This is a genomic window from Williamsia sp. z71 (assembly GCF_059553375.1).
In genome coordinates this window covers 400,783-458,453 of sequence record NZ_JCANWX010000005.1, presented here as the reverse complement: position 1 = coordinate 458,453, position 57,671 = coordinate 400,783, and the positions used below count along the sequence as shown (strand labels likewise).

The window sequence follows — 57,671 nt, the reverse complement described above, 5'->3', positions numbered from 1 at the left end:
GCCACCGACCGCAATGAGTTCGAAAGGCACTTCCTCAGGGGCAAGCGCGATCGCATCAGGATCTACGAACTGCAAGGCGACCTCACGTTCTCCGGCACCGAGAGCGTGCTCCGACGTATTCGGTCGGCGGCCCAGGAGTTCGACGTGGTGATCCTGGACATGAGTCGAGTCGATCAGGTCGACGCCGTATCGAGAACGATGTTCCTCGGTGCCAGCAAGAACCTCGAGAACGTGGAACGCACTGCGGTGGTGGTCGATCCGGACGGCGTCGTGCTGCGACGGCACGCTCATGAGGCCCAGCGAGCCCCGCAGCTCGACTACGTCGTCAAGTCGATGGCCGAGGCGCTGGCCGAGGCCGAAGACTTCTTGCTGAAGATCGCGATCGAGAAGCCTTAGTCAGGCAAGTGCGCACGCCGGTCAGTTCTGGGCGGCGTCGTGCGCGGTGAGCAGCGTCAGAGCCGCCAGGGTCTGGGCGTCGCAGATCTGGCCGGATGCCACCGCGGCCCAGAGTTCGGCAACCGACCACCACCGGGCATCCATGTCTTGTTCTTCGTGCTCGCGTTGCGTCACGCCGACCTCGAGGTCCTCTGCGAGGAACACCGCTTGTCGCTGACTGCTGAAACCGGGTGCCACGTCGACCGTGCCGATGTGGGTGAGCGACCCGGCACTCAGACCGGTTTCTTCGGCGAGCTCGCGGACCGCAAGTGTCTGCGCCGGAATCACCTGGCGGTCCGGCGCCGTGCCCGCCGGGAACTCCCATCGTCGCGCATCGACCGCGTAGCGGAACTGTTCGACCAGGAAGACCCGACCCTCCTCGCGGGGGATGACGATGACTCCCTCCGGCTTGTCGACCACGCTGTAGATCCCACCGCTGCCGTCGGAGCGCACGATCTTGTCCTCTCGCAGGGACAACCACGGATTCGCATATATCTCGGCTGAAGACACTCGCTTGATCGACACCACATCAGAATATGGCCGGCGCACGGCACGGGGGCGACGCGCATCGCGGCCACGGGCCTAAGGTGGTCTCGTGCGTCTTGTTATTGCCGAATGCCAGGTCGACTACGTCGGACGGCTCACCGCCCATCTGCCCAAAGCTCGCCGACTGCTGTTGATCAAATCCGATGGTTCGGTCAGTGTGCATGCCGACGATCGTGCCTACAAGCCGCTGAACTGGATGAGCCCGCCGTGCTGGCTGGTGGAGACAACTCCGGAAACGCCTGATGGGCCGCAACTCTGGGTGGTGACGAACAAGGCCGGCGAAGAACTCCAGATCACGATCACGAACATCGAGCATGATTCGAGCCACGAACTCGGCGTCGATCCGGGCCTGGTCAAGGACGGTGTCGAGGCACATCTGCAGGAGTTGCTGGCCGAACACGTCGAGACACTCGGTCCCGGCTATTCGCTGGTACGCCGGGAGTACATGACCGCGATCGGTCCCGTCGACCTGCTGTGCCGGGATGCAGACGGCACGTCGGTTGCGGTGGAGATCAAACGACGCGGCGAGATCGATGGCGTCGAGCAGCTGACGCGCTACCTGGAGCTGATGAACCGGGATCCGCTGCTGGCGCCGGTGCAGGGTGTCTTCGCGGCCCAGCAGATCAAGCCGCAGGCCAAGACGCTCGCCAACGATCGCGGTATCCGCTGCGTGATTCTCGACTACGACAAGCTTCGGGGGACCGAGAGCACCGAGTTCCGGCTGTTCTGAGATATCGACGGGTGTGATGGAACGGATCGAGTCCGGCCCCGGCGGCGACGACTACTACGTCCGGCCGATTGCCGGCCAGCGCGCCACGAAGATCTACCGGTGCCCGGGCTGCAATCAGACCATCGCGGTAGGTGTTCCGCATGTGGTGGCCTGGCCGGTGGACGATTACGGCATGGACGGGTTCACTGGCGGCGCGTCCTATCTTGATGATCGCCGCCATTGGCACACCGGGTGCTGGCGTCGCGGCACGCGCGGCACCCGCCGTGCACGACGCTGAACGTCGCCGGTTACCGGTACGACGTACTGACCCGGTCCGGGGTGTCCGTCTCGTCCGCTGATTTGAGATCGGTCGACTCGTCGAGTGTTGAGTGGTCGGCGGTTTCGGGATCAACGGCATCGCCGGCGGGGGACGACGACGGTTCATCGAGACGTGCGTTGTCGGAGAGCTCTTTGTTCAGCAGTCCGGTGGTGTTCGGATCGAGTAATTCGGGCTCGTTCTCCACCTCGGCGAGCAGCTGGGGGACGTCGTCGAGCTGGTTGCGGATCTCGGCGAGCTGGGACAGCATCCGGCTCCGCAGCGCGCGCACCTGCTCGGTGACTTCTTGTGAGCGCGTGACTCTTTCGGTTGCCGCGGACGCTGCACGCTGCCGCAGACTCTCGGCTTCGGCGTGTGCGTTCTCGAGCAGTTCGCGAGCTTCGTTCTTGCTGTCGGTCTCGAGTTTGGCCGCTGCCTCGACGGCTTCGGTCCGGCGGGCGGCCATCGTGATGTCGAAGTCCTGCTGAATCCGTTCCCGGTTGGCCTGTGCCCGGGCATCGAGCTCTTCTGCCTGCGCCTTCGCCTCGGCGATGATGCGCTGCGCCTCGTTGCGGGCCGCGATCATCGTGGCCTCGTGTTCGGCGGCCATCGCCTCGCGGCGGTTCTCGATTTCCTCGACCTTGCGCGCGATCTCCTCGCGGTGCTGCGCGACCTCCTGGCGGGCGATCGAAAGTACTTCCGCAGCTTCGGCTTCGGACTGTGCCCGGATCTCCGAGGCTTCGTCGGAGGCCAGGCGCAGCATGCTCGAGACGCGCTCGCTCATCCCCTGGACGGTGGTCGGCGGAACGGACAACCGATTGACCTCGCGGCGGAGCTCGTCGATGTTGTCGCGGGCGATCTCGAGGTTCTCGGCGAGTTCCCGGGCATTGGCTGTGGCGGCGTCGCGGTCGGCGGCGATGACCCGCATCTCCGCGTCGAAGCGACGGAAGAACTCGGTGACCTGATCCCGGTCGTAACCACGCATGACCGTGGCAAACGGCAGGCCGCTGGCAGATGTGGCCTCGTTGATTGGCATGGGTGAGATTTTACGCTGTGTTGTCACCGGTACCGGCGGTGAACACGGTGTGCGCCACAGGAGTTACCAGGCTGCAACCCGTGCCCACCATCCGGTCGGCTCTCACGAGCGCGATCGTCAGTGCGTGGCGGCCGGTTCCACCAGTTCGAGGAGGACACCACCGGCGTCCTTGGGATGGATGAAGTTGATCCTCGAGTTCGCGGTGCCGCGGCGCGGCTCGGTGTACAGCACCCGCAGACCGTTGGCGACCAGACGGCGGGTGACCTCCTCGATGTCGGTGACCCGGACCGCCATCTGCTGCAGTCCGGGACCGTTGCGGTCGATGAACTTGGCGATGGTCGACGTCTCGTCGATCGGCGAGAGCAGCTGGATCAGGGCGTGCGTCTTGTCGGCACCTGCCGGACCCACCATCGCCTCGACCACGCCCTGGGCGGCGTTGGTCTCCTGGTGCAGGGTCACCAGGCCCAGGTTGTCGAGGTACCAGGCCTTGGCGGCCTCGAGATCGGGCACTGCGATCCCGACGTGATCGACCGCGGTGACTAGCTCTCCGATGGTGGCCATGGCCACTGACTGGGGGTTCTGTTCAGATGTGCTCATGGCATAAAGGTAACCTCGGGGTTAGTTGAGCGACGATTCAGCCAGCTTTCAGAGAGGTCAGAACAGATGACAACGTCGGTAATAGTGTCCGGAGCACGTACCCCGATCGGCCGATTGATGGGTTCGCTCAAGGATTTCAGTGCGGTGGATCTCGGCGCGATCGCCATCCGCGGGGCCCTGGAGAAGGGCAACGTCCCTGCCTCTGAGGTCGAATACGTCATCATGGGACAGGTTCTCGGTGCCGGTGCAGGCCAGATGCCCGCCAAGCAGACCGCGGTCAAGGCCGGTATCGGCTGGGATGTCCCCGCTCTTTCGATCAACAAGATGTGCCTGTCGGGCATCGACGCGATCGCGCTGGCCGATCAGCTCATCCGCGCAGGTGAGTTCGAGTGTGTGGTCGCCGGTGGTCAGGAATCGATGACCCAGGCGCCGCACATCCTGCAGGGCAGCCGCAGCGGCTTCAAATACGGCAACACCGAGCTGGTCGATCACATGGCCTATGACGGCCTGCACGATCCGTTCACCGATCAGCCGATGGGTGCGCTCACCGAGCAGCAGAACGACGTCGAGAAGTTCACCCGCGAGCAGCAGGACGAGTACGCGGCGCAGTCGAACCAGCGGGCCGCCATCGCGTGGAAGAACGGCGTGTACGACGACGAGGTCGTGCCGGTGCCGATCCCGCAGCGCAAGGGCGATCCGGTCCTGTTCGCCGAGGATGAGGGCATCCGCGCCGACACCACCGTTGATTCCCTCGGTCGTCTGCGCCCGGCCTTCCGCAAGGACGGAACCATCACCGCCGGCAACTCCTCGCAGATCTCCGACGGCGCCGCCGCCGTCATCGTGATGAGCAAGGAGAAGGCGCAGGCGCTCGGACTCGACTGGATCGCCGAGATCGGCGCGCACGGTGTTGTCGCCGGACCCGACTCGACCCTGCAGCACCAGCCGGCCAACGCCATCCGCAAGGCTGCCTCGAAGGCCGGGATCGACCCCGCCGGATTCGACCTCTACGAGATCAACGAAGCGTTCTCGGCGGTCGGCCTGGCCTCGACCAAGGAACTCGGTGTCTCGCAGGACAAGGTCAACGTCAACGGTGGTGCCATCGCGATCGGTCACCCGATCGGTGCCTCCGGTGCGCGTATCACGCTGCATCTGGCCCTGGAGCTCGCCCGTCGCGGAGGTGGCACCGGTGTGGCCGCCCTCTGCGGCGCCGGTGGACAGGGTGATGCGCTCATAATCTCTGTACCCAAGAAGTGAAAGTGACCGAAAATTGATTTCTGCAAAACTCACCGCCCAGATCTTCCGAGTAGTGGCGATTGCCGAGGCCGTGACCTGGCTGGCGCTGCTGATCGCGATGTTCTTCAAGTGGGTGCTCGGCCATGAAGAAGCCATCGCGATCCCGGGCATGACCCACGGCATCGTGTTCATGGTGTACCTCGTGGTCTCGCTGTTCACCGCGTGGCGCCTGAAGTGGAACCTGTTCACCACCGGTCTCGCGCTGCTGGCGAGCATTCCGCCGTTCGGCACCGTGGTCTTCGAGGTGTGGGCGAAGCGCAAGGGCCTGCTCGACGGAACCGAAGCACCGTCGAAGGTTGCAACAGCCTGACATCACCAACCGAAACCGCCATCGCGCACCCGAATCTTCGGGTGCGGGTGGCGGTTTCGTGCATCTTCGGACTCAACGGGCTGTTGGCCGCCATGTGGGTGGCCCACATCCCGGTGATCGGGGACCGAACCGGCGTCAGCCATGCCACCCTCGGCGGCCTGCTGCTGGCGATCGGCGGGGCGGCCCTGGTTGCGATGCAACTGGTGGGCCCGTTGACCGACCGCATCGGATCCAAGTGGCCCACGGTCATCAGCGCGACCGGCCTGTCGCTGGCGATCCTGTTGCCTGGCCTGGCAACCGGCACGATGTCGCTGGCCGCGGCTCTCGTCACGTTCGGCTTCTTCAACGGCGCGCTCGACGTCTCGATGAACACCCAGGCCGTGCTGTGTGAACGCACGTACAAGCGGCCGATCATGTCGTCGTTCCACGGATACTTCTCGGTGGGTGGGCTGGTCGGCGCGGGAATCGTGGCCGCCGGTCTTGCGCTCGACGTGCCCCTCATGGCTGTGCTGGGGACGTTCTGCGCAGTGGGATTGATCAGCGTTGCCGTCCTGTCCGGTGATCTGTTCTCCGGCCGGGCGGGCGACGAGGTGGCAACCCCTGGGCGGGCCGCAACCGGGGTGGCCGTCGAGGACGTCGGGGAGAACGAACCTCGGCCCTGGGGCCGGATCGCGCTGCTCGCCCTGGTGGCGTTCATGCTCATGCTGGCCGAGGGCGTCGCCTACGACTGGAGTGCGCTCTACATCGTCGAGAGGTATGACGCCTCCGACGCTCTGGGCGCCGTTGCGTTCGGCGCATTCAGTGCCACGATGGTGATCTTCCGATTCTCCGCCGACGCGGTGAGCGCCCGGTTCGGCCCGGTCGCCGTCGTGCGCGGTGGGGCAGCCGTCGCCGTCGGCGGGATGGCGTTGGCGATCTGCGCTCCCAGTGCACCGTGGAGCATCGTCGGGTGGGCGGTGTTCGGGCTCGGCATCGCGGGCGGGGTTCCACAGCTGTTCACCGCGGCCGGAAACGTCACGACGGCATCGAGCGGCCAGATCATCTCGGTGGTTGTCGGATTCGGGTATGTCGGGATGCTGGCGGGCCCGGCCGTCATCGGACCGATCGGTCAGTGGTTCTCGCTCGGCAGTGCGTTGTGGTTTGCGGTCGCCGGGTTGGTGATCGCCATCGTTTTCGCGCCGGTGGTCCGGCCCCGCACAACCGGACCCCGGCACCACTCCGCCGATGACCGTGCCAAACTGGAGTAATGACCAGACCGCAACAAAGTCAGCAGGCGGCTGCCCGTGCGGCAGCGGCGATGTCAGGCGCCGTGGACCTTTCAGGTCTCAAAGAGCGCGCCGAGGCGCAACGCGCACAAGCAAATCGGCCGGCACCGCCGCCGGGAGCCGCACCCCCGTCGGCTCCGGCCGGGGGAGCCGGGTTCCCCGCCGTCTACGACGTCACCGAGGAAACCTTCGAGTCCGAGGTCGTCGCCCGGTCCTCGCAGGTGCTGGTCGTCGTCGACCTGTGGGCAACCTGGTGTGGTCCTTGTAAGCAACTGTCACCGACGTTGGAGCGGATGGCCGCCGAGTCCGGTGGCGCCTGGGTGCTGGCGAAGGTCGACGTCGACGCCAATCCGCGCGTCGCGCAGTTGTTCGGCGTGCAGTCCGTTCCGACCGTGGTCGCGATCATCGGCGGTCAGCCGGTGTCGGCGTTCGCCGGTGCGCAGCCGGCCGCACAGATCCAGGGCTGGATCGACGACGTCATGAGTCAGCACGGCGCCGGCCTCACCGGTGCGCCCGCTGCGGGCGGTGCGGATGCCGAGGAACCCGTCGACCCGCGGATGGCGGCGGCCGAGGACAAACTCAACGATGGCGACATCGAGGGGGCCCTGGCCGACTACAAAGAGATCGCTGCCGCCGAGCCGAACAACATCGAGGCCGCCTCCCTGGTCCGCAACCTGACGTTTGTCGCGCGGGCCCAGTCCCACGATCCGGCAGAGCTCGCCGACGCATCGCCCGACGATCTCGAGAAGCAACTGGCCGCCGCCGACGTGGAACTGCTCAATCAGCAGCCCGAGGCCGCATTCGACCGGATCGTCAAAGTCGTTGCCAGGACTGCCGGCGACGACCGCGCCGCCGCTCGGGCCCGGCTCCTCGAACTCTTCGAACTGTTCGACCCGGCCGAACCCTTTGTGGTCGCGGCCCGGCGCAAGCTCGCGACCGCCCTGTACTGATGACCGCCCTGTACTGATGACCGCCCTGTACTGATGACCGCGCTGTACTGATCGGGTCTCACGGGTCGTAGCGGGAGCAACCACTGTCGGTGTCGAAGTAGCCGGCCGAGAACGCTGCGATCCGGGAGAACCCGCTCGGAAGTGATCGGCCGGCCACGTCACTGGCCACGGCGCCGCTGACCAGAAGACCGGACACCAGCTCGTCGAGGTCACCGCCGCGCAGGGTGAAGGTGCCGGAGTCTGCGGTCGACCGGGCCCACTGCCCGGTGGCGCAGGCCGCCCGGGCCGCGGAGACCGGCTGGTCGATCACCTGACCGCGGGCCTGCTGGGCCGCGATCGAGTAGCGGGATGCCACCAACGAGTAGGCGCTGAAATCGCCGGCGATGTAGCTCGGCAGGCCAGGGGGTCCGCTGGTGCCGTTGTCGGCGATCGACGCCAGCTCCGACGAATCCATCGACAGCGAATTGGTCGCCGGGCAAAACGCCACCGGTGGCGTGGTGGCCACGGTGTCGACGCCGGGACACCGGGTGTCCAGGGTTTCGGTGTCGACGGCAGGCCGGACGTCGGGCGGCAGGGCGAAGAACTCTTCGAGCGATGAGATCACCGAGTCCAGCCCGCCGGCGCTGAACCGGGTGTTGTCGATGCTGCCGGCATTGTCGAAGCGCGGCGGCATCGCATCGCGCATGTCGTCGATGCTGATCTCATCGATGGCCCCGCACCTGTCCGGCCCGTTGCCGAATCCGGTTTCGAATGCACGGGCCCGCTCGAACGCGGTGCCGTGATCGGATTGCCCACGTTCGCTGTCCCGGGCCGAGATCAGCGCGGCGACAGCGGTATTGAGCCCGTCGGCGGTGTTGATCTGCAGGTACTCGCCCTTGTCCTCGGCGATCCATCGGATGAAGTTGCCCGAGAGGCAGTCTGCTTGCTGCTCACTGACGATCGGGGAGGCGTCTTTGTCGATGCCGGCGATCATCTGCACGTAATGGCCGTACTCGTGGGCGATGACCGTCACCGGGGCCATCGGCCCGAACTCGTCGAGCAGGGCCGGCATCAGAACGCCACGGTCCCAGCCGATCTGGTCCCGAGGTGGGCAGAAGGCGGCATTGACGTGACCATAGGTCGAGTCGCCGCAGAAGGTCACCGATGCGCTTCGGGGAGCCTCGGCATCCCAGGACACGAAGCCCAGACCGGTTTTGAACTCATCGCCGAACGCGGGCTCGAACGCCTCTTTCCAGTACTTCTCGAGATCGAGCAGGGCCGCGGCCATCAGGGTGTCGATCTCACCGGAATCCGCGTTGTCGATGTCGAGGACGGGATCGCCGGCGCCTTCGCGTAGACCGGTGGGTCCGTCGCTGACCGTGAGGCCGGCAACGGTGAACGGGTCGGAGTACACCGACACCGGATCGCCGTCGACCACGACCTGCTCTTCGCGGCCGGCGCAACCGGACGACACCACCAGGCAGACACCGACCAGCCCGCTGATCCACGATATTCGTCGTGTGTTCACCGAAGTGCCCTCGCCGCCGCTAGGCCGGCGCGATCCAGATGGCTCCGTTGGCGGGCAACGTCAGCCGGGCACACGCGGGACGGCCGTGCCAGGCTTCACTGTGTGCGGTCACCTGCCCGAGATTACCGGCGCCGGTTCCGCCGTACGCCGGTGCATCTGTGTTGAGGATTTCGTTCCACACCCCGGCGACCGGAAGGCCCACGCGGTAGTCGGTGCGGGTGGTGCCGGAGAAATTGAAGATGCAGGCCACCACGGAGCCGTCCGACCCCCATCGCAGGAAACTGATGATGTTGCCCGCGGTGTCGTTGGCGTCGATCCAGGAATAGCCGCTGGGTGTGATGTCCTGGCTGTAAAGGGCCGGGTGCCGACGGTATGTGCTGTTCAGGTCGGCGACGAGCGACTGGACACCCGCGTGCAGCTCGCCCTCCCAGCCTTCGAGCTGCTCCCACGACAGACTGCGGCTCTCGGACCATTCCGGGGTCTGGGCGAACTCCTGGCCCATGAAGAGCAACTGCTTGCCGGGATGGGCCCACATGTAGGCGAGTAGTGCGCGGACTCCGGCGGCCTTGGTCTGTGAATCACCCGGCATCCGCGTCCACAGTGTGCCCTTGCCGTGCACGACCTCGTCGTGGCTGATGGGCAGGACGAAGTTCTCGCTCCAGGCGTACATCAGGGAGAACGTGATCTCGTGGTGATGGAAGCTGCGGTGGATCTGATCACGCCCGAGATAACCGAGGGTGTCGTGCATCCAGCCCATGTTCCACTTCATGGTGAAGCCGAGTCCGCCCAGGTTGGTGTCTCGGGTCACGCCCGGCCATGATGTCGATTCCTCGGCGATCGTCACGACACCGGGGTGGTGTTTGTGGACGGTCGCGTTCATCTCCTGCAGGAACTGCACGGCCTCGAGGTTCTCGCGACCCCCGTGGATGTTGGGGGACCAGCCGCCGTCCGGACGGGAGTAATCGAGGTAGAGCATCGAGGCGACGGCGTCGACCCGCAGTCCGTCGATGTGGAACTCGTCGAACCAGTAGAGCGCGTTGGCAACCAGGAAGTTGCGGACCTCGGGTCGACCGAAGTCGAAAACATAAGTGCCCCAGTCCAATTGCTCTCCGCGCTGCGGATCGCCGTGCTCGTAGAGGGGCGTGCCGTCGAAACGGGCAAGGGCCCAGGCGTCTTTGGGGAAGTGTGCCGGTACCCAATCGACGAGGACGCCGATCCCGAGCTCGTGCAGCCGGTCGACGAAGAAGCGGAAGTCGTCGGGCGTGCCGAAACGCGAGGTCGGAGCGTAGTACGAGGTGACCTGGTAACCCCACGATCCACCAAAGGGGTGCTCGGACACCGGCAGCAGCTCGACATGGGTGAAGCCGAGTTCGCTGACGTACGCACCGAGCTCGTCCGCGAGTTCGCGATACCCCAGACCCTGGCGCCACGACCCGAGATGTACCTCGTACACGCTCATCGGCTCGGTCAGCGCGTCCAGCTTCTCGCGGCGGTCCACCCACTCGGCATCGGTCCACTCGAACGACGTCTCGGGGATGATCGAGGCGGTGGCCGGCGGGACCTCGGCGGCCCGCGCCATCGGATCGGCCTTCTCCCGGACGACACCGTCGTTGCCGGTGATCCGGTATTTGTACGTGGTGCCCGGACCGATATGGGGCACGAACACTTCCCAGACCCCGGACGAACCGAGGCTGCGCATCGGTGCGGTATGCCCCCGCCAGCCGTCGAAACTCCCGATGACGGTCACGCCCTGGGCATTGGGCGCCCACACCGCGAAGCTGGTGCCGTCGACATCTCCGTCCGGCGTCGAGTACAGCCGCGACTGCGGGCCGAGGATTTCCCACAGTCGTTCGTGCCTGCCCTCGGTGAACAGATGGATGTCGAGCTCGCCGAGGCTGGGAAGGAATCGGTAGCCGTCGGCGACGACGAACTCGCGGGGGGTGCCGGTCGTGTCCTGATACGTGACGCGGTACCGGTAGTCGGTCAGCTCGGCGATCGGGATGGTGGCGACGAACAGGCCTGAATCCTGGTACGCGAGTGGGTAGTCGACTCCGCCGATCACAGCGCTCACCGAGACCGCATCAGGCTTGAGGGTGCGCAGGATCGTGTACTCGCCCGATGGATGAGCGCCGAGAACGCCGTGCGGGTTGTGGTGTGTACCGGACAGGAGCCTGTCGAGTTCTGACTTCTCGAGGGTGGCGTCGGGTGCGGTGTTGGACGATGTGGTCATGAGGGAGTCCTGAACGCGAGTGCGCTGCGCGCCGCCTCTGGCATGGGCGGGAGTGCAACGATGTGGGCAACGGAACGCCATGGTTCGAGCCGGACATAGTTGGCCTGGCCCCAGTGGAAGCTTTCGCCGGTCACTTCATCGATACCGCTGAAGCGGTCGTGCCAGTTGTAGCCGAGTGAGGGCATGTCCAGCCACACGGTTGATTCCTGGGCGGCGAACGGGTCGAGGTTGATGACCACGACCACGGTGTCGCCGGTGTGCGGGTCGAATTTCGAGAACGCGATGAGTGCGTCGTTGTCGATGTGATGGAACTTCAGGTACCGCAATTGCTGCAGCGCCGGGTGGCGCCTGCGGATCTCGTTGAGTGAGCGAATCCAGCCCTCGAGCGATTCGCCACGGCTGGCCGCCCCCTTGTAGTCACGGGGCCGCAGCTGATATTTCTCCGAGTCCAGATACTCTTCGCTGCCCTCGCGGACGGCCTGGTGCTCGAACAACTCGTACCCGCTGTAGACACCCCACGTGGGGGACAGGGTGGCTGCCAGGGCCGCGCGCAGCGCGAACATCGCCGGGCCGCCGTGTTGCAGGCTCTCGTGCAGGATGTCCGGGGTGTTGACGAACAGGTTGGGCCTGCAGATGTCTGCCTTGGCAGCGATCTCGTTCCCGAACTCGGTGAGCTCCCACTTGGCGGTCCGCCAGGTGAAATACGTGTAGGACTGCGTGAACCCCAGCTTGGCCAGACCGTACAGCCGGGCGGGCCGGGTGAAGGCCTCGGCGAGGAACAGCACGTCGGGGTCGCGTTTCTTGACCTCGATGATGAGCCACTCCCAGAAATCCGGCGGCTTCGTGTGCGGGTTGTCGACCCGAAAGATCTTGACGCCCTGCTTGACCCAGTGCAGCACGACCTTCAGCACGCCGCGGAAGATCCCGTTGCGGTCGTCATCGAAGTTGAGCGGGTAGATGTCCTGGTACTTCTTCGGCGGATTCTCCGCGTACCGGATCGTCCCGTCGGGTTCGATGGTGAACCAGTCGGGATGTTCGGTGGTCCAGGGATGGTCGGGCGCGCATTGCAGTGCGAGGTCGATCGCGACCTCCATGCCGAGTTCCTCGGTGCGCTGGCGGAAATAGTGGAAGTCGTCGAGCGTGCCCAGACGTGGGTGGATGGCGTCGTGACCACCGTCTGCCGAACCGATTGCCCACGGGGAGCCGACATCGTCGGGTCCGGCGGTGACGGAGTTGTTGGGCCCCTTGCGGTTCACCTCGCCGATCGGATGGATCGGTGGCAGATAGACCACGTCGAAGCCCATGTCTGCGATGCGGGGCAGATCTTCGGCGGCGGTCAGGAACGTGCCATGAACCGGATGACCCTCGTTGTCCCAGCCGCCGGTGGACCGGGGGAACATCTCGTACCAGGACCCGAACAGCGCACGGACCCGGTCGACCCAGATGCGGTGGGTCCGGCTCTTGGTGACCAGTTCGCGGACCGGGTAGTCGATCAGCAGGGTACTGACCTGCTCCGAGAGCGCCGGCGCGACGCGCACCGCGAGAACCGCCCGCTGGTCGCGCAGGACGGCGATGGCGCCGGTCAGCAACTCGCGGTCATCGGACGGAACGAGTGGGATCGCCTTTTCGAGCAGCTGCGCACCGCGCTCGATGTCGTTGGCGAGTTCGGAAGCGCCCTGACCGGCGGCGAGTTTCTTGTCCATGGCGTCGCGCCAGGTCGCGAACGGGTCGCTCCAGGCGTCGATCCGGAAGGACCAATAGCCGACGGCATCCGGCGTGAACAGCGCGTTGAACGTGTCGGGCTCCGCGCCCGGCGACATCCGGATGTCGAGGTTCGCGCTCCGTGCCGGACCATCGACATGCAATGTGGCGGCGACGGCGTCGTGGCCTTCCCTCCAGACCGTTGCGCTTACGGGGACGGTCTCTCCGACAACCGCTTTCGCGGAGAACTGACCTGAGGAGACCACGGGGGCTATGTCATCGATCCCGATGCGCCCTATCACCTTCTGCGCCACCTTTCCAGGTTCTCGAGGGGTTCTGCTCTGTCATCGCTGTCGGTTCCACCGTATGCGACCGCGGCCGGTTCGGCGCGCGCTCGAGCGGCTCAGGCCTTGGTGTCGCCGCGCAATCTGCTCAGCGCTCCGCGGACCAACTGCGCATCCGAGGTTCGCCAGAAGGGTGGCAACGACGCCAGTAAGTAGTTGCCATATCGGGCCGTTGCCAAACGTGAGTCGAGGACGGCCACCACGCCGCGGTCCGAGGTGGACCGCAACAAACGGCCGGTGCCCTGGGCCAACAGCAGTGCGGCATGGCCGGCGGCGATGGCCATGAAACCGTTGCCGCCGCGGGCCTCGACCGCCTGTTGGCGCGCCAACAGCAGGGGATCGTCGGGGCGCGGGAACGGGATGCGATCGATGAGAACCAGATTCAGCGACGGGCCCGGGACGTCGACGCCCTGCCACAACGACAGGGTGCCGAACAGGCATGTGCTCTCATCGGCCGCGAACTCTTTGACCAGCGCACCGGTGGCACCTTCACCCTGGCACAGCACGGGTAGATCGATGCGGGCCCGCACGGCCTCGGCAGCCGCCTTGGCTGCGCGCATCGACGAGAAGAGACCGAGCGTACGGCCACCGGCCGCGGTGATGAGCTCGACCATCTCATCGATGATGCGGGGCGAGAGCCCGTCCCGGCCCGGGGCCGGCAGGTGGCGGGCCACATAGAGGATGGCGGCCTTCTGATGGTCGAACGGCGAACCCACATCGACACCGTTCCAGGTGATCTTCTTCTTGTCGGATGGTGGCGGCTTACCGATGGCGGTGATGCTCTGCGCCGACTTGGTCGCCTGGGTCTGCGGTTCCGAGTCGTCGTCCGACCGCGGGCGATGCGGCGGCAGACCCCATTCCGCGGCCAGGCTGTCGAACGAACCACCGACGGTCAGCGTCGCCGACGTCAGGATCACGGTGGCGTTGGCGAACAGTGAGGCACGCAGCAGCCCGCCCACCGACAGGGGCGCCACCCTCAGTACTTTCTTCCGATCGCCGCGGACGAGTTCCTCGGCGACCCACACGACGTCCGGACGCCGGGCCGGGTCGGGGTCGTCGAACGCCCCCAGGATCCGGACCGCGGTGTCGTGCATCTCCTCCAAGGCGGTCAGCGCGGCCGATCGGGCCGCGCTGGCATCGGCGTCCAGTTCACCGCTCCGGCGCGGACCGATGGCGGTGTGCGCCCGCCACAACCGATCGCGCAGGGACGACAGTGCCAGGGGAGCGCCGTCGGGCAGCCCCGTCCACTGACCGGGGGCGAGTTCGTCGAGCATCACCTCGATCTGTTCGCTGCTGCCCGCGATGTCGTCGGAGAGTTCGTCGTCGATGAGTTTTCCGCAGCGTCTGGCCACACCGGCGATGGTGCCGCCCGACATCTCCGCGGTGGCCACCGACGTGATCCGGTCGGCGAGCTCGTGCGCCTCGTCGACCACCACGACATCGTGCTCGGGAAGGATCGCGGCCGGGCTCATCGCATCGATCGCGAGCAGGGCATGGTTGGTGACCACCAGATCGGCCTGACCAGCCTTCACTTTCGCCTTCTCGGCAAAGCAGTCGGCACCATACGAGCAGTTGGTGGCCCCGAGGCACTCGCGGGCGGTCACGCTGACCTGCCGCCAGGCGCGGTCGGAGACACCGGTGGCGAGGTCGTCGCGGTCGCCGGTCTCGGTATCGGAGGTCCACTCGCGCAGACGGGTGACCTCACGTCCGAGCCGGGAGGCGGCGAACGGATCGGGTTGACCGCCGCCGCTGAACAGGTCGTCGTCGGCCGGTTCGTCGAGCGTCCCGGCGTGGATCTTGTTCAGGCACAGGTAATTACCGCGACCCTTGAGGATCGCGAACTCCGGCGGCCTGCCGAGCGGCTTGGTGAGCGCGGTCGCGGTCCGGGGCAGATCTCGGTCGACGAGCTGGCGCTGCAGGGCGATGGTCGCCGTCGAGACGACCACCGTCTTGCCGGTGTCGACGGCATGACGCAACGACGGGACCAGATAGGCCAGCGACTTACCGGTACCGGTACCGGCCTGTACGGCGAGGTGTTCGCCGGTGTCGATGGAATGGGCCACGGCCGAGGCCATCTTCAGCTGGCCGTCGCGCCGGGCGCCGCCCAGTGCCGAGACGGCCTCGGCGAGGAGGTCGGGTACCTCGGGTATCGAACTCACTGCGGGTCTGTCATCAGATGTGGTCTCCTGCCGACGGCGGCACGAGCGTGACGCCGGCGCTGCTCATCTGGGCAATCGCGGCTGAGGTGGTCTCGGCGGCAACCCCGGCGCAGTAGCCGAGCAGGACCCGGGTCTCGAATCCCGCGGCAGCGGCGTCGAGCGCGGTGGCCCGGACGCAGTGGTCGGTGGTCAGACCGACTACGTCGACGGCGTTGATCTGACGATCGCGCAGCCAGTCGACGAGCGGCGTGTCGGTGCTGTCGACGCCTTCGAAGCCCGAGTATGCGGCATTGAAATGTCCCTTGGAAAAGGTGGCATCCGCGACGGAGGCGTCGAAGTGCGGATGGAAGTCCATGCCCGGCGTGCCCACGACGCAATGCCTGGGCCAGCTGTCGACGAAGTCGGGGGTGTCGGAGAAGTGAGCGCCCGGATCGATGTGGTGGTCGCGGGTGGTGGCGATCGCCTGGTAGCCGTGGTCGCGACGTGTGTACCGGGTGATCGCTGCCGCCACGTCGGCCCCGCCACGCACTGCCAGTGAGCCGCCCTCGCAGAAGTCGTTCTGCACGTCGACGATCAGCAGTGCGGTTCGAATATGTTCGCTCACAACAGATTCCCTACTCGATGAGACAAAACCATCCCTTACGATGACAACATCTGCCTATGGGCCGACGAAACGTGTGGGGATCGCGGGCTCGCCGTGGGACAGACCCAAACCTTCCCACGGCAGACTGACAAGGGCTTCGGCCAGGTGCTGCCGCGACTGCTCCAGGGTGGGGAGCCCGTCGACCGGTTTGCCATCTCTGACCAACGGGATCTGCAGCGGCCGCGACGACGACGTCAGTTCGGGCACCGCCGATCCGGTGGGGTACACGACCTCCTCGAGGATCGTCCCCGACGGTTTGGCCGTCCGCAGCGCGGTTTTGGCCCCACCGCGAGATTCCTTGCGGTTGGCACGTTTTGCCACCGGGATCCCGTCGACCTCGACCAGCTTGTAGACCATGCCTGCGGTGGGCGACCCGGATCCGGTCACCAGTGAGGTGCCCACGCCGTAGGCGTCCACCGGTTCGGCGCGCAGCGCTGCGATCGCATATTCGTCGAGATCGCCGGAGACGACGATCCTGGTCTTCGTGGCACCGAGGTCGTCGAGCTGCTGACGGACCTGGCGGGCCAGCATGCCCAGATCGCCGGAGTCGATCCGGACGCCGCCGAGATCGGTACCCGCCACCTCGATGGCGTTGGCAACACCCTGGGTGATGTCGTAGGTGTCCACGAGCAGGGTGGTCCCGACGCCGAGGCGGGCGACCTGCGAGGCGAACGCCGCCTTCTCGTCCGGGCCGTCGGCGGTCGTGTGCAGGAGGGTGAAGGAGTGCGCGCTGGTGCCGGTGCTCGGGATTCCGTGCCGACGCGCGGCTTCGAGATTGGACGTCGCCGACATCCCGGCTAGGTAGCCGGCCCGGGCCGAGGCCACCGCCGCCTGTTCGTGTGTGCGCCGCGAACCCATCTCGATGATCGGACGGGAACCCGACGCGGTGACCATCCGGGCCGCCGCCGAGGCGATGGCGCTGTCGTGATTGATGATCGAGAGCGCGAGGGTTTCGAGAACGACCGCTTCGGCGAAGGTGCCACGCACGGTCAGGACGGGGGAGCCCGGGAAGTACAGCTCACCCTCCGGATATCCGTCGATGTCGCCGGAGAACCGATATTCGCCGAGCCACTCGACCGTCTCGGGGTCGAGGAACGGTTCGACCAGTGCCAGTTCTTCAGGGCCGAAGGTGAACTCGGCAAGTTGTTCGATCAGACGTCCGGTACCAGCGACAACGCCGTACCGGCGGCCATCGGGTAGCCGCCGGGCGAACAGCTCGAATGTGCAGTTGCGATGCGCGCTGCCACTGGCGAGCGCGGCCGCGATCATGGTCAGCTCGTAGTGGTCGGTCAGCAGCGCTGTGTTCGATGCGGTCACTATCGGTACCCTAGGGCTTATGCGCGGACAGATGATGACCGCACCGCAGCGTGTTCACACCACGTTGGCGGCGGGCGACGGTCAGCACGAGGCTACCCCGTCCAGTACCGCCGTTGCCGAGCGCGACGAGGCACTGGATCGCCCATGGATGACCATCGTGTGGGACGACCCGGTGAACTTGATGCGGTATGTGACCTATGTGTTCCAGAAGGTCTTCGGGTACAGCGAAACCAAGGCTTCCGAGCTGATGATGCAGGTACACACCGAAGGGCGGGCCGTGGTGTCCTCGGGCGATCGCGACAAGGTGGAGCTCGACGTGCAGAAGCTGCATTCGGCGGGTCTGTGGGCCACCATGCAGCGAGACAGCTGACCCGGCGTGCGCAACTGGAAACGGCGTGGTTCCGGCGATCGTCTGCGGATCACCACCGAACTCGATCAACACGAATCCGATCTGATCGCCTCGCTGGTCACCTCGATGACCGAGCTGCTCGACGAACGGGAGTCGACCGCTCCGACCGATGAGCTCTCCGCGATGACGGGGATCGCGGCGGGGCACTCCACCCCACCGACCGATGCCACGCTGGGCCGGCTCTTCCCGGATTTTCATCGTCCCGACCAGGACGAGACCACATCGATGGACGCGGCGACCGGGGACATCAACGGCGCACTGCGCAGCCTGCACGAACCGCACATCATCTCCGCCAAACAGGAAGCCGCGCGGGTGGTCCTCGACTCATTGCCGGACGGCGGCGGCCAGGTCTCGTTGACGGCCGGAGAAGCAGATCAGTGGCTTTCCGCGATCAACGACGTGCGCCTGGCACTGGGCGCGATGATCGGCATCAGCGAATCCACCCCCGATCAACTGCCCGAAGGCGATCCGATGGCGGCGCACCTGGACGTCTACCACTGGCTGACCGTGGTGCAGGAACTGCTCGTGGTCGCCCTCATCGGCAAGTGAGCCCCGGCCCGACTTCCCAAGTGAGGTTTGCATGATCCCCGGACCCACGGATTCCATCGCCGATATCGCAGGCATCCGGGTGGGCGGACATCAACGCCTCGATGACCACGTCACGGTCGCAACCGAGGACGCGGCCGGTGAAGGCTGGGCGACCGGCACCACCGTGGTGTTGCTGCCCGAGGGCGCGGTCGCGGCGGTCGATGTCCGGGGCGGTGGACCCGGTACCAGGGAAACCGACCTGCTCGACCCGTCGAACACCGTGCAGCAGGCGCACGCCATCGTGCTGAGCGGTGGCAGTGCCTACGGACTGGCGGCGGCCGACGGTGTGATGACCCACCTCGAGAAGCAGGGCATCGGACTGGCGATGGACAAGCGTGGTTCGGTGGTGCCGATCGTGCCCGGCGCGGTGATCTTCGATCTCGCGGTCGGCGATTGGTCGGCCCGGCCCGATCGCGACTTCGGTGCCCTCGCGGCAGCGAACGCGGGCAGCTCGGTGGCGACCGGATCGGTGGGCGCCGGGACCGGCGCCCGGGCCGGTGCGCTCAAAGGCGGTGTGGGCACCGCGAGCATCACCTTCACCACCGGCCCGGCCACGGGCATCACCGTCGCGGCGCTGATCGTCGCCAACCCGGTGGGCGCCGTCATCGACCCGACCACCGGATTGCCATGGGGCGCACTTCCGTTCGAACTCGACCACTACGGGCTCAAGCAACCGGAGCCGGACGAGATCTCGAACCTGTCGGAGCTCACCGCCAAGTCGGGTCCGCTCAACACCACCATCGGTGTCGTGGCCACCGACGCGGCATTGGATCCGGCGTCGGTTCGGCGGGTGGCGATGACCGCACACGACGGGCTGGCCCGCGCGATCCGGCCGGCCCATTCGCCGCTCGACGGGGACACGCTCTTCGCCGTCGCCACCGGATCGGTGACGCCGACGCCGGGGCCCGATCAGTCGCCCGAGGTCCCGCCGGGGATGAACCCACTCGTCGCTCTCGTCGCTGCGATCGGTGAGGCCGCTGCGACCGTGGTGCAGCGCGCCATCGTCGATGCAGTGGTTTCCGCCACACCCGTCGCCGGAATACCGACCTATCGGGGGACGTTGCCAACAGCGTTCGTGCCCGAATGATCTTCGGTCACCACCGGACCACAGATACGACAACTGCCCATAGGGCGTCAGGGGTTATCGAAGTGCTCACCATCAGCCGGTCGCTGGTTGATCAGATGGTCGCCCACGCCCGCGCGGATCACCCCGACGAGGCCTGCGGCGTGATCGCCGGACCCGAGGGCTCGGACCGTCCCGAGCGATTCATCGCGATGGTCAACGCCGAGCGGTCGCCCACCTTTTATCGCTTCGATTCCGTCGAGCAGCTCAAGGTATGGCGGGAGATGGACCGCAGCGACGAAGAGCCCGTGGTGATCTACCACTCGCATACGGCGACCGAGGCCTATCCGAGCCGCACCGACGTCTCGTTCGCCTCCGAGCCGAATGCCCATTACGTACTGATCTCGACCCGTGACCCCGAGACCGAAGAAATTCGTAGCTACCGGATCGTCGACGGCGAGATCACCGAAGAGCCGATCGACATCACCTAGAGGGAGTTCACCATGGCAGTCACCGTTTCCATTCCGACGATCCTGCGCACGTACACCGACGGCAACAAGCGGGTGGAGTCCACCGGCGCCACCGTCGGCGAGTTGATCGACAATCTCGATGCGAGCCACAGCGGCCTCAAGGACCGGCTCATCGCGTCGGGCAAGCTGCATCGTTTCGTCAATGTCTATGTCAACGACGAAGACGTACGTTTCTCCGGCGGCCTCGACACCTCGGTGGCCGACGGCGACGAGGTGACGATCCTGCCGGCCGTCGCCGGTGGCTGATCTCCTCCCGACCCGAAACCTGTTGGTATGACACGCTATGAATCGCTCATCGACTCGGTGGGCCACACCCCGCTGATCGGGCTGCCGCGACTGTCGCCGCGCTGGCACGAGCGCGATGACGGTCCGGCCGTGCGGCTGTGGGCCAAACTCGAGGACCGCAATCCGACCGGTTCGGTCAAAGACCGTCCCGCACTGCGGATGATCGAGCAGGCCGAGGCCGCTGGCCTGCTCTCACCCGGCGCGACGATCCTCGAACCGACCAGTGGCAACACCGGCATCTCGCTGGCGATGGCCGCAAAGCTCAAGGGCTACAACCTGATCTGCGTGATGCCCGAGAACACCTCGATCGAGCGCCGTCAGCTGCTGACGATGTTCGGCGCGCAGATCATCTCGTCACCGGCCGCCGGTGGATCGAACAAGGCCGTCGCGATGGCCAAGGAGCTGGCCGCCGAACATCCCGACTGGGTGATGCTCTACCAGTACGGCAACCCCGCCAACGCGCTGGCGCACTACGAGGGCACCGGTCCTGAACTCCTCGCGGACCTGCCGGAGATCACCCACTTCGTCGCCGGCCTCGGAACCACCGGGACCCTGATGGGCGTGGGCCGGTTCCTGCGGGAGAACAAGCCCGGCGTCGAGGTCATCGCGGCCGAACCGCGGTACGGCGACGAGGTCTACGGCCTGCGCAACATCGACGAGGGCTTCGTCCCCGAACTCTACGACGACTCGATTCTCACCAGCCGGTTCTCGGTCGAAGGACGCAACGCGGTCCGTCGCATCCGGGAGCTGATCGAGACCGAGGGCATCTTCGCCGGGATCTCCACCGGCGCCATCCTGCACGCGGCGCTCGGCGTCGGACGCAAGGCGATCAAAGCCGGTGTCCGCGCCGACATCGGCTTCGTGGTGGCCGACGCCGGATGGAAGTATCTGTCGACCGGCGCGTACGAAGGTAGCCTCGATGAAGCAGGTGAGGGGCTCGAAGGCCAGCTCTGGGCCTGACCGCGACACCCTTTTGCCACATTCGATCGGAGAACCAATGACCGGATCACTCGGTTCATCCGGCGCTGCCGACAGACAGACGCCTTCGGGTTCACGTTCGAAAGGACCGGCGTCCTGGCCGCTGTGGGCGCGGTCGGTCGTCATCATGGTCGTGCTGACCGCATTGCTGTACGTCATCGAGTTCATCGATGTGCTCAGCGACCGCGATCTCGACAGCGCCGGCATCGAGCCGCGCGACGTCGACGGACTGACCGGCGTCGCCGCCTCACCGTTTCTGCACGCCGACTGGGAACACCTGGCGGCCAACACCATTCCGGGCATGGTGCTCGGTTTCCTGGTGCTGATGGCCCGGCGGTTCCTGATCACCACCGCGATCGTGTGGGTGGTTTCCGGTGTGGGGGTGTGGTTGTTCGCACCCGAGTACTCGGTGACCGTCGGTGCCTCGGGCATCATCTTCGGCTGGCTCACCTACATCCTGGTGCGTGGCCTGTTCAACCGGAACCTCACACAGATCCTGATCGGTGTGGTGGTTTTCATGTTCTACGGCGGCATCCTCTGGGGTGTGCTGCCTGCCGATACGAATGTGTCGTGGCAAGGTCATTTCTTTGGCGCCGTCGGTGGCGTACTGGCGGCCTGGTACCTGTCCGGGCGAGATCGCAGACAGGCTGACAAGGCGACGCCACCGGCGCCGTACGGCACCACCAACTTCGGCAACCCCGGGAGCACCAGACTGTGAATTCAGATGCGTCAGCGAGTCCAGATGTCAACGCGCCGATCGGCATCTTCGATTCCGGCGTAGGAGGGCTCACAGTTGCCCGCGCGGTGATCGATCAGTTGCCGTCGGAGAACATCATCTACATCGGGGACACGGCCAACGGTCCGTACGGTCCGCTGACCATCCCGCAGATCCGGTCCCATGCCCTCGCCATCGGCGACGAGCTCGTCGAACGCGGTGTGAAGGCATTGGTGATCGCCTGCAACACCGCGTCGGCGGCCTGCCTTCGCGATGCCCGGGAGCGATACCCGATACCGGTGATCGAAGTGGTGCTGCCGGCAGTCCGGCGAGCGGTCGCGGCCACCCGCTCCGGACGCATCGGAGTGATCGGCACCGAGGCGACCATCGCCTCCCGCGCCTATGAGGACTCGTTCGCCGCGGCCCGGAACGCGGTCATCACGTCGGTGGCCTGTCCGCGATTCGTCGACTTCGTGGAGCGGGGGATCACCAGCGGGCGACAGGTACTGGGCTTGGCCGAGGGATACCTCGAACCCCTCGCCGCGGCCCGCGTCGACACCGTGGTCCTGGGCTGCACACATTACCCGATGTTGTCGGGGGTCATCCAGCTCGCGGTCGGCGACGACGTGACACTGGTGTCCAGTGCCGAGGAAACGGCCAAGGACGTGCTCCGCGTGCTGACCGCGGGCGACCTGCTTCGCGGTCCGACGGACATCCCCGCAGAGCGCATTTTCCAGGCCACCGGCGATCCGGAATTGTTCGCGAAGCTCGCCAGTAGGTTCCTCGGACCTGCGATCGGAGCGGTCCAGCACGTCTGATCGCGATTCTGCCAACCGCGGATCGTGCGGGCGTGGCAGCATGGCGTCATGCGTCTGACCGTGCTGGGTTGTTCGGGGAGTTTGTCGGGTCCCGACTCGCCCGCGTCGGGGTACCTGTTGACGGTGCCCGGTTGCCAGCCGGTGGTGATGGACTTCGGTCCCGGCGTCCTCGGATCACTGCTGCAGCACGCCGATCCGAATGATGTCGCCATCGCGCTCAGTCACCTGCACGCCGATCACTGTCTGGATCTCCCGGGCCTGTTGGTCTGGCGCCGTTACAGCCCGGTGCCGGCGGTGGGGCGCGGCACGCTGATCGGACCGCCCGGAACCGCAGACCGGATCGGGGCGGCGTCGTCGGAGTATGCGGGCGAGCTCGACGACATCACGGACACGTTCGGTGTCAGCTCCTGGATCGATGGCGGTGAGATCGAACTCGGTGGGATGAAGTTCTTCTCCCGTCTGGTCAATCACCCGCCGGCAACGTTCGGATTCCGGGTGACCGGTCCGGAAGGTCAGGTGCTCACCTACAGCGGCGACACCGGGGTGTGCGACGAACTCATCGAACTCGCCGAGGGAGCCGACGTGTTCCTGTGTGAGGCGTCGTGGACCCACGACCCGGTGAACCGGCCACCGAATCTGCATCTGTCCGGTCGGGAGGCGGGGGAGGCGGCGGCCAAGGCCGGCGTCAAGAGCCTGCTGTTGACCCATCTGCCGCCGTGGACATGGCCCGAAGAAGTGCTCGCGGAGGCCAGAGTCGCCTACGACGGTCCGATTCGGGTGGTCCGCCGCGGTGACGTGATCAACATCGCCTGACGCCCACCCGCATACTGCTGCCGGGGCGACTCGATAGGGTGGGCCCTGTGAGTAGACGTGCAGATGGCCGAACCGATGACGAACTGCGGAAGGTGACCATCACCCGTGGTTTCACCAATCACCCCGCCGGATCAGTACTTGTGGAATTCGGGGATACGCGGGTGATGTGCACCGCCAGCGTCACCGAAGGTGTGCCGCGCTGGCGCCGCGGATCCGGACTCGGCTGGCTGACCGCCGAGTACGCGATGTTGCCTGCGGCCACCCACGATCGTTCCGACCGTGAATCGGTCAAGGGCAAGGTCGGCGGACGGACGCAGGAGATCAGCCGTCTCATCGGCCGGTCGCTGCGGGCCTGCATCGACCTCGCCGCGCTGGGGGAGAACACCATCGCACTCGACTGCGACGTGCTGCAGGCCGATGGCGGTACCCGAACCGCCGCGATCACCGGCGCCTACGTGGCTCTGTCCGATGCGGTGACCTACCTGAACGCGGCCGGGAAACTGGCTGATCCGCAACCGATCTCATGCGGCATCGCAGCGGTCAGCGTCGGTGTCGTCGACGGCCGCGTGCGGCTCGACCTGCCGTACGAAGAGGATTCGCGTGCCGAGGTCGACATGAACGTGGTCGCCACCGACACCGGGACGCTGGTCGAGATCCAGGGCACCGGCGAGGGCGCGACGTTCCCGCGGTCCACACTCGACCGGTTGCTGGATTCGGCGATGGCCGGCATCGAGCAGCTGTTCGTGGTGCAGCGCGAGGCGTTGGCACTGCCGTATCCGGGCCGGCTTCCCGAGCCCGAGATCACCGGAAAACGTAAGGCTTTCGGCAGCTGATGAACCAGATCCTGGTCGCCAGCCGCAACAAGAAGAAGCTCGCCGAACTGCGTCGTGTCGTCGAGCAGGCAGGCATCGAGGGCTTGCAGGTCGTCGGGCTCGACGAGGTGCCACCGTTCGACGAGGCCCCCGAGACCGGGGCCACGTTCGAGGAGAACGCACTGGCCAAGGCCCGCGACGCGTTCGCGGCCACCGGGTTGCCGAGTGTTGCAGACGATTCCGGTCTCGAGGTCGACGCCCTGAACGGGATGCCCGGCGTGCTCTCGGCGCGCTGGTCGGGCCGTCACGGCGACGACATCGCCAACCTGGAGTTGCTGCTCAATCAGCTCGGAGACGTCCCCGAGGATCGTCGCGGCGCGGGATTCGTATCGGCGTGCGCGCTGGTCACCGCGGATTCCGAAGTGGTGGTCCGGGGTCAGTGGCGGGGGCGGATCATCGCAGAACCGGTCGGCGACAACGGTTTCGGATACGACCCCGTGTTCGTGCCGGACGAGGAAGCGGAGACCGGGCGCAGTGCGGCGCAGCTCTCACCGGCCGAGAAGGACGCCCTGAGTCATCGCGGCCGAGCCCTCGCCCAGCTGGTGCCTGCACTGCAGGCCCTGGCTTCGAACTAGTTCCCCCGGGACCGGGCCGGGTTCGGATCAGATACCGAACTGGGCCCGGATCTCCTGGGTGCGCTTGTGTTCCACCCAGAACGACAGGAACGGGATGGTTCCGGCGAGCAGCGTGTAGATCGCCTTGCCGATCGGCCAGCGGACCTTGATGCCCAGGTCGATCGCCATGATCAGGTAGATGAAGTAGACCCAGCCGTGCACGAATGGCACGAAGTCGAGGGTGTGGTCGTCGAAGCCGTAGAGCATGATCATCTCGGCGACCAGCAGGAGCAGCCACAGACCGGTGATCCATGCCATCACCCGGTACCGCAGCAGTGCGCCCTTGACCTTGTTCGGCGGCGTCGTCGTGGTCACCGTGGTGGTCGATTCGGCGGGGGTCTGGCTCACTGATTGCTCCGTTGCGGGTTGTCGGCTTGGTATTTGTCTGCGGGGTATTTGTCAGCGGGGTGATCGTCGGTGCCGGGGGAAGCGGTGGCGCGACGGGCGGCGGCGTCGTTGAGTTCGGCCAGCAGACGGTTGTACTCGGCGATCTGGGCGCCGTCGTCGGTGCCGTCCTCGACCAGCGGCGTCGGTGCTGCATTCGGTCGGGGCGGGAGGATCCCTTCCGGGATCTCCGTCACGCCGTGGCTGTTGTTGAGCTTGTCGACCTCTTCGGGATCGGACTCGAGGACGACGAACTTGCGGTAGGCGTAGACACAGAACGCCGCGAACGCGGGCCATTGGAGGGCGTACCCCAGGTTCTGGCCCGTCCCACCGGTCGATTCGAACTGCTGCCACTGCCACCACGCCAGGCCCAGGCAGGTGGCGGCCGCCACCACAACCAGCGCTATGAGTGCTGGTCGGTGCCTTCGTTTGTTCGATGCCATGTCTTGACGGTACCTAAGTGATTCAAGTCGCAGGTCAGCCGGTACTCTGTCTCGTGCACGCGCGAGTGGCGGAATTGGCAGACGCGCTGGATTTAGGTTCCAGTGTCTACGGACGTGGGGGTTCAAGTCCCCCCTCGCGCACCACCTGATCGATGTTGTCTTCCCGTCCCTGTCAGGGGAAGGTGCCGTTCGGCCACGCCCAGCAAATGGCGGGCGGCGTCTCCGCATCCGCATCAACGTCTGCAGGCATCGCCGCCCTGCCGTGGTTGAGAGTACCAGGGATTCGAACGTATGATCGAACCGTGAAGGTGGCAGATATAGGCGGCGACGGTGGACAACCGCGGGGCGCGGCGTTCATCCCGGTCGGGCATGTCGCCGTGTCGATCGATCTGGTGACGCTCTATGCCTATCAGCCGCACCACTCCGGCATCTATCACCCCGAGGGACTGCAATTCCGCCGCATGACTGTGGGAGTGCTCACCGAATGGGGGATGACCGAGTGGGGTGAATGGTTCGGCAAGGTGACCTACACGATCCCGGCGCGGGGACGCGAGGAGAAGGTGACCCATTGGGTGCCGGGTTGGGCACTGCGCCCGGTCGGTGAGCCCGAACGCAAGTGATCGCCGACGGTCATCGGTCGCCGCGGTGGCATCACGTGGCATCCGGGTGGATCCTGGAAAGACCATGTCTGCGAACCTCACGGCCTCCGGCCGGCGGTCGGCACGAGCTGCCGTTGCGGTCTGGTTGATCACTGTTCAAGTCGTGCTGACGGCCTCGGCCGGCGCGTTGTTCTGTGGGGTCGGCGGCGCGACGGTGGAACCCGCTGACACCCGACTGCCGTTGCAGTCGTCGAGCGAGGACTCGGTGAACGCGGCCGCCGCCGCTGCCGAGAACGCCGCTGCCGCCGCAGGCGGGATCGAGTTGGAGGCGGCGATCCTCGACCCGAGCACCGGTGCATTGGCCCTCGGTGGCCGCAGCGCCCCGCCCATGCTGTCGGCCTCGCTCTCGAAACTGGTTGTGGTGGTGGACATCATCGACCGGCGGCGCGATGGGAGTGTGATGGTCGGTGGCGCCGACCTCGATCTGATCCGCCGAGTCCTCGGACCCAGTGACGACTCTGCGATGACCGACCTGTGGGCCCGCTTCGACGGGCCGGGTGCCGTCGACCGGGTGGGCCCGCGGGTCGGATTCAGCGGGACGGTCGCACCGGCAGATTCGACGGACTGGGGCGAGATGACGATCACCGCGGCAGACATCGCGCGCCTCTACCGGCACGTACTGGGCATGCCGGAGCCCGACCGGGACCTGATCCTCGATTCACTCGCTGCGGCACCGGCCGTCGCAGCCGATGGTTTTGTCCAGTACTTCGGTCTGCTCGCTGCGTGGCCCCCGGGCCGGGCCGTCGCGAAACAGGGCTGGATGTGTTGCTGGGGTCAAACCGGATACCTGCACAGCGCGGGCCTCGTCGAGGGGGACGGGGACGGGGACGGACGATTCGTTGTTGCCCTGCTCAGTCGGCAACTGTACGAACAGGATTGGCAACCGGCGCGCGACCGGCTGACGTCCGTGGCGGCTGCTGTGAACGATGCGCTCGGCACCCCCTGAGCACAGGAAAGGGAGACCATCCAAGGATGGTCTCCCTTTCTGGGTGGGTGCCGTTCGACTCTGCCCGCCTACTTCGTGTAGAGACCCTCGATCACGGCGGTGTGTGAATCGTGGATCACGTTGCGCTTGAGCTTGAGGGTCGGCGTGAGTTCGCCCGTTTCGATGGTGAAGTCGGTCTCGATGATCCGGTACTTCTTGATCGCCTCGGCCTTGGACACCAGCGCGTTTGCCGCGGCGATGGCCTCATCGACATCGGCCAGAATGTCCTTGTGCTCCAGCAGGTCCGAGATCGCTGTGTCGGCCGGCAGGTCGTGGCGTTCGAGCCAACCCGGGAGTGCCTCAGGATCAAGGGTGATCAGGGCGGCGATGAACGGCTTGTTGTCACCGACCACGAGTGCCTGGCTCACCAGGGGATGGGCTCGGACCGCATCTTCCATCTGGGCCGGCGAGACGTTCTTGCCGCCAGCGGTGACGATCAGTTCCTTCTTGCGGCCCGTGATCGACAGGAAGCCGTCATCGAGTGATCCGATGTCCCCGGTGTGGAACCAGCCATCCTTGATGGCCTCTTTGGTGGCCTGCTCGTTCTTCCAGTAACCACCGAAGACCACCGGTCCCTTGAGCAGGACCTCGCCGTCGTCGGCGATCGCGACGGACTGGCCATGGACCGGACGTCCGACGGTTCCGATGCGTTGGGCGCCTTCGGCGTTGACGGTGACGGCGGCGGTGGTCTCACTGAGGCCGTAGCCCTCGTAGATCGGGACGCCGATGCCGCGGAAGAAGTGACCCAGACGTGCGCCCAGGGCCGCGCCACCCGAGACTGCGCTGTCGCACCTGCCGCCCAGCGCCGCGCGCAGCTTCGAGTAGACCAACACGTCGAACAGCTTGTGCTTGACCTTGAGGACCAGGCCGGGACCGCCGGCCTCCAGTGCCTTCGAGTACTCGATGGCGGTATCGGTTGCCGCGGCGAAGATCTTGCCCTTGCCGCCGTCCTCGGCCTTTTGCTTGGCCCCGTTGTAGACCTTTTCGAAGACCCGGGGGACCGAGAGCAGGTAGCTGGGCTTGAAGGCGGCCAGTTCGTCCATGAGGGTGGGGGACACCGTCGTGTGGCCGAGTTGCACCAGGTGCATGACCGAGGCCACCGAGATGACCCGCGCGAAGATGTGCGCCAGTGGAAGGAACAGCAGCGTGGAGCTGCCCTCGGACATCAGATCCCCGAGGGTGACCCGGACGGCGTGGCATTCGTGGATGAAGTTGGCGTGTGTGAGCGCCACACCTTTTGGCTTGCCGGTGGTTCCGGAGGTGTAGACGAGGGTCGCGACGTCGGCCGCCAGGGTGTTGGCGTGGCGTTGTTCGAGTTCGTCGTCGCCGATCGCAGCTCCGCGCTTGACCAGTTCATCGATCGCGCCTTCCTCGATGACGAGGGTTTCCTTCAGCTCGGCCAGGTCGGTGAGCACCGGCGAGTGTTGCGATTTCTGTTCCGCCGTCTCGAGGATCAGCACCGATGTCCCGGAGTTCTCGACGATGTATTGAACCTGCGAGGGCGACGAGGTCTCGTAGATCGCGACGGTGGTGCCGCCGGCCCGCCAGACGGCGTAGTCGATGACGGTCCACTCGTAGCGGGTGGCCGAGAGGATGGAGACCCGGTCACCCGGACCGACGCCCGAGGCGATGAAACCCTTGGCGACCTTGTCGACCAGATCGGCGAATTCCTTGGTGGTCACGTCGTACCAGGAACCGTCCGCTGCGCGGCGCTTGAAGAGAGTTTTTGTGGGCGACTCGGCGCGGTGCTTCAGCATCGAATCGACGATGGACGCCTTCTCGGGAACAACGAAGTCCGAGGGGACGGTGATCTCTTGCACGTGGGCCTCCAGTGGAAACGAGTGGCGGACGATGGGTGACCGACCAATTCGGACACTCTAACTGTGGGCCAGGTTACCTTTTCTTATTACTCGCGAGTAGGGGGCTGGTCGTGTAAGCGCGTCGCGTCCTCACCATGCGGCTCACGAATAACGGATTCAAGCTGATCACGGCTACAGTGGATAGCGATGACAGACAGTATTGGTGCGGCCCCCACGAGTGATATTGCCGCCGAAAATGAAGAAACCGTGACCTTCGCAGATCTCGGGATGGATCCCCGCGTGTTGCAGGCGCTCACGGACGTGGGTTACGAAACCCCCTCGCCGATCCAGGCAGCGACAATTCCGCCGCTCCTCGAGGGCCGGGATGTGGTTGGTCTTGCACAGACCGGTACGGGTAAGACGGCCGCCTTCGCGGTGCCGATTCTCTCGGGTATCGATCCGAGCGCACGCAAGCCCAAGGCGCTGATCCTCGCACCGACGCGTGAACTCGCGTTGCAGGTCGCCGAGGCCTTCGGCCGTTACTCGGTGCATCTGCCCGGAGTGAAGGTGCTGCCGATCTACGGCGGCCAGAGCTACACCGTGCAGTTGTCCGGTCTGCGCCGCGGCGCCCAGATCGTGGTGGGCACCCCCGGTCGCGTGATCGATCACCTCGACAAGGGCACCCTCGACATCTCCGAGCTCGACTACCTCGTCCTCGACGAGGCGGACGAGATGCTCAACATGGGTTTCGCCGAGGACGTCGAGCGCATCCTGCGTGACACCCCTGACTCCAAGCAGGTGGCACTGTTCTCCGCCACCATGCCGAAGACCATCGGGCGCTTGTCGCAGAAGTACCTGAAGAACCCGGTCGAGATCACGATGAAGGCCAAGACCGCGACTGCGTCGAACATCACGCAGCGCTATCTGCAGGTCTCTCATCAGCGCAAACTCGACGCACTGACCCGTGTACTCGAGGTCGAGACGTTCGACGCGATGATCGTGTTCGTCCGTACCAAGCAGGCCACCGAGGATCTCGCCGAACGGCTGCGTTCGCGTGGCTTCTCGGCGGCCGCGATCAACGGTGACATCGCCCAGGCGCAGCGTGAGCGGACGATCGCGCAGCTCAAGAACGGTCAGGTCGACATCCTGGTCGCCACCGACGTCGCCGCCCGCGGGCTCGACGTCGAGCGGATCTCGCACGTCCTCAACTACGACATCCCGCACGACACCGAGGCCTACGTGCACCGCATCGGCCGTACCGGCCGCGCCGGTCGTTCGGGCAACGCGCTGCTCTTCGTGTCGCCGCGGGAGCGTCACCTGCTCCGCGCGATCGAGAAGGCCACGCGTCAGCCGCTCGAAGAAATCGGTCTGCCCAGCGTCGACGACGTCAACGCACAGCGGGTGACGAAATTCGGCGAGTCGATCACCGCGAATCTGGGATCGGAGAACCTCGATCTCTTCCGCAAACTGATCGAGAACTACGCCAGCGAGAACGACGTCACCATGGCCGACATCGCGGCCGCGCTGGCACTGGAGACGCGGGACGGTGGATTCCTGCTCTCACCCGATCCGCCGGCGAGCGAGCGCAAGGACCGTGACCGCAAGGAACGCTCTGAGCGTTCCGGTGGCGACGGTGACTTTGCGACGTACCGGCTGGCTGTCGGACGGCAGAACAACGTCACCCCGGGTGCCATCGTGGGCGCGATCGCCAACGAGGGCGGTCTGTCCCGTGGCGATTTCGGTCACATCAGCATCCGCGCCGACCACTCGCTGGTCGAGCTGCCCCGCAATCTCGACCGCGAGACGTTGTCGCGTTTGCGGAGTACGCGTATCGCCGGTGTGCCCATCGGAATCAAGAAGGACGAGGGTTCGCCCCGTGGCCGCTCGCAGGGCGGTTCGAAGAGCTATGGCAACAAGTCGTTCAGCCGCGATCGGCGGGGTACGCAGAAGGTTGCCGGCCGGGGTCGTCCCTAGCGGAGTTGGCAGAACCGGTTCCTATTGCTCGATAGCATGTCCGTGTTGGGGAAGTGTTCGACAAAATGAGATCTTCCCGTAACAATGCTGGTTGGCCTCACGATCTAACCAGTGGCGCATGTATCTCGAGCAATAGGGAACGGTGATGACTTCAGTGGTGACGGCGGATCCGATTTCGGCAGCTGAGGCTGCCGAGCACCGTGATCGCGGAACGGCGATCGTGGTCGACATGCGACCACAGGTCGTGCGGCATCAGGGCAGTCTGCCCGGGGCCGTGGTGGTAGAGCCCGGTGAGTTGGAGGATGCCTTCGACCCGGGCTCGAGCCGTCGGATCCCGGTGATCGACAGTCTCGACACCGAGATCGATGTCGTATCGGTGAAATCACAATCAGCTCGGATCGCCGAGAAGATCGCGTCCCTGGGGTATACGAACGTTCATTACGTGGTCGGCGGGTACCGCGCGTTGCGCGCGGCCATCGCGCCCAAATGACGACAGGCCGTTAAAGACACGCGCTGTGAACCGAGACGCTCCAGCGGGTAGCGTTCAGGGTGATAAATAGTGTCAACCTGAGGCTTAACTCGAGGACGTGATGACCGATTCGGTGTCCGGCGACGACCGGCGTGGCAGGGTTCTGCGGTTGTTGCAGTTCCTGCATGAACTGATCCGCGCAAAATCGTCGGTCATTCGTGACGTGAGCGACCACGCCGGCGTGGTCTGGATCGGTGACGGCTATGACATCCCGATCAACCGGGATGCCGCCGTCGGCCAGGTCATCGCCGAGCTGTCGCGTGAGAATCCCGCACAGAACACCGCGTATGACCTTCTCGCGCAGGCGATCGACGAGTTGGCCGAGCGCCCTGAGTCACTCGAACTCGTACTCGCCTCGGGACTGCTCACCTACGGCGACCCGGTTGCGGTCCGCGAGCACCTTGTGACCCAGCCGGTCGTTGCCGACCACGACCACGCCGCGGGCACGATCACCGTCAAGCTCGCCGGTGGTACCCAGCCGGTACTGCATGCCGGACATCTGCTGACCGGCTTCGACGGGTTCGATCTGACCGTCTCGGCCGAACTGTCCGGCCAGCTCGCCACCACGCGCTCGCCGGTGGCGGACTCCATCGAGAAGTTCTTCACCAAGTGGCGCCGGGCCGTCGCCGACGACCCGGCCTCGGTCACGGTCGATCTCGAGCCCGCTCTGGTGCTCCGTCGACGTGGTTCGGCGCCGTTGCTCGACTATTACGAAGAAATGATCGTGGCTCTGCGCGACGAGTCGCACGAGATCCCGATCGGTCTGGCCCAGCTCGTGGAGGCGGTTGAGGCGGACGAACGTATTCGGCGTCTGCGTGACAGTGGGGCGATGTCGGCCGAAGAACTCGTCGAGGACGCGCTGTATCCGTTGCCGTCCAACGTCGAGCAGCGCGACATCCTGGCCCAGCTCGGTCTCGACAGCGGTGTGGTGGTGGAGGGTCCGCCCGGAACCGGTAAGACCCACACGATCGCCAACCTGATGACTGCGTTGCTGGCCAAGGGGCAGCGGGTGCTGGTCGTCTCCGAAAAGGCGCAGGCCCTGCACGTGCTGCGGGAGAAGCTGCCCGTCGAAGTACAGCAACTGGCGGTGTCGATCACCGATGTCACCAAGGACGGGTCGCAGTCGCTGATCGACAGCGTGGAGGCAATTGCCAACCGCAAGGGCAGTTTTCAGTCCCGCGTGGCGACGAGCGAGATCAAGAATCTGCGGTCCAAGCGTGACCAGGCCCGGTCGAAGCGGGAGCAGATCCTGCGCGACATCTGGCAGCTGCGCGAGTCCGAGACCGAGAAGCACGAGTGGGTCGCAGCCGACTACAGCGGCACCGCTGCGGGCATCGTCCGGCAATGCAATGAGGTTGCCGCGCAGCATGACTGGCTACCAGGACCGCTTCACAGTCCGTTGCCGCCGCTGGAGCGCGAAGAGTTGGACCGGTTGCTCGAACTGCTGGGCCGTCGCACCGACCGCTGGGCGAGTCGGATCGGCCAGCATCTGCCCGACCTCGACCTCGTGCTGCCCGGGACGGTCGAACTCGAGTCGATCTGTAACCGGGTTCGCAATAGACCCACCGAGCAGATGGTCGGCAGCGGTTCGCTGCTGGCGATCTTGGCCGATGTCGACAGTGCGCGGTTGCTGCGGGTCAAGGCAAGGTGTGATCGGCTCGGCGCCGCCGTGCGCGAAGTCCGCACGTTCCCACCACATCTGCAGCAGATGGCCGACCGGTTGCTCTCGGGTGAGGCCTCGTACCTGTGGACCCGGGTCACCGCGTTGTCTTCGGTGATCGACGACGCCACAGAACGGGACACCCGGATCGGGACCCATACGGTCGAGGGGCATGGTGCCGCACCCGGCGACGCGGTCGTCTACGAGAAGGCGGCGCAGTACCTCGAGTCCGGTGGCCAGTGGCGGGGGCGTTTCCGCAAGGCCCCGGAGCAGAAGGCAGTCGAAGAACTCGGTGCCACCTACACCGTCGACGGTCGCGAACCCACAGATGCCGCGTCGCTACGCATGGTCGCCGATCATCTCGGCGTGATCGACGCGGTCTCCCGCGTCCAGGCGATCCTTGCCGAGGTGGGTGTGCCGATGGACACCTCCGGGACGCGATCGGTCCAGCTCGGACGGTTGGTCCGCCTCGACGGACAACTGGCCTGGGTCTCCGAATTGCTCACCGGCCGTGATCAGTTGGTCCGTGAACTCAATGCGATCAGCCCCGGTGGCCCGCGGCCGAAGAGCATCGACGAGGTCGAAGAGGTGGCTCGGCAGGCCGGTGCGATCGCCGCGGCCAACGACGGTGTCCTGGCCCGCCGCGAACTCGACGACATCGCCCGTGCGTTGTCGGCCGAGGTCGAGAAGGGTCCGTCACCCGAAGGCGACGCGCTTCTGGCCGCAGTGCGGGCAGCGGACGCCGATGCGGTTCTGGAGGCCCGCCGGGCCTGGCACAGCGCCCGCATCGAACTCGAAAACCAGGGCGCGCTCGATCTGCTGGAGTTGAGGCTGAAAGCGAAGGCTCCGGCGCTGGTCAAGCTCCTGGTCGAAACCGCCGAGGATCCGGTGTGGGAAGACCGACTCGAGGACCTCGACGCGGCCTGGTCGTGGCGACGTGCCTATCAGTGGGCCCAGGAACGCAGCGATCCCGACCGCGAGAGGCGTCTGGAGGCCGACCTCGACGAGGTCGAGGCCGACATCACGCACTTCACCTCCCGGCTGGCCGCCGCATGTGCCTGGCGGGAATGCCTCGAGCACATGACCGTCAGTCAGGTGCAGGCTCTGCAGTCCTATCGTGACCACATCACCAACATCGGTAAGGGCTCGGGCAAACATGCCGAGCGCTTCCGGCTGGCAGCACGTTCGGCGATGGCACAGGCGCAGACCGCGGTGCCGGCGTGGATCATGCCGATCGCGCAGGTTCTCAGTTCGGTTGCACCCGTCCAGAACTCCTTCGACGTGGTCATCGTCGACGAGGCCAGCCAGGCGGACATCTCTAGCCTGTTCCTGCTGTGGCTGGCGCCGCGGGTGATCGTCGTCGGCGACGATCGGCAGTGCGCGCCAGGTGGTTTCGGTGGCTCGGGGATGGAAGAGGTGTTCGCCAAGCTCGACACCTACCTGCCCGACATCCCGCAATACATGCGCGACAGCCTCACCCCACGGTCGAGCCTGTTCTCGATGCTGCGGACGAGGTTCGGTCATGTGGTGCGGTTGCGTGAACATTTCCGGTCGATGCCGGAGATCATCGAGTTCTCCAGCCGGCAGTTCTACCCGGACGCACCGCTGATCCCGGTGCGCCAGTTCGGTGCCGACCGGTTGCCGCCGTTGCGCACCCGTTACGTCGAGAACGCCCGGAGCACCGGCTCGAACTCGTCGCTGGTCAATGCCGACGAGGCCGCCGCGCTGGTCCGCGTGCTGACCGAGTGCCTGCAGGATCCGCGCTACGACGGGATGTCCTTCGGGGTGGTGGTGCTGCAGGGGCAGCGGCAGGTCGATCTGCTGACCCAGCTGTTACGGGAGGCCGTGGATCCGCAGGTGTGGCGTGACCGCAACCTCCGGGTCGGCACGCCGCCGGACTTCCAGGGCGACGAACGCCATGTGGTGTTCTTGTCGATGGTGGTCTGCCCGGACACCAATGTGAACGTCTTGCGGCGCAGCGAGTCCCAGCGACGTATCAACGTTGCGGCATCTCGCGCGATGGAGCAGCTGTGGCTGGTCCATTCCGTGCAGCCCGACGATCTCAAAGACAACGACCTGCGCTATTCACTGCTGACATACATGCAGAAGACCGAGGGCGCAGTGGTGGAACCGATGCCGACCGGCGTCACCCCGACCTCACGTACCGAACCGTTCGATTCACTGTTCGAGCAGCAGATCTTCGTCGACCTGGTCGATCGCGGGTTCTATGTGAATCCGAAAGTGGTGGTGAACAATCGGGTTGTCGATCTGGTCGTCACCGGCAGCGACGCCAGGCTGGCAGTGGAATGCGACGGAGACGAGTTCACCAGTACACCCGAACAGGCCCGCGCCGACATGGAGCGCGAGCGCGAACTCCGGCGGTGCGGCTGGAGGTTCTGGCGGGTGCGGGAATCGGAGTATCTGCTCAATCCGGAGCACGCCCTGGACGGTCTGTGGGATGAACTCGAAAAACGTGGTGTGCAACCCAACTCGGTGGGGGCGGACCTGGCCGGCGGCCCGGTCGACGACCCATGGCAGCCGGTGGCACTGACCGGCGGCGACTAGGGGGAGACCTCCCGCAGCAGTGCCGGCAGGCCCAGGCCTGCGGTGGTCTGCATGAAGTGGGTCACCGACGAACTCAAAGGTGTTGGCTCCGGGTTGATCTCGATGACCGGTATGCCGACCGCGAGTGCTCGCTCGGGCAGCGAGGCAGCCGGGTAGACCAGTCCCGATGTGCCCACGACGATCATCAGGTCGCATCCGACGGCGGCAGCGGCCGCGCGATCCCAGGCGTCGGTGGGCAGTGCCTCGCCGAACCACACCACTCCGGGGCGTACCTCCGAGAGGCATTGCGGGCACGAGGGAGGCTCGATACGTGGTGTGTCGGTTGCCATCTCCGGATCGGCGTCGACACCGGAGTAGGGCAGATCGCAATTCGAGCACCGGGGTTCGAACAGACTGCCGTGAAGATGTGCGATGACATCGCTGCCGGCGCGCTCGTGGAGATCGTCGACGTTCTGGGTGATCACCGAGACGGCGCGGCGGCCGGCCCACTCGGCCAGCGCCACATGTCCCGGATTGGGAGTGGTGGAGCGCACCAGTTTGGCGCGCCACTGGTACCAGGCCCAGACCATCGCGGAGTCGCGCGACCAGGCATCGGGAGTGGCCAGTTCGGTTGGGTCGAAGCGTTCCCACAGACCGCTCTGGCTGTCGCGGAAGGTCGGCACGTTGCTCTCCGCGGACATTCCGGCACCCGAGCAGACGGTCACCCGGTCCGCGCTGTAGACGAGTTCGGCGATCGCGGGGTCGATGGTGGGTTCAGTCATCGGTGGCCGAGTTCTCCAGTTGTGCGCGCAGGATCGCGGCGGTTGCGGGCAGGTCGGGGTCACGCCGGGTCAAGAGTCCCTTTGCCAGGGTCAGTTTGTCGCCGTGATGGCGTGGGACCACGTGTAGATGCGAATGGAACACGGATTGAAATGCCGCCCGGCCGTCGTTGACCAGTAGGTTGACCCCGTCGGCGGCGATCGAGGAAGCGCGCAGTGCGGCGGCGACCGCCTGGCCCGCGACAAAGAGCTTGCCACCCGATTCCGGGCTCAGTTCGGCGAGGTCGGCGGCGTGTTTCTTCGGGATCAGCAGGGTGTGGCCGGGCCGGACCGGGCGGATATCGAGGAATCCCAGGACGTCGGCATCCTCATAGACGATGTGGGCGGGCGAGGAACCGTCGGCGATGGCACAGAATATGCACTCCGTCATGCGCTCACCCTAGTGGCAGTGCGCGATGACGCGGCCGGCGACCAAATTAATTGTCACGGTTCGGTAACAACTTTCAGGGCTCGAACCGGGCCGGCCGGGTGGTCGTTCGGGCGGTGTGAGCTGGCTTTATTCGGCCGCTGGATGTGCACCGTGCATCCCCCGCGTGGTTACCGGTGAGGTTACCGATGGGTATACCCGCGGGTCACTTACAAACATGAGGAAAACCTCATTTTTGTGTGCCAACATGGTCTCCATGCGCATCTGACGACGCCGGGCGTCGAGGCCTGGCTCTGTAGATGAATCATGTTGAAAGACAACGTGATCGACAGCGTAGTGAACGCTCTAGGGCGGGAACGGCTCGCAGGTGCGCAACCAAGGACGATGTGCGGTGTCACGCCCGCAAACAATCAAGATGCAACATGAGGGAGCCCCGTGACCATTCACCAGTTTCGCGCCGGAGCAGAAGAGAACTCGGCCCGGGCCTCGCGCCCGGATGGATCATTGATCGACCGACTGCGCGAAGGTGAGCCCTATGCGGTCAGCTTCGGCGGACAGGGCGGCCCGTGGTTGCCCGTGCTCGCCGAGCTGGTGATCGACGCAGATCTCGATCGCAGCGTCGCGAAGATCGTCGATGCCGCGGAGCGACTCATCGAGCCGGTGTCCGATCAGCTCGCGGCCGTGCGTCCCGATGGATTCCACCCGCTGCGCTGGGTGCATGCGTACAACAGCGAAGAAGTCCTGCCGGTCGGCTCGGCCCTCGCCGCCGCGCCCGTGTCCGTACCCGGCATCCTGCTGGCGCAGCTCGCCGCGATCAGCGCGAACCGCAAGCAGGGACTCGACATCGACGCGATGCCCCCGGTCGCCGCGGTCGGTCACTCCCAGGGCGTACTCGCCGCGGAGGCCGTGACGTCGGCATCGGGCAACGGTGGACTCGGCGACGGCGCACTGCTCGCGGTGGCGCACTTCATCGGTGCCGCCGGCGCGTTGATCGCCCGCCGCCGTGGCCTGTCCGTGGACGCCGCGGGCAGCCCGATGCTCTCGGTCACCCAGGTCGATCCCGCCCGCATCCAGCTCTTGGTCGACGAATACGCCCAGGGACTGCAGGAGCCCGACCGGGTGTCGGCGCCGGCTGTCTCGATCATCAACGGTCGGCGTTCGGTCGTGCTCTCCGGCGCACCGCGTCACCTGGCCGCGTTCATCGCCCGGTGTGAGGCCGTCGCCGCCGCAGAAGCACAGGATCGCAAGAAGAAGCTCACCGGTGGTTCCCCCTTCGCGCCGGTCTTCGATCCGCTGTCCGTGTCGATCGCGTTCCATCATTCTTCGCTCGAGTCTGCCTGCGATCTGGTCGCCGAATGGGCCGCCGCCTGCGACATCGACGAGGTCGCAGCACGTCGCCTGGCCGCCGCGGTCCTGGTCGATCAGGTCAACTGGGTCGATGCCCTCGACGATGTGATCGACGCCGGCGCGAAGTGGATCCTCGACCTCGGTCCCGGCGATGTCGCGACCCGGCTGAGCGTCCCCGTCGTCCGTGGACAGGGCATCGGCCTGATCTCCGTCAGTCAGCGTGGGGGACAGCGCAACCTGTTCGCACCCGGCGGCATCCCGGACGTCCAGATCCCGTGGAGCAGTTACCGTCCCCGCATCGTGTCGCTGCCCGACGGCCGTCAGGTGGTCGAGACCGCGTTCACCCGTCTGACCGGTCGCTCGCCGATGCTGCTGGCCGGCATGACCCCGACAACCGTCGACCCCGCGATCGTCGCGGCGGCCGCCAATGCCGGCCACTGGGCCGAGCTGGCCGGTGGCGGACAGGTCACCGAGCCGATCTTCGCCGAGAACATCGCAAAGCTGACCGAACTGCTCGAGCCCGGCCGTCAGGCCCAGTTCAACACCCTGTTCCTCGATCCGTACCTCTGGAAGCTGCAGATCGGCGGCAAGCGCCTGGTGCAGAAGGCACGCGCCAACGGCGCCCCGATCGACGGCGTCATCGTGTCTGCGGGCATCCCCGAGCTCGACGAAGCCGTCGCACTGGTGTCCGAGCTGGCCGATGCGCAGATCCCGTACATCGCATTCAAGCCCGGAACGATCGGCCAGATCCGCTCGGTGATCCGGATCGCCGCAGAGGTGCCGCACTACCCGGTGATCGTTCAGATCGAGGGTGGTCGCGCCGGTGGGCACCACTCGTGGGAAGACCTCGACGCGCTGTTGCTGGCCACCTACGGTGAGCTCCGCGCCCGCCAGAACGTCGTGATCTGTGTCGGTGGTGGCATCGGTACCGCCGAGCGTGCCAGCGAATACCTGACCGGTGTCTGGTCGGCCGCACACGACTACCCGCTGATGCCGCTCGACGGCATCCTCGTGGGCACCGCCGCCATGGCGGCCAAAGAGGCGACCACGTCGCCGGCCGTCAAGGAACTGCTGGTCAACACCCCCGGGTGTGACGAATGGATCGGCGCCGGATACGCCGCTGCCGGAATGGCATCGGGCCGCAGCCAATTGGGCGCCGACATCCACGAGATCGACAATGCCGCCTCCCGCTGTGGCCGCCTGCTCGACGATGTCGCCGGAGATGACGAGGCCGTCGCCGATCGGCGCGACGAGATCATCGAGGCGCTCTCGGGCACCGCGAAGCCGTACTTCGGTGACGTCGCCCAGATGACCTATCAGCAGTGGCTCGAGCGTTACGTCGAGCTGGCCGTCGGCGAGGCCACGGGCGAGGCGAGCTGGGTCGACATCACCTGGCGTCAGCGATTCGTGGAGATGCTCCAGCGCGCCGAGGCTCGGCTCAACGACGCCGATCGCGGCCAGATCACCACACTCTTCGGACACACCTCGGCCACCGACAACGCCGGTGCCGCAATCGATGCGCTGGTCGCGGTCTACCCGGCGGCAGGCACCGATGTGCTGCATCCGGCCGATCTGGTGTTCTTCCTCGAGCTGTGCCGCACCCCGGGCAAGCCGGTCAACTTCGTGCCCGTGATCGACAAGGACGTGCGCCGCTGGTGGCGCAGTGACTCGCTGTGGCAGGCCCACGACCCGCGCTACGGCGCCGACGAGGTCTGCATCATCCCGGGACCCGTCGCGGTTGCCGGTATCACCCGCGTCGACGAGCCGGTGGGCGACCTGCTCGACCGTTTCGAGGCCCAGGTCGTGACCGACCTGCTCGGTGTCGGTGATCAGCCCGAGCCGATCAGTGCCCGGCTGCGCGCCGGACTGGTCGTCGTCGACGGAGTCCTGGGCACCGTCATCGAGGCGCTGAATGTGCAGTGGTCGGGACGCCTGGTCGCCAACCCGATTGCCCTGCTGGGTGATCGCAATGCCTGGGAGTTCCCGTCCTCCGAGCGCGGTGAGCACGAGCCCACCGGTGCCGTCCTCGAGAGCACCGACGACGGCGTCGTGCTGAACGTGCCGATCGGCAAGGCCGTCGTCTCGATCCCGATGATCGTCGACAACTCCATCCTCGACGGCGGCGCTCCCAAGGTGACCGTCGACGCGGCCGCCGGTGCGATGCGCCAGCTGCTCACCGTGGCCGCCGGCGGATCGCTGACCGCGGTTGCCGACCGCACCGCGACCACCACCGCCACCTGGGATCCGGAAGCCGTCGCCGACCACGCCGCGGTGACCGCCTACACCCTGCCCCAACATCTCAGTGCCTCACTGCCGCAGGGTGTGCGCGGCTTCGCCAACCCCGACACCCTCGTCGGACTCTGCTGGCCGACCGTGTTCAGCGTGATCGGCGCGGCCACCACCGAGGACGGTGTGCCCGTCGTGGAGGGACTGCTCGACCTGGTCCACCTCGACCACGTGACCTCCACGGTCGGTGAGCTGCCCCGCACCAAGGCCGAGTTCACCGTCACTGCAACCCTTTCCGATGTCACCGACACCGATCTGGGTCGCGTGATCACCGTTGCCGTCTCCATCGCCGACGAAGCACGCGTCGTCGCGGAGATGACCGAACGGTTCGCCGTTCGTGGTCGTACCGGTGCCGGAGAGCTGTCCGATCCGGACCGTGCCGGCGGCGCCCTGAGCGCCGAGGCCGCTGACGCGACCCGGAAGAAGCTGCGGGAGGCCAAGGTCGCCACCCCGTCGCGGATGCACGGGTTCGCGCTGGTCTCGGGTGACCACAACCCGATCCACGTCAACGACTCCGCCGCGAAGATGGCCGGACTCGGTAGCCCGATCGTGCACGGCATGTGGCTCTCGGCGGCCGCGCAGCACGTGGCAACGGCCACCGATTCCAAGAACCCGATCCCGGTGCCGCGTGCGCTGCAGGGCTGGACCGCACGCTTCCTGGGCATGGTCCGTCCCGGCGACGAGGTGACGATCAGGGTCGACCGCGTGGGCATGGACGCCGGCCGCGACATCATCGAGGTCAGCTGCAAGGTGGGTGACCTGCTGGTCATGAACGCCACCGGCCTGCTGGCGCCGCCGAAGACCGTCTACGCATTCCCGGGCCAGGGCATCCAGAGCAAGGGCATGGGTCTCGACGCCCGCGCCCGCTCCAAGGCCGCCCGCAAGATCTGGGACCGCGCCGACAAGCACACCCGCGACGCCCTGGGCTTCTCGATCCTGGCCGTGGTCCGCGACAACCCGACCACGCTGTCGGCCGGTGGCACCACCTATCAGCATCCCGACGGCGTGCTGTTCCTGACGCAGTTCACCCAGGTTGCGATGGCAACACTCGGTGTCGCCCAGATCGCCGAGCTGAAGGAGTCCGGCGGTTTCATCGAAGGCGCGATCACCTGTGGCCACTCGGTCGGGGAGTACAACGCACTGGCCGCCTGCGCCGGCGTTCTCCCGCTCGAGGCCGTCCTGGAGGTCGTCTTCCAGCGCGGCGAGGCCATGCACCATCTCGTCCCGCGAGATGCGAAGGGCCGCAGCGACTACCAGATGGCGGCCATCCGGCCCAGCCAGTTCGGTCTGGCCGACGCCGACGTCATCGGATTCGTCAACGAGATCGGTGAGCGCAGCGGCGAGTTCGTCGAGGTCGTCAACCTGAACCTGCTCGGTTCGCAGTACGCGATCGCCGGGACAGTGAAGGGCCTCGAGGCGCTCGAGGCCGAGATCGAGGTGCGCCGCGCGAAGACCGGTGGCAAGCGCTCCTTCATCGTCATCCCCGGTATCGACGTGCCGTTCCACTCGACGGTGCTGCGCGCCGGTGTACCGGACTTCCGGCACCGTCTCGACGATCTGCTGCCCGAGCACATCGACCCCGACATCCTCGTCGGCCGCTACGTCCCCAACCTGGTGCCGCGGATGTTCAACCTGGGCCGCGACTTCGTCCAGGAGATCGCCGACCTGGTCCCGTCGGAACCTCTGAACGAGGTTCTCGCCGACTGGGATTCGTGGACCGCCAAGCCCAGTGCCCTGACCCGCGTGATCCTGATCGAGCTGCTGGCCTGGCAGTTCGCCAGCCCGGTCCGCTGGATCGAGACGCAGGATCTGCTGTTCACCCCGGTGGAGCGTGGCGGCATCGGTGTCGAACGATTCGTCGAGGTCGGCGTGAAATCCGCACCGACACTGAGCGGTCTGGCCGGCAACACCCTCAAGCTCGACGACTACCAGCAGGCAGTCGTCCAGGTCCTGAACATCGAGCGGGACTCCGACGTCATCCTGTCCAAGGACAGCGCGCCCGAGATCGACGAGGACGACGATGTCGTGACCGAGGTTGCGGCCGATCAGGGCGCCCCGGCAGCCGCCGCACCGGTCGCCGCCGCTCCGGCCCCGGTTGCGGCTCCGGCCGATTCGGGCCCCCGCCCGGACGACATCTCGTTCGGCCCGACCGACGCCGTGAACTCGGTGATCGCACTGTGGACCAAGATCCGCGTCGATCAGATCGGTTCGGCAGACACCATCGAGGCGCTGTGTGACGGAGTCTCCTCGCGTCGTAACCAGCTGCTCCTCGACATCGGTGGCGAGCTCGGACTGGGCGCGATCGACGGTGCCGCAGAGGCCGAGATGCCGGCGTTGTCGACAACGGTGAACGCTCTGGCCCGTGGCTACAAGCCGTTGGGGCCGGTCCTCTCCGATGCGGTGGGCGATCAGATCCGCAAGGTCTTCGGTCCGGCGGGCAAGCGTTCGTCGTACATCGAGGACCGCGTCACCTCCGTCTGGCAGCTCGGCCCCGGCTGGGCCCTGCACACCGCGGTCGCGGTCGCACTCGGAAGCCGGGACGGCGTGAGCGTGCGGGGTGGCGATCTGGGCGACCTGATCTCGACTGCCCCCGCCAACACCGACGCCGTCGACGCACTCATCGATGCCGCAGTCTCAAAGGTCGGCGCCCTCAAGGGCATTGCGGTGTCCAAGCCGGCCGCCGGTGGCGGTGGCGGCGGAGGCACCATCGACGCGGCTGCCCTGGGCGAGCTGACAGAACAGTTCACCGGACGCAGTGGGGCCCTGGCCTCGGCCGCGAAGACCATTCTGGAGAAGCTCGGTCTGGCCGACGAGGTCTCGGCCGCCGAACCGGCCGAGGACAACACCGCCGCACTCGAACGCGTCAGCGCCGAACTCGGTTCGGACTGGTTGCGCGTGGTGACCCCGGCTTTCGACGAGCGCCGCGCGGTGCTGATCGATGACCGCTGGGCCAGCTCCCGCGAAGATCTGGCCCGACTGTGGATCGAAGACGAGCACGTCCTCGACCAGGACTTCTACGACATCGCCTCACGCTTCATCGGTGCCGGTGAGACGGTCTGCCATCAGGCGACCTGGTGGCAGGGCAAGGCCCTGGCAAACGGCTACCAGGAGCATTCGCGCCTGTACGCCCAGATCGCGCATGCCGCACAGGATCCGCAGCCTTCGTCGTACGCCGATGACATCGCGGTGGTGACCGGCGCCAGCAAGGGGTCGATCGCCGCAGCGGTTGTCGAGCAACTCTTGGCCGACGGCGCCACGGTTGTCGCGACGACGTCGCGTCTGGACGAGAACCGGATGGCGTTCTTCAAGGCCCTGTACCGCCGCAGTGCCCGCGGAAACGCAGCGCTCTGGGTGGTCCCGGCCAACCTGTCGTCGTACACCGACGTCGACGAACTCGTGTCGTGGATCGGTAGCGAGCAGACCGAAAACCTCGGTGGCAAAACGGGTGTGGTGAAGCCGGCCCTCAAGCCGACGCTGCTGTTCCCGTTCGCCGCGCCGCGGGTCGCCGGAGACCTCACCGATGCCGGCGGTCGCGCCGAACTCGAGATGAAGGTGCTCCTGTGGTCGGTCGAGCGACTGATCGCCGGACTCGGCGACATCGCCGCCGACCATCACCTGGCCGCCCGCCTGCACGTGGTGCTGCCCGGCTCCCCGAACCGTGGAATGTTCGGTGGGGACGGCGCTTACGGTGAGTCCAAGGCTGCACTCGATGCACTGGTGAAGCGCTGGGGTGCCGAGGATTCATGGAACTCAAAGGTCACCCTGGCCCACGCCCTGATCGGCTGGGTGTCCGGAACCGGCCTGATGGGTCACAACGACGGGCTCGTCGAGGCCGTCGAGGCGGCCGGTGTCAAGACGTGGTCGACGGCCGAGATGGCCACCGAACTGCTCAAGTCCGTCACCCCCGAGGCGCGTGCCCGGGCCCGCACCGAACCGTTGCAGCTCGACCTGACCGGCGGACTCGGTGATGCCAAGCTCGACATGAAGGCACTGGCGCAGGCTCAGGCCGACGCGGCAGCGGCGGCCGAGGACGACACCGAAGACGACGAGCCGACCGTGGCGGCATTGCCGTCGCCGGCCCGCGCCCCGAAGTCGACCACCCCGGAGTGGGGCAACATCGACGCCCGCCCCGAGGATCTCGTGGTCATCGTCGGCGCCGGAGAGCTCGGACCGTACGGCAGCAGCCGGACCCGCTTCGAGATGGAGGTCGCCGAAGAGCTGTCGGCCGCCGGAGTCCTCGAGCTGGCCTGGAGCACGGGCCTGATCACCTGGGAGGCAACGCCGAAGCCCGGTTGGTACGACGCCGAATCCGGTGATCCGGTGGCGGAGGCCGAGATCGCCGATCGCTATCACGATGCCGTGGTCGAGCGCTGCGGGATCCGGCAGTACGCCGACGACGGCGACATGATCGGCAACACCTCGCCGCTGCTGACCTCGGTGTTCCTCGACAACGACCTCACCTTCTCGGTGGCGTCGGAGTCCGAGGCGCGGTCGTTCCTGTCCGCGGCTCCCGACAAGACCAAGATCAAGGTCGACGCCGAGAGCGGCGAATGGCAGGTGACCCGCATGTCGGGCACCGAGATCCGGGTTCCCCGCAAGTTCAAGCTCAGCCGGACCGTCGGCGGTCAGATCCCGACCGGATTCGATCCCACCCGCTGGGGCGTGTCCGCGGACATGGCCGAGTCGGTCGATCGTGTCGCGCTGTGGAACCTGATCGCCACCGTGGACGCGTTCCTCGGATCGGGTTTCGAGCCCTCCGAGCTGATGCGGTGGGTCCACCCGGGCCTGGTCGCCAACACGCAGGGCACCGGTATGGGCGGCATGGAGTCGATGCGGTCGCTGTACCTCGACACCTTCACCGGTGAGGCCAAGGCCAACGACATCCTGCAGGAAGCTCTGCCGAACGTTGTTGCCGCGCACGTGGTCCAGTCGTACATCGGTAGCTACGGCGCGATGATCCACCCGGTCGCCGCCTGCGCCACCGCCGCCGTCTCGGTGGAGGAGGGCGTCGACAAGATCAAGCTCGGCAAGGCGCTGTTCGCAGTGGCCGGCGGTTTCGACGACCTCGGTATCGAGGGCATCGTCGGGTTCGGTGACATGTCGGCCACCGCCGAGTCGTCGAAGATGGCAGCGCAGGGCATCAACGAGCGTCGCTACTCCCGCGCCAACGACCGCCGTCGTGGGGGATTCGTGGAGTCACAGGGTGGCGGCACGATCCTGCTCGCCCGCGGCGATGTCGCGGCCGAGATGGGCCTGCCGGTCCTGGGTGTCGTGGGCTGGGCACAGAGCTTCGGCGACGGTGTCCACACCTCCATCCCGGCTCCGGGCATCGGTGCGCTGGGTGCGGCTCGCGGGCAGAAGGATTCGGGCTTCGCCCGGTCGCTGCGCCAGCTGGGCGTGAGCCCGGACGACGTGGCACTGGTCTCCAAGCACGACACCTCGACCAAGGCCAACGACCCCAACGAGTCGAACCTGCACGAGCGCCTCGCCGCGGCGATCGGCCGCAGCGACGGTGCGCCGCTGTTCGTGGTGTCGCAGAAGTCGCTCACCGGTCACGCCAAGGGTGGAGCCGCGGCCTTCCAGCTGATCGGGCTGTGCCAGATCCTGCGTGACGGCGTCATCCCGCCGAACCGCAGCCTGGACTGCGTCGACGAGGCCATGGAGGAGTACAAGCACCTCGTCTGGCCGACCACGCCGCTGCACTTCGGTGACCGGTTCGCGCTCAAGGCAGGTCTGTTGACCAGCCTCGGGTTCGGTCACGTCTCGGGTCTGATCGCCGTGGTCCATCCGGAAGCCTTTGTGGCATCCCTGGATCCGGCCCAGCGCGATCGGTACCGGGCCGCGGCCGCAGAGCGGTCACGGTCGGGACAGCAGCGTCTGCTCGAGTCGATGTTCGGTGGCAAGCCCGCCTACCAGCGGCCGCCGAACCGACGCTTCGACGACAGCGCGTACGAGGGTGATCAGGAAGCGGCGATGCTGCTCGATCACGACGCCCGCCTGTCGGCCAACGGACACTACTGAGTCATGACGGTTATCGGAGTGGGGATCGACCTCGTGTCGATCCCCGGCTTCGCCGAGCAGCTGCAGCAGCCTGGCACCACCTTCGCCGATCGGTTCACGGTGGGGGAGCGCCGGGACTCCGCGTCCGGCACCGGTGACGATGCCAGGCATCTCGCTGCCCGGTGGGCGGCGAAGGAAGCTGTCATCAAGGCCTGGTCGGTGAGCCGGTTCGCGCGAAAGCCTTTGTTGCCGACGATCACCCATGGTGACATCGAGGTCGTCACCGACACCTGGGGCCGGCCGGCGATCAGGCTGGGCGGGGAGATCGCCGGGCATCTGGCGGGCACGGTTGTGCACATCTCACTGACCCATGACGGCGACATGGCGGCAGCCGTGGCGGTCATCGAAGAGGCGCCGAAAGAAGACTGAAACACCCCACCCCGTGCGCGGACAGCCGCCGGATCACTACGTGGTCTGGCGGCTTTCGGGGTTCTCGAGCATCATGTATCGCCCGAGCATGAGTTTGAGCTCGGCGACGGTGTCGGCGTGGTTGTGGCCTTCCTGCACAGAGAAACTGAGCAGTGAATAGGCGGTGTGTACGAGCAACTCCGACATCAACGCACGACGATCGCGCTGCGGCGTCAGCGGTGCGATGATGCGCGCCACCTGGGCGGCCAGGGCGCGTTCGTGGACGGTCGCGGTGGCCCGGGTCGCCGGGGTCGACTGAACGGCCAGCCACACGGCCCGCCGGGACGGGTCGTCGTGCCAGAGCTGCGCGAGGTGGTCGATGAACTTCTCCAGCAGCCTCGGCCAGTCCAGCGACGGGATCTCCGCGGCAAACGTCGCGAGTTCGCCCTGGACCCCGGCCGCGTCCTGCCGGTCGAGTTCGCAGACGACCACGTACTTGTTCGCGAAGTACTGATAGAGCGTGCCGATGGGGACATCAGCGCGGGCGGCGATGTGCTCACAGGTCAGCGACTCGAACCCGACCTCGATGAGCAGCTCCCGCGCAGCGGCCAACATCGCATCGAAACGTAGTTGGCTACGTTGCTGTGTCGGCCGCTTGCGGGGGACGAGGGGTTCGGTGCTGAGCAGCCGGGAAGCACCGGAACCCGGAGCACCGGTCTTCAGTGCACCGGTGGTTCCGTGTCCGGACTGCCGCTCCGCCATGAACGAGCCTGCCTCCGCCTCAGACCGAGAGGTCGCGGCGCAGCTTCGCCACGTGGCCGGTGGCCCGCACGTTGTATTGAGCGGCAGCGATTTTGCCGTCCGCGTCGACGAGGAAGGTCGACCGGATCACGCCGGTCACCGTTTTGCCGTACATCTTCTTCTCGCCGAACGCGCCCCAGGCCGTCAGCACCGACTTGTCCACATCGGACAGCAGCGGGAACGTCAGGTTCTCCGCATCGCGGAACTTCGCGAGCTTGGCGGGCTTGTCGGGCGAGATCCCGATGACGTCGATGCCCTCGGCGTTGAGCTCGGCAAGGCTGTCACGGAAGTCGCAGGCCTGCTTGGTGCAGCCGGGTGTGCTCGCCGCCGGATAGAAGTAGATGATCACCTGCCGGCCGCGGTAGTCCGCGAGGGAGACGATGTTCTCGTCGGCATCGGGCAGGGAAAAATCGGGGGCGTCGTCGCCCACTGCCAAGCGTGTGTTCTCAGTCATCGAACTCAGGCTAGCCGAGTGAGTAAACAGTGTGGCGCAACACGTGCAACATGGTCGGTGAACTACCGTAGAGCAGTAGACCTGACCGGACCGATCCACGCACACGATTCGTGCGAGGACGGCACTGTACCGATGGAGGACCTGTGGCACGCGACACCGACAGCATCGAACGCGATATCGAGCGGGCCCGCGATGAACTGGCGGGAACGCTCGACGCGCTGGCCTCCCGTGCCAACCCGCAGCGTCTGGCAGACGACGCCAAGGCGACCGTCGTGGCCACCGTTCGCAAACCGGCGGTTGCCGGGACGCTGATCGCGGTGGGCGTGGTGGTCGTCGCCATCGTGATCAAGAAGATCGTCAGCTGAACGAATGAACGGCGGGGGATCCCCGCCGTACTCGAACGCCCGTCCGATGGCCCGCGGCCATCTGGCGGGCGTTTGTGGTCCGGGGGCTGTCGAAATCCGTTCGGGCAAAAGAAAAACCCCCAGTTGCCTGGGGGTTTTCTCTCTTGTGCGCCATCAGGGACTCGAACCCCGAACCCGCTGATTAAGAGTCAGCTGCTCTGCCAATTGAGCTAATGGCGCTTGTTTCTTGCTTCGTTCTTCAGTTCGTCTTGCGAGATAGAACGCTATCAGGCCGACCCACGGAAATAAAAATCGCCTGGTCGACCGACGTGACGGCCACGGAAACCGCTGGTCCGCACCGAGCTTCGTGTAGCGAGCATCACATCATCGACCGTTTATTGTTTCGTGCACGTCGCGTTTAACACGTACACTTTTGCCTAGTTCGGTTCTTGCCCGTGTCGTCGGGCCTTAGTCAGATCTTGGGAGTGTGATGGGGTTCAGGCAGGCCTCTGTGACCCGGCGGGCGAGTACGCCCACGGTTCTGTTGATTCTCTTGGTGACACTGGCAGGTGTCGCGTCGGCATGCTCGTCTGATCCCAAGCCCCCGAAGTACAGCGACCAGGTGGTCAGTACGACACCGTTCGATGATCTCCTGCAGCCTGCGGTCGAGGTCACCGGTCTTGCGAACGAGCCTGTCGTCGACGGCGACGTCGGGTTCGCGCCGGGCGCGCCGGTGCAGGTGACCGCGAATGATGGCCGTCTCACCAACGTCAAGGTCACCAACGCGGCCGGCGTCGTGGTGCCGGGCGTGATGTCGGACGACCAGAAGACCTGGACGGTCCCGGCCGGGTCGTTCGGCTACAACAAGCGCTACACGCTTGTTGCCGACGCCAAGGGCATCGGCGGCAAGACCCAGTCGAGCCGGACGTTCACGACCAGCTCGCCGAACAACCTGACGCAGGCGTACCTGCTGCCCGAGAAGGGCTCGACCGTCGGTGTCGGCATGCCCGTCTCGATTCGTTTCGACGAGTCGATCCCCAATCGCAAGGCGGCCCAGGACGCGATCACCGTCAAGACCGACCCGCCGACCGAGGGCGCGTTCTACTGGCTCAGTGACACCGAACTGCGCTGGCGTCCGGAGAACTTCTGGAAGCCCGGTACCAAGGTCGACGTCGACATCAACACGTACGGAATCGACCTCGGGGACGGCCTGTTCGGTCAGGAGAACCTCAAGACGAACTTCACCATCGGCCGTGAACTGATCGCCGTCGCCGACGACAACACCAAGACGATCACCATCAGCGAGAACGGCGAGGTCATCAAGACCATGCCGACGTCGATGGGCAAGGACTCCACACCCACGGACAACGGCACGTACATCATCGGGGATCGGCTCGACGAGATCGTGATGGACTCGTCGACCTACGGCGTGCCGGTCAACTCGCCTGCCGGGTACAAACTCGACGTCGACTACGCGACCCAGATGTCCTGGAGCGGTATCTACATCCACTCCGCGCCGTGGTCGATGTACGCGCAGGGCAGTGAGAACACCAGCCATGGGTGCCTGAACGTCAGTCCTGACAACGCCCTGTGGTGGGTGCAGAACTCGCTGCGCGGCGACATCATCACCGTCAAGAACACCGTGGGCCCCGAACTGTCGGGCACCGACGGCCTCGGTGACTGGAACATCCCCTGGGAAACGTGGAAGAAGGGCAACGCCTGAGCTGAGTCCGAACTCAGGCCTCGCGTAGAAACGGAACGCAGCGCCGGGTGGTGATCGTCGAAAGACGATTACTGCCCGGCGTTTGCCGTATGCGGGCCCAGAAAGGCTCGACCCGATGTCGTTGTCGCAGTGGGGCGGTCAAGGCCGCAGAGGCGAAATCAGCGCTCTGGCCGGAGGGTCGATGTAGATCTTTCCCCGTGAACGCAGAAACGGTCTACCGCGCCGAAGCGCGATAGACCGTTCCTGGTTTGGGTGGACGACGGGACTCGAACCCGCGACAGCCAGAATCACAATCTGGTGCTCTACCAACTGAACTACGCCCACCATCGGTACCCGCTGAGCGGGACCGGAACTAACTTTAGCGGTATGCCGGGCAGAAACTCCAATCGGTTCCTGACCTGCGGTTTGTCAGGCCTCGCCGAGCGCTTTCGTCACTTCTTCGATGACCGGGGCGTCCGGTCCGGGCTGCGGTACGAACACTGTTGCGCGGTAGTACTTGAGTTCGCGAATGGATTCCCGGATGTCGGCGAGCGCTCGGTGTGCGAGGCCCTTCTGTGGTTGACCGAAGTAGACCTTCGGGTACCAGCGCCGGCACAGCTCCTTGATGGAGCTGACGTCGACCATCCGGTAATGCAGGTAGCTGTCGAGCTTTGGCATGTCCCGCGTGATGAATCCACGGTCGGTGGCGATGGAGTTGCCCGCCAGAGGTGCGGCGCCGGCGGAGCCGATCTGCGAGCGCAGATACTCCAGCACCATCTTCTCGGCCTCCTCGAGGGTGACCGTGGAGGCTCTCACCTCCTCGGTCAGGCCGGAGGCGGCATGCATCTTCTTCACGACGTCCGGCATCGCGGCCAGAGCGTCATCGTCGGCATGGATGACGACGTCTACGCCGTCACCCAAGATGTTCAGTTCGCTGTCGGTGACCAGAGCTGCGATCTCGATGAGTTTGTCACTGCCCAATTGCAGTCCGGTCATCTCGCAGTCGATCCACACAAGTTTGTCTTGCATCACATCACCCTAGTGGTTCGGTGTTCAGTCGCCGAACTTCCGATAGAAGGTGCCGACTATGGGAGCGGTGATCTTCCTCGGGCTGTAGCCACCCGCCACGGACATCGCTTTCGACAACAAACCCGGGACCACGCGCATCTTGTTGCGTTCCAACGCGTCCAGGCTCAGCTTCGCCACGTACTCACTCGAGTTCCAGAGGAAGCCCGGGACCAGGCGGTCGACGGTGCTGGCCTCCTCCGGTGACGGGGTCTGGGTGCGAACGGGTCCCGGGGCCAGCAACGTCACGTTGACCCCCTCGTCGGCGAGCTCACCGCGCAGGGACTCGGACAAACTGTTCACGAACGCCTTCGATGCAGCGTAGGTGGCGTTGAACGGTATGGGCATGTTGCCCGCGGCGGAACCGACCATGAGGATGCCGCCCGAGCCGCGGGCGACCATCTGTGGCAAGACCGCCAATGTGAGGTCGTGCACCGCAACCGCATTCAGCCGGACCTGAGCCCGTTCGTAGTCGGGGTCCAGGTCGGCGAGTGCGCCGAACGTTGCGATTCCGGCGTTGTTGCACAGGATCGAGATCTCTCGCCGGGACAGTTCGTCACAGAGTGCGCCGGTGGCGATCGGATCGGACAGGTCCGTGGCACGGACCTCGACCTCGACACCGAACTCGGTCCGGAGGTCGAGCGCGGTGGACCTCAGGATCTCTTCGCGACGCGCAACGAGGATCAGCCCATGTCCGCGGCGTGCCAACTCGGTGGCAAGTGCGGCACCGATACCGGATGATGCTCCGGTGACAACGGCACGCGCGGACAACGACGGCTTCGGAATACCCATGGCGCAGATCGTAACGAGATCACCTCACGCGATACCAGCGGCGACCTCGGTGCCCTGGCGGATCGCCCGTTTGGCGTCGAGTTCGGCCGCCACGTCGGCGCCGCCGATCACGTGGGTGTTCACGCCGCCGACGGTCAGCGGGTCGATCAGATCGCGCACCGATTCCTGGCCCGCGCAGACGACGACGGTGTCGACGGCGAGGATGCGGGTGGTGCGATCGCCGCCTTCTTCTTCCGGCGCGAAGCTCAGGTGCAGGCCCACGTCGTCGATCTTGTCGTAGGCGGCGCCCGAAATCTGTTCCACGCCCTTCATTTTGATGGTGGCGCGGTGCACCCAGCCGGACGTCTTGCCGAGGGTCTTGCCTTGGCCTCCGGGCTTGCGCTGGACGAGATAGACCTTGCGGGCGGCCGGAGCGGGACGTGGCTTTCCGACAAACCCCGGGACGGTGAGGTCATCGGTGATGCCCCATTCGTGTTCCCATTCCTTGATGTTCAATGTGGGGGAGTCCTCGACGGTCAGGAACTCGCTCACGTCGAATCCGATTCCGCCGGCGCCGATCACCGCAACGGTCGTGCCGATCTGTCCACGACCGAGGACGGCGTCGGCGTACGACAGCACCTTCGGGTGGTCGATGCCGGGGATGTCGGGCATCCGAGGTGTGACACCGGTGGCGACGATGACGTCGTCGAACTTCTGCTCGATGAGTTCGTCGGCGCTGATCCAGGTGTTCAGGTGCACCTGTACACCGGTGACTTCGAGTTGCCGCTTGTAATAGCGGATGGTCTCAGAGAACTCTTCTTTGCCGGGTATCCGCGCGGCGATCGAGAACTGACCGCCGATGTGTTCGCCGGCCTCGAAGAGATGGACGTTGTGTCCACGCTGGGCGGCGGCAACGGCGGCAGAGAGTCCGGCCGGACCGGCGCCGACCACCGCGACGCGCTTGGCGTTGCGGGTGGCGCCGAGGATCAGTTCTGTCTCGCGCCCGGCCCGAGGATTGAGCAGGCACGAGACCTTCTTGCCCACGAAAGCGTGGTCGAGGCAGGCCTGGTTGCAGGCGATGCAGGTGTTGATCTCGTCACCGCGACCGGCCTGCGCCTTGTTCGCGAATTCGGGATCGGCGAGTAGGGGCCGGGCCATCGAGATGGCGTCGACCCGGCCGCCCTCCAGGATCTCCTCGCCGAGTTCGGGTGTGTTGATCCGGTTCGAGGCGATCAGCGGGATCGACACCTCTTCGCGCAAACGCTCCGTGTAGCCGACAAACGCTCCGCGCGGAACCGACGTGACGATCGTGGGGACCTGCGCCTCGTGCCAGCCGATGTCGGTGTTGATGGCGTCGACCCCGGCGGCCTCGAGTTTGCGTGCCAGCGAAGCGATTTCGTCCCATGTCTGACCGTCTTTGACGAGGTCGGCGATCGACTGGCGCATGATCACCATGAAGTCGGGGCCGACCTTCTTGCGGATCTCTTTTGCGATCTCCACGACGATCCGCTGTCGGTTCTCCGTGCTGCCGCCCCATTTGTCGGTGCGGTTGTTGGTGCGCTTGCAGAGGAAGGTGTTGAGCAGGTAGCCCTCGCCGCCCATGATCTCGATGCCGTCGTATCCCGCGTCTCTGGCCAGTTTCGCGCAGCGACCGTACGACCAGATGGCGTGCTTGATGAGCGCATCGTTCATCTTGATCGGCCGGAAGGGGTGCACGGGCGACTTTTCCCAGCTGACACTGAACTTCAGAGGCGTATATCCGTACCGGCCGGCGTAGAGCACCTGCATCGCGATCTTGCCGCCCTCTTTGTGCACCGCCGTGGTGAGGCGTCGGTGCCGGAGGACATCGACCTTGTTGGTGAGTTTGCTACCGAAAGGCAGGAGAAGTCCGGCACGGGTGGGAGCGATGCCGCCGGTGATGATCAGGCCCGCGCCGCCGCGCGCACGTTCGGCGTAATAGGCGGCGAGCTTGTCGGTGTCCCAGATGCGGTCTTCGAGTCCGGTGTGCATCGATCCCATGATGATGCGGTTCTTGAGCACGGTCTTGTTGATCGTCAACGGTTCGAACAGCTTTGGGTATGGAGTTGTCATCGGGAACCTTCCTTTGTCACGGGGGCCGGCCGTGTTGTGGGCTGTGGGTTACTGGTCCAGGACACCTTCGAGTGCGGCGATCACTTCGTCGCACCAGTCGATGAAGCCGACTTCGATGCGCACGCCACCACGCAGGACGAGGTGCTGTTTGAGTTTGCGTAGGTTCAGCGAGCTCGGATCGGGAAAGTCGTTCTTCTCGAACTCTTGGTAGAGGCGTAGGCGTTCTTCGTGCAGGGCGCGCTGGCGGCGTAATTCACTGATCAGCTGGGGGAGGTCTGCGGCTTCTGCAGCCCTGATCTTCACGCCCAACTCGTCGCGGAGTTGTTGGGACTCGGTGGGTGTTCCGACCCAATCGCGCAGTGCAGCGCGACCTTTCGCGGAGAGGGTGTACACCTTCTTGTCGGGTCTGCCGTCTTGGGCAACCGACTCGAAGCTGACCAGTCCATCGGAGTGGAGCTTCTTGAGCGTCCGATAGATCTGCTGGTGCGTGGCAGACCAGAAGTGGCCGATCGACCGGCTGAATTGCCGGCCGATCTCGTAGCCGGTGCCCGGTCGCTCGGCAAGCGAGGTCATGATCGCGTGTTCGAGTGCCACCTGTGCACCATACGCATGCAACGCGGCACTATGCAATGGTGTTCATATACACACGGGTTCATATGGGTGACCAGCGAACTTGATCGTCTTCATGCCGCCACCAACTTCCGCAGGTTCGATTCGACCCGACTCCCGGGTTCTCTCCGTCGGGTTCTCGGGAGCTCGGCTGCCGGGCGCGGAAGTGCCGGGGCGATCGAGGTGTGACGATGTCCGGTGGGTGTGGTGACCGACACCGCGTGCCGCTGCGTCTCCGATTCTTCTGTCGCCGAACGCCACCCGGGCGCCTGCTTGGTGTAGTTGCAGTCCTCGCATAAACCTTGGCCGTTGTGGCTGTTGGTGGGTCCGTCCTTGCTGTGCGGGACGACATGGTCGATATGTCGGACCGGGGCGTCGCAGTAGGGGGTGCGGCAGATCTGATCCCGCAGAGGGATCAGCAGCGCCAGTGCCTTCGGAAAAACCCGGGCCACCGACTCCATGGCAACCAGGGCGCCGGTGGGCGGTTTGGCGAACAGTCGGCGGATGGTGAGCTTTGCGTCGCGGTCGGCGGTCGCGGTGACCAATTGGCGAGCGATGCCTGCCGGAATGGGGCCGTAGCCGTCGACCAGAGCGGCTTCGTCGCTCGCGCCCAACAATGTGGCATCCGAGACGACCAGGTTGACCGTGATCGGTGGACCGTCGGCGGCGGCGCTGCCGGTGACCCGTTCGAACAAGACGTCGGCCATGATCTGATCTCGGGAGCGTCCGTCGCCGTCGCCGTGGTGCAGGTCTGCCGCTCTGCGCAGGGCCGCGATCACGCCGACGCCTTGGGCGACCGGCAGGAGGGCACTCACTGTTGCCATCGAATCGGGTGCGGGACGAGAGGTGACCCGGCGGTCTTTGGCCGCCTTGGCCGCCCGCGCGACCACCGCATGTGGGTCTCGTTGATAGGCAAGTGCTTTGGCGCGAACCGTGAGCGCTTTGTCGCCGAGGCCGTGCAGTGCGTCCGGGTCGGCGCACAGTGCGGCATCGATCGCGATCCGGTCGGCGACATCGAGGTACGCCGTTTCGCGAACCAGGATGGTGGCACGCCACTCGGACAGGTGGCCGGCCTCGAGTGCGGCCATCGTGTGCGGCATCTCATCGACAACGGCTCGGGCGAAGCCCAGGTAGCGCCCTCCTCGATGAGGTGACACCCGTCGGGCCAGTGCGACCTCTGATGCGAGCCCGACGCCAACCTTCTTCTCCGGCAGTCCTTGTTCTCGATGTTGCTGTCTGCGCTTGGCGTCGAGGTTCATGGTGGCCTTCGCCTGGGCTGCGGCGCAGGCGGCCTTGAGGTCTTCGAGCGCGGTGATCTGATCTACCGACTCGGTGGCGGAAAGATCAAAATCCATACGTTGCAGAGTGTCTCGAAAATCTTTGATGTCTCTTTCAAGCACGTGGTCCCCCCGGAGCAACTTGATCGAATCTATGTTCGAATCATACTCGGCCGGTGCGACGTTGGCTAGAGCGGCGATGCCATGGATGCCGGTCGACGCCCGGCGGACGCGATATATGCATTCGCGAGCCGAATGAGCGGCGTTCGGTCGGGGTGCCTGAAGGCTGAAGGTTTTGCGGCCTCGAGGTCTGCGGCGAGATCGCGCAGGCCGATTTCGGCTATCGAGGCGAGAAGGATGCGATGCGTTGGAAACCATCGTCGGGGCGCAGCCCTGGGGTAGACACTGTCTATGTCGCTTACGAGTGCGTTCGTCTACCGGATTTGTCGCCATGTGCTGATCGGTCCGGCGCTGTACGTCATCGGCCGGCCGAAAATCGTTGGCCGGCAGAATATTCGGCCGACGGGTCCGGTGATACTGGCGGCCAATCACCTTGCGGTGATGGATTCGTTCTACTTGACACTCGCGGCGCGGAGACAGGTCTACTTTCTGGCCAAATCGGAATACTTCACGCGAGTCGGCGTCGTTGGTCGCCTACAGAGGTGGTTTTTCAGCGCAATGGGACAGATTCCGGTGGACCGGGCGGGCGGGGAGTCGGCTTCGGCGGCGATCACGGCGGCGACTGCCATTGTGCGGGGCGGGGGCGTGTGGGGAATACATCCAGAGGGGACTCGTTCGCCAGATGGGCGGCTGTATCGCGGTCGAACCGGAGTCATGCGGGTTGCGATGCGCACGGGTGTCCCGGTGATCCCCGTGGCAATCATCGGGACGCGCAGGGTGCCCGGCGTGAAGTGGTGGCGTCGTGGTCGTGTGGTCATCGAGATATTGCCCCCGCTCGATCTCTCGCCTTACGTGGCGGCAAACGACTATCGAGGGGCGACCGATGCGTTGATGCGAGTCCTTCTCACGCACAGCGGACAAGAGTATGTGGACGAGTATGCAAAATCTTGGATCGAGAGACCGCCGCGACGTGATATCGCATGACCTGGTGGGTCTGGGGTCGGTCAGTTGGATGCGTGATTGTGCTCGATGACGCGGATCTGGCCGGTCCTTTCACACGTGGCGTAGCCGTGTCGTTTGGCAAAAAGTTCCCACGATGTCTGTTCGGGATCGCTGGGTAGGTCGATGGCGCTGCCATCTCCGAACTCGATGTGCAGGTCGCCGTCGTCG

The 57,671-nt window shown here is 65.8% G+C and carries 50 protein-coding genes and 3 tRNA genes (2 of these 53 only partly in view); 29 read left to right on the top strand and 24 right to left on the bottom strand.

Annotated elements, in window-relative coordinates; translation table 11 throughout:
- On the top strand, positions 1-396 hold the final stretch of the coding sequence (gene glsA / locus AC51GR_RS15175) for a glutaminase A (protein ID WP_496325451.1). The gene continues 999 nt to the left of window position 1, outside the view; 396 of the gene's 1,395 nt are visible here — the last part of the coding sequence; the start codon falls outside the window, past its left edge; the stop codon is at positions 394-396.
- Positions 397-417: 21 nt separating this feature from the next.
- On the opposite strand, the gene AC51GR_RS15170 is transcribed toward glsA, so the two are convergent.
- A complete protein-coding gene (locus tag AC51GR_RS15170; RefSeq protein ID WP_496325450.1) occupies positions 418-963 on the bottom strand; it encodes an NUDIX domain-containing protein in 546 nt (181 codons plus the stop codon).
- Positions 964-1,030: 67 nt separating this feature from the next.
- Here AC51GR_RS15170 and nucS point away from each other — a divergent pair, with 67 nt between their 5' ends.
- Together nucS and AC51GR_RS15160 are read left to right on the top strand one after the other, a co-directional pair.
- Entirely contained in the window at positions 1,031-1,711 is a 681-nt protein-coding gene (nucS, locus tag AC51GR_RS15165) for an endonuclease NucS (protein WP_496325449.1), read from the top strand.
- Between the two features lie 16 nt (positions 1,712-1,727).
- Complete coding sequence (locus AC51GR_RS15160) at positions 1,728-1,988, top strand: Rv1322 family protein (protein WP_496325448.1); 261 nt, start codon at positions 1,728-1,730, stop codon at positions 1,986-1,988.
- 10 nt (positions 1,989-1,998) lie between these two features.
- Here the strand turns inward: AC51GR_RS15160 and AC51GR_RS15155 are convergent, their stop codons facing one another.
- Entirely contained in the window at positions 1,999-3,042 is a 1,044-nt protein-coding gene (locus AC51GR_RS15155; RefSeq protein ID WP_496325447.1) for a hypothetical protein, read from the bottom strand.
- Between the two features lie 117 nt (positions 3,043-3,159).
- On the bottom strand, positions 3,160-3,639 hold the full coding sequence (mce, locus tag AC51GR_RS15150; protein WP_496325446.1) for a methylmalonyl-CoA epimerase: 480 nt from the start codon (positions 3,637-3,639) through the stop codon (positions 3,160-3,162).
- 66 nt (positions 3,640-3,705) lie between these two features.
- On the opposite strand from mce, the gene AC51GR_RS15145 reads away from it, so the two are divergent.
- From AC51GR_RS15145 to AC51GR_RS15130, 4 genes are read left to right on the top strand one after another with little or no spacing between them, the layout of a single operon-like run.
- Positions 3,706-4,893 (top strand): acetyl-CoA C-acetyltransferase, encoded by a 1,188-nt coding sequence (locus AC51GR_RS15145; RefSeq protein WP_496325445.1) that lies wholly within the window; start codon positions 3,706-3,708, stop codon positions 4,891-4,893.
- Between the two features lie 13 nt (positions 4,894-4,906).
- The gene (locus AC51GR_RS15140) at positions 4,907-5,242 is read left to right on the top strand and encodes a DUF3817 domain-containing protein (protein WP_496325444.1); all 336 of its coding nucleotides are present in this window, start codon (positions 4,907-4,909) and stop codon (positions 5,240-5,242) included.
- 41 nt (positions 5,243-5,283) lie between these two features.
- On the top strand, positions 5,284-6,489 hold the full coding sequence (locus tag AC51GR_RS15135) for an MFS transporter (protein ID WP_496325443.1): 1,206 nt from the start codon (positions 5,284-5,286) through the stop codon (positions 6,487-6,489).
- On the top strand, positions 6,489-7,457 hold the full coding sequence (locus AC51GR_RS15130; RefSeq protein WP_496325442.1) for a tetratricopeptide repeat protein: 969 nt from the start codon (positions 6,489-6,491) through the stop codon (positions 7,455-7,457). Before AC51GR_RS15135 ends, AC51GR_RS15130 begins: the two co-directional genes overlap by 1 nt.
- Positions 7,458-7,515: 58 nt before the next feature.
- On the opposite strand, the gene AC51GR_RS15125 is transcribed toward AC51GR_RS15130, so the two are convergent.
- The 6 genes from AC51GR_RS15125 to AC51GR_RS15100 all read right to left on the bottom strand — a co-directional run bounded on the left by AC51GR_RS15125 (position 7,516) and on the right by AC51GR_RS15100 (position 17,358).
- A complete protein-coding gene (locus tag AC51GR_RS15125) occupies positions 7,516-8,964 on the bottom strand; it encodes a neutral zinc metallopeptidase (RefSeq protein WP_496325441.1) in 1,449 nt (482 codons plus the stop codon).
- Positions 8,965-8,983: 19 nt separating this feature from the next.
- Entirely contained in the window at positions 8,984-11,194 is a 2,211-nt protein-coding gene (gene glgB, locus AC51GR_RS15120; RefSeq protein WP_496325440.1) for a 1,4-alpha-glucan branching protein GlgB, read from the bottom strand.
- Positions 11,191-13,197 carry a maltotransferase domain-containing protein gene (locus AC51GR_RS15115; RefSeq protein ID WP_496325476.1) on the bottom strand — a complete coding sequence of 669 codons (2,007 nt, stop codon included), beginning with the start codon at positions 13,195-13,197 and terminating at the stop codon, positions 11,191-11,193. Before AC51GR_RS15115 ends, glgB begins: the two co-directional genes overlap by 4 nt.
- Positions 13,198-13,298: 101 nt before the next feature.
- Positions 13,299-15,398: an ATP-dependent DNA helicase gene (locus AC51GR_RS15110; RefSeq protein ID WP_496325439.1), complete on the bottom strand. Its 2,100-nt coding sequence runs from the start codon at positions 15,396-15,398 to the stop codon at positions 13,299-13,301.
- Positions 15,399-15,411: 13 nt separating this feature from the next.
- Positions 15,412-16,002, bottom strand: a complete 591-nt coding sequence (locus AC51GR_RS15105) for an isochorismatase family protein (protein ID WP_496325438.1) — start codon at positions 16,000-16,002, stop codon at positions 15,412-15,414.
- Positions 16,003-16,056: 54 nt separating this feature from the next.
- Entirely contained in the window at positions 16,057-17,358 is a 1,302-nt protein-coding gene (locus tag AC51GR_RS15100) for a nicotinate phosphoribosyltransferase (RefSeq protein ID WP_496325437.1), read from the bottom strand.
- A 34-nt stretch (positions 17,359-17,392) separates the two neighbouring features.
- On the opposite strand from AC51GR_RS15100, the gene clpS reads away from it, so the two are divergent.
- The 11 genes from clpS (at position 17,393) to rdgB (ending at position 25,004) form a co-directional block, all read left to right on the top strand.
- Positions 17,393-17,728, top strand: coding sequence for an ATP-dependent Clp protease adapter ClpS (gene clpS, locus AC51GR_RS15095; RefSeq protein ID WP_496325475.1), 336 nt, complete (start codon positions 17,393-17,395; stop codon positions 17,726-17,728).
- A gap of 6 nt (positions 17,729-17,734) precedes the next feature.
- Entirely contained in the window at positions 17,735-18,316 is a 582-nt protein-coding gene (aosR, locus tag AC51GR_RS15090) for an oxidative stress transcriptional regulator AosR (RefSeq protein ID WP_496325436.1), read from the top strand.
- A 31-nt stretch (positions 18,317-18,347) separates the two neighbouring features.
- Positions 18,348-19,442 carry a P1 family peptidase gene (locus AC51GR_RS15085; protein ID WP_496325435.1) on the top strand — a complete coding sequence of 365 codons (1,095 nt, stop codon included), beginning with the start codon at positions 18,348-18,350 and terminating at the stop codon, positions 19,440-19,442.
- A 62-nt stretch (positions 19,443-19,504) separates the two neighbouring features.
- On the top strand, positions 19,505-19,909 hold the full coding sequence (locus AC51GR_RS15080) for a M67 family metallopeptidase (RefSeq protein WP_331884466.1): 405 nt from the start codon (positions 19,505-19,507) through the stop codon (positions 19,907-19,909).
- Between the two features lie 12 nt (positions 19,910-19,921).
- Entirely contained in the window at positions 19,922-20,194 is a 273-nt protein-coding gene (locus AC51GR_RS15075) for a MoaD/ThiS family protein (protein ID WP_495516865.1), read from the top strand.
- A gap of 27 nt (positions 20,195-20,221) precedes the next feature.
- Positions 20,222-21,193, top strand: a complete 972-nt coding sequence (locus AC51GR_RS15070; RefSeq protein WP_496325434.1) for a PLP-dependent cysteine synthase family protein — start codon at positions 20,222-20,224, stop codon at positions 21,191-21,193.
- A 37-nt stretch (positions 21,194-21,230) separates the two neighbouring features.
- Positions 21,231-21,929, top strand: coding sequence for a rhomboid family intramembrane serine protease (locus AC51GR_RS15065; RefSeq protein ID WP_496325433.1), 699 nt, complete (start codon positions 21,231-21,233; stop codon positions 21,927-21,929).
- Complete coding sequence (gene murI / locus AC51GR_RS15060; protein ID WP_496325432.1) at positions 21,926-22,744, top strand: glutamate racemase; 819 nt, start codon at positions 21,926-21,928, stop codon at positions 22,742-22,744. The genes AC51GR_RS15065 and murI overlap by 4 nt, the downstream gene beginning before the upstream one ends.
- 48 nt (positions 22,745-22,792) lie before the next feature.
- Positions 22,793-23,557: a cyclic nucleotide-degrading phosphodiesterase gene (locus tag AC51GR_RS15055; RefSeq protein WP_496325431.1), complete on the top strand. Its 765-nt coding sequence runs from the start codon at positions 22,793-22,795 to the stop codon at positions 23,555-23,557.
- A 47-nt stretch (positions 23,558-23,604) separates the two neighbouring features.
- Positions 23,605-24,390, top strand: a complete 786-nt coding sequence (gene rph, locus AC51GR_RS15050; RefSeq protein WP_496325430.1) for a ribonuclease PH — start codon at positions 23,605-23,607, stop codon at positions 24,388-24,390.
- On the top strand, positions 24,390-25,004 hold the full coding sequence (rdgB, locus tag AC51GR_RS15045; RefSeq protein ID WP_496325429.1) for an RdgB/HAM1 family non-canonical purine NTP pyrophosphatase: 615 nt from the start codon (positions 24,390-24,392) through the stop codon (positions 25,002-25,004). The genes rph and rdgB overlap by 1 nt, the downstream gene beginning before the upstream one ends.
- Before the next feature lie 27 nt (positions 25,005-25,031).
- Here the strand turns inward: rdgB and AC51GR_RS15040 are convergent, their stop codons facing one another.
- The gene (locus AC51GR_RS15040; protein ID WP_496325428.1) at positions 25,032-25,391 is read right to left on the bottom strand and encodes a DUF3817 domain-containing protein; all 360 of its coding nucleotides are present in this window, start codon (positions 25,389-25,391) and stop codon (positions 25,032-25,034) included.
- Complete coding sequence (locus AC51GR_RS15035; RefSeq protein WP_496325427.1) at positions 25,388-25,870, bottom strand: transcriptional regulator; 483 nt, start codon at positions 25,868-25,870, stop codon at positions 25,388-25,390. Before AC51GR_RS15035 ends, AC51GR_RS15040 begins: the two co-directional genes overlap by 4 nt.
- Before the next feature lie 59 nt (positions 25,871-25,929).
- Between AC51GR_RS15035 and AC51GR_RS15030 the strand changes: the two genes are divergently transcribed.
- The 3 genes from AC51GR_RS15030 (at position 25,930) to AC51GR_RS15020 (ending at position 27,475) form a co-directional block, all read left to right on the top strand.
- Positions 25,930-26,014, top strand: a tRNA-Leu gene (locus tag AC51GR_RS15030).
- A gap of 164 nt (positions 26,015-26,178) precedes the next feature.
- The gene (locus tag AC51GR_RS15025) at positions 26,179-26,490 is read left to right on the top strand and encodes a hypothetical protein (RefSeq protein ID WP_496325474.1); all 312 of its coding nucleotides are present in this window, start codon (positions 26,179-26,181) and stop codon (positions 26,488-26,490) included.
- Between the two features lie 64 nt (positions 26,491-26,554).
- Positions 26,555-27,475 carry a serine hydrolase gene (locus tag AC51GR_RS15020; protein ID WP_496325426.1) on the top strand — a complete coding sequence of 307 codons (921 nt, stop codon included), beginning with the start codon at positions 26,555-26,557 and terminating at the stop codon, positions 27,473-27,475.
- 68 nt (positions 27,476-27,543) lie between these two features.
- Here AC51GR_RS15020 and AC51GR_RS15015 read toward each other — a convergent pair whose 3' ends face one another.
- Positions 27,544-29,334: an AMP-dependent synthetase/ligase gene (locus tag AC51GR_RS15015; RefSeq protein WP_496325425.1), complete on the bottom strand. Its 1,791-nt coding sequence runs from the start codon at positions 29,332-29,334 to the stop codon at positions 27,544-27,546.
- Positions 29,335-29,601: 267 nt separating this feature from the next.
- On the opposite strand from AC51GR_RS15015, the gene AC51GR_RS15010 reads away from it, so the two are divergent.
- From AC51GR_RS15010 to AC51GR_RS15000, 3 genes are all read left to right on the top strand, one after another.
- Positions 29,602-31,287 (top strand): DEAD/DEAH box helicase, encoded by a 1,686-nt coding sequence (locus tag AC51GR_RS15010; RefSeq protein ID WP_496325473.1) that lies wholly within the window; start codon positions 29,602-29,604, stop codon positions 31,285-31,287.
- Positions 31,288-31,432: 145 nt separating this feature from the next.
- On the top strand, positions 31,433-31,777 hold the full coding sequence (locus tag AC51GR_RS15005) for a rhodanese-like domain-containing protein (RefSeq protein WP_496325424.1): 345 nt from the start codon (positions 31,433-31,435) through the stop codon (positions 31,775-31,777).
- Between the two features lie 100 nt (positions 31,778-31,877).
- The gene (locus AC51GR_RS15000; protein WP_496325423.1) at positions 31,878-36,041 is read left to right on the top strand and encodes a PDDEXK-like endonuclease domain-containing protein; all 4,164 of its coding nucleotides are present in this window, start codon (positions 31,878-31,880) and stop codon (positions 36,039-36,041) included.
- Here AC51GR_RS15000 and AC51GR_RS14995 read toward each other — a convergent pair.
- Both AC51GR_RS14995 and AC51GR_RS14990 read right to left on the bottom strand, forming a co-directional pair.
- Positions 36,038-36,802 carry an SIR2 family NAD-dependent protein deacylase gene (locus AC51GR_RS14995; RefSeq protein ID WP_496325422.1) on the bottom strand — a complete coding sequence of 255 codons (765 nt, stop codon included), beginning with the start codon at positions 36,800-36,802 and terminating at the stop codon, positions 36,038-36,040. The genes AC51GR_RS15000 and AC51GR_RS14995 overlap by 4 nt on opposite strands.
- Entirely contained in the window at positions 36,795-37,229 is a 435-nt protein-coding gene (locus AC51GR_RS14990; RefSeq protein ID WP_496325421.1) for an HIT family protein, read from the bottom strand. The genes AC51GR_RS14995 and AC51GR_RS14990 overlap by 8 nt, the downstream gene beginning before the upstream one ends.
- 432 nt (positions 37,230-37,661) lie before the next feature.
- On the opposite strand from AC51GR_RS14990, the gene AC51GR_RS14985 reads away from it, so the two are divergent.
- Both AC51GR_RS14985 and acpS read left to right on the top strand, forming a co-directional pair.
- Positions 37,662-46,880 carry a fatty acid synthase subunit beta domain-containing protein gene (locus AC51GR_RS14985; protein ID WP_496325420.1) on the top strand — a complete coding sequence of 3,073 codons (9,219 nt, stop codon included), beginning with the start codon at positions 37,662-37,664 and terminating at the stop codon, positions 46,878-46,880.
- Between the two features lie 3 nt (positions 46,881-46,883).
- Entirely contained in the window at positions 46,884-47,288 is a 405-nt protein-coding gene (gene acpS / locus AC51GR_RS14980; RefSeq protein WP_496325419.1) for a holo-ACP synthase AcpS, read from the top strand.
- Between the two features lie 36 nt (positions 47,289-47,324).
- Here acpS and AC51GR_RS14975 read toward each other — a convergent pair whose 3' ends face one another.
- Both AC51GR_RS14975 and bcp read right to left on the bottom strand, forming a co-directional pair.
- A complete protein-coding gene (locus AC51GR_RS14975; protein WP_496325418.1) occupies positions 47,325-48,029 on the bottom strand; it encodes a TetR/AcrR family transcriptional regulator in 705 nt (234 codons plus the stop codon).
- Between the two features lie 19 nt (positions 48,030-48,048).
- Positions 48,049-48,522: a thioredoxin-dependent thiol peroxidase gene (bcp, locus tag AC51GR_RS14970; RefSeq protein WP_496325417.1), complete on the bottom strand. Its 474-nt coding sequence runs from the start codon at positions 48,520-48,522 to the stop codon at positions 48,049-48,051.
- 143 nt (positions 48,523-48,665) lie between these two features.
- Between bcp and AC51GR_RS14965 the strand changes: the two genes are divergently transcribed.
- Entirely contained in the window at positions 48,666-48,887 is a 222-nt protein-coding gene (locus AC51GR_RS14965) for a DUF3618 domain-containing protein (RefSeq protein WP_495516846.1), read from the top strand.
- 146 nt (positions 48,888-49,033) lie between these two features.
- Here the strand turns inward: AC51GR_RS14965 and AC51GR_RS14960 are convergent.
- Positions 49,034-49,106, bottom strand: a tRNA-Lys gene (locus AC51GR_RS14960).
- A 250-nt stretch (positions 49,107-49,356) separates the two neighbouring features.
- Between AC51GR_RS14960 and AC51GR_RS14955 the strand changes: the two genes are divergently transcribed.
- The gene (locus tag AC51GR_RS14955) at positions 49,357-50,589 is read left to right on the top strand and encodes a L,D-transpeptidase (protein ID WP_496325416.1); all 1,233 of its coding nucleotides are present in this window, start codon (positions 49,357-49,359) and stop codon (positions 50,587-50,589) included.
- 251 nt (positions 50,590-50,840) lie between these two features.
- On the opposite strand, the gene AC51GR_RS14950 is transcribed toward AC51GR_RS14955, so the two are convergent.
- The 6 genes from AC51GR_RS14950 to AC51GR_RS14925 all read right to left on the bottom strand — a co-directional run bounded on the left by AC51GR_RS14950 (position 50,841) and on the right by AC51GR_RS14925 (position 56,459).
- Positions 50,841-50,913: transfer RNA gene (locus AC51GR_RS14950), tRNA-His, on the bottom strand.
- Between the two features lie 84 nt (positions 50,914-50,997).
- Positions 50,998-51,597 (bottom strand): oligoribonuclease, encoded by a 600-nt coding sequence (orn, locus tag AC51GR_RS14945; protein ID WP_496325415.1) that lies wholly within the window; start codon positions 51,595-51,597, stop codon positions 50,998-51,000.
- Positions 51,598-51,621: 24 nt separating this feature from the next.
- Complete coding sequence (gene cmrA / locus AC51GR_RS14940) at positions 51,622-52,425, bottom strand: mycolate reductase (RefSeq protein ID WP_496325414.1); 804 nt, start codon at positions 52,423-52,425, stop codon at positions 51,622-51,624.
- A 24-nt stretch (positions 52,426-52,449) separates the two neighbouring features.
- The gene (locus tag AC51GR_RS14935) at positions 52,450-54,495 is read right to left on the bottom strand and encodes an FAD-dependent oxidoreductase (protein ID WP_496325413.1); all 2,046 of its coding nucleotides are present in this window, start codon (positions 54,493-54,495) and stop codon (positions 52,450-52,452) included.
- A gap of 48 nt (positions 54,496-54,543) precedes the next feature.
- On the bottom strand, positions 54,544-55,089 hold the full coding sequence (locus AC51GR_RS14930; protein ID WP_496325412.1) for a PadR family transcriptional regulator: 546 nt from the start codon (positions 55,087-55,089) through the stop codon (positions 54,544-54,546).
- 89 nt (positions 55,090-55,178) lie between these two features.
- On the bottom strand, positions 55,179-56,459 hold the full coding sequence (locus AC51GR_RS14925) for an HNH endonuclease (RefSeq protein WP_496325411.1): 1,281 nt from the start codon (positions 56,457-56,459) through the stop codon (positions 55,179-55,181).
- A gap of 333 nt (positions 56,460-56,792) precedes the next feature.
- Between AC51GR_RS14925 and AC51GR_RS14920 the strand changes: the two genes are divergently transcribed.
- A complete protein-coding gene (locus tag AC51GR_RS14920) occupies positions 56,793-57,485 on the top strand; it encodes a lysophospholipid acyltransferase family protein (protein ID WP_496325410.1) in 693 nt (230 codons plus the stop codon).
- 20 nt (positions 57,486-57,505) lie between these two features.
- Here the strand turns inward: AC51GR_RS14920 and AC51GR_RS14915 are convergent, their stop codons facing one another.
- On the bottom strand, positions 57,506-57,671 hold the final stretch of the coding sequence (locus tag AC51GR_RS14915) for a DUF6188 family protein (protein ID WP_496325409.1). It continues 233 nt past the right edge of the window; 166 of the gene's 399 nt are visible here — the last part of the coding sequence; its start codon lies off the right edge, out of view; it ends in the stop codon at positions 57,506-57,508.

Bases quoted from the DNA above. Each gene is read 5' to 3' on its own strand.
- AC51GR_RS15035 (WP_496325427.1), bottom strand. From the start codon at position 25,870: ATGGCATCGAACAAACGAAGGCACCGACCAGCACTCATAGCGCTGGTT.
- AC51GR_RS15065 (WP_496325433.1), top strand. From the start codon at position 21,231: ATGACCGGATCACTCGGTTCATCCGGCGCTGCCGACAGACAGACGCCT.
- AC51GR_RS15130 (WP_496325442.1), top strand. From the start codon at position 6,489: ATGACCAGACCGCAACAAAGTCAGCAGGCGGCTGCCCGTGCGGCAGCG.
- AC51GR_RS14920 (WP_496325410.1), top strand. From the start codon at position 56,793: ATGTCGCTTACGAGTGCGTTCGTCTACCGGATTTGTCGCCATGTGCTG.
- AC51GR_RS15055 (WP_496325431.1), top strand. From the start codon at position 22,793: ATGCGTCTGACCGTGCTGGGTTGTTCGGGGAGTTTGTCGGGTCCCGAC.
- AC51GR_RS15160 (WP_496325448.1), top strand. From the start codon at position 1,728: ATGGAACGGATCGAGTCCGGCCCCGGCGGCGACGACTACTACGTCCGG.
- AC51GR_RS14955 (WP_496325416.1), top strand. From the start codon at position 49,357: ATGGGGTTCAGGCAGGCCTCTGTGACCCGGCGGGCGAGTACGCCCACG.
- AC51GR_RS15000 (WP_496325423.1), top strand. From the start codon at position 31,878: ATGACCGATTCGGTGTCCGGCGACGACCGGCGTGGCAGGGTTCTGCGG.
- orn (WP_496325415.1), bottom strand. From the start codon at position 51,597: ATGCAAGACAAACTTGTGTGGATCGACTGCGAGATGACCGGACTGCAA.
- AC51GR_RS14975 (WP_496325418.1), bottom strand. From the start codon at position 48,029: ATGGCGGAGCGGCAGTCCGGACACGGAACCACCGGTGCACTGAAGACC.
- bcp (WP_496325417.1), bottom strand. From the start codon at position 48,522: ATGACTGAGAACACACGCTTGGCAGTGGGCGACGACGCCCCCGATTTT.
- rdgB (WP_496325429.1), top strand. From the start codon at position 24,390: ATGAACCAGATCCTGGTCGCCAGCCGCAACAAGAAGAAGCTCGCCGAA.
- AC51GR_RS14990 (WP_496325421.1), bottom strand. From the start codon at position 37,229: ATGACGGAGTGCATATTCTGTGCCATCGCCGACGGTTCCTCGCCCGCC.
- glgB (WP_496325440.1), bottom strand. From the start codon at position 11,194: ATGACCACATCGTCCAACACCGCACCCGACGCCACCCTCGAGAAGTCA.
- AC51GR_RS14935 (WP_496325413.1), bottom strand. From the start codon at position 54,495: ATGACAACTCCATACCCAAAGCTGTTCGAACCGTTGACGATCAACAAG.
- AC51GR_RS14925 (WP_496325411.1), bottom strand. From the start codon at position 56,459: ATGGATTTTGATCTTTCCGCCACCGAGTCGGTAGATCAGATCACCGCG.
- AC51GR_RS14995 (WP_496325422.1), bottom strand. From the start codon at position 36,802: ATGACTGAACCCACCATCGACCCCGCGATCGCCGAACTCGTCTACAGC.
- clpS (WP_496325475.1), top strand. From the start codon at position 17,393: ATGACCGCACCGCAGCGTGTTCACACCACGTTGGCGGCGGGCGACGGT.
- AC51GR_RS15070 (WP_496325434.1), top strand. From the start codon at position 20,222: ATGACACGCTATGAATCGCTCATCGACTCGGTGGGCCACACCCCGCTG.
- AC51GR_RS15005 (WP_496325424.1), top strand. From the start codon at position 31,433: ATGACTTCAGTGGTGACGGCGGATCCGATTTCGGCAGCTGAGGCTGCC.
- cmrA (WP_496325414.1), bottom strand. From the start codon at position 52,425: ATGGGTATTCCGAAGCCGTCGTTGTCCGCGCGTGCCGTTGTCACCGGA.
- AC51GR_RS15020 (WP_496325426.1), top strand. From the start codon at position 26,555: ATGTCTGCGAACCTCACGGCCTCCGGCCGGCGGTCGGCACGAGCTGCC.
- AC51GR_RS15010 (WP_496325473.1), top strand. From the start codon at position 29,602: ATGGATCCCCGCGTGTTGCAGGCGCTCACGGACGTGGGTTACGAAACC.
- AC51GR_RS15145 (WP_496325445.1), top strand. From the start codon at position 3,706: ATGACAACGTCGGTAATAGTGTCCGGAGCACGTACCCCGATCGGCCGA.
- AC51GR_RS15155 (WP_496325447.1), bottom strand. From the start codon at position 3,042: ATGCCAATCAACGAGGCCACATCTGCCAGCGGCCTGCCGTTTGCCACG.
- AC51GR_RS15075 (WP_495516865.1), top strand. From the start codon at position 19,922: ATGGCAGTCACCGTTTCCATTCCGACGATCCTGCGCACGTACACCGAC.
- AC51GR_RS15085 (WP_496325435.1), top strand. From the start codon at position 18,348: ATGATCCCCGGACCCACGGATTCCATCGCCGATATCGCAGGCATCCGG.
- mce (WP_496325446.1), bottom strand. From the start codon at position 3,639: ATGAGCACATCTGAACAGAACCCCCAGTCAGTGGCCATGGCCACCATC.
- acpS (WP_496325419.1), top strand. From the start codon at position 46,884: ATGACGGTTATCGGAGTGGGGATCGACCTCGTGTCGATCCCCGGCTTC.